This window comes from Kitasatospora atroaurantiaca (assembly GCF_007828955.1).
In the GTDB taxonomy this organism is placed as follows: Bacteria; Actinomycetota; Actinomycetes; order Streptomycetales; family Streptomycetaceae; genus Kitasatospora; species Kitasatospora atroaurantiaca.
The window spans coordinates 7,659,807-7,714,909 of sequence record NZ_VIVR01000001.1 but is presented as its reverse complement, the minus strand read 5'-3'; the positions used below and the strand labels follow the sequence as shown (position 1 = coordinate 7,714,909).

The window sequence follows — 55,103 nt, the reverse complement described above, 5'->3', positions numbered from 1 at the left end:
ATCCTCGGCTCCGACACCCCGGCCGCCGCCCGCCTCGAGAACATCGCCCGCTTCGTCGACTTCGTCGCCGAGAACATGGTCCGCGCCGCGGAGCAGGCCCGCGACATCCTCTACACGAAACCCGAAACCGCCTCGGTCGGCACTGTCGGCCAGGTTCAGATCACGGATAGACAGCCGTCCTAATGGTCACAGCCGGTGGTGCCCGCGCCGGATCGCCCGGGAGGCCGTGGACCGTACACCGCGGGTCGGACGACAAACCCGTGCGCACGACGTCCGAGACGTGAAGGCAGGCTCTTGAGGGCGAGGGCGAGTTGGTCGACGCGGCCGGTGGCCTCCACGGCGAGGTCGAAGCTGCCCGGGACGGGTTCGAGGGTCTCGGCGGTGCGGGCGCCGTAGCTCTCGGCGATCTTCCGGTGGGCGGGATCGGGGTCGATGTAGAGGACGTCGCCGGCACCGAGGGCGCGGGCGATGTCGCACACGTACAGGCCGATGCTGCCGCGGGCGACGACCAGGACGCGGGCGCCCGGACGGGCCGTCAGGTGCGGGGCGGTCAGGCGCCAGGCCAGCGGCCAGTTGTCGCTGGCCGAGGCCATGGCGACCGGGTCCAGGCCGGCCGGAAGCCGGACCAGCATGGCGTCGGCGAAGGGGACGCGGACCAGGTCGGAGAACATGCCGCCCCAGCTGCCGCCGAGCGGTGCCCCGTACATGGCCATGTAGGGGACGGAGGTGCAGTGCGCCTGCAGCCCGGCCCGGCAGCGGTCGCACCGCCCGCAGGAGATCGCCCACGGGACCACGACCAGATCGCCGGGACTGACGTGGGTGATGGCGTCACCCACCTCGACGACCCGGGCGACGCACTCGTGGCCGATGGCGAACGGCGGCTCAATGAAGCCGTGGCCGGCCAGGATCATCGAGTCCACATCGCAGGTGGTGGCCGCGACGGGGGGCGACGACGGCGTCGGTGTCGGCCTGCGGCTTCGGGTCCGGGGCCTCGCGCCACTCGACCGTTCGCCGGGCGACGTAGGTGAGTTCACGCATCGGCCTGCTCCTGCTGCTCGCGCCCGCCCTTGGCGGCGGCGACCAGGTCGGCGTAGCGGACCACCGTGCCGCCCGCGCCCCAGGTACCGTCCGGCTGCTCGTGGATCAGCACCCACACCCGGTGTGCCTCGGCTGCGGGCAGTCCGGCCGCGTCGAGGACGGCGGCGGTGGCATCGCCCACCAGCCCGGCCTTGCGGCGATCGCTGAGCGCCCCGGCGCGGCCAACATGATCAGCAGGCGCGGGCCTGAACGCGACCAGCGTCCGGGAACTGGCCAAGCACGCCAAGGCGCCGCTCGGCTCGACCTATCACTACTTCCCCCACGGCAAGCAGCAGCTGGCCACCGAGGCCGTGCGCTACGCGGACACCGCGATCTCACGTGCGCTGCGCAAGGCTCTGAGCGCGGGCCCCGTCGCCGGGCTGCGCTCCTTCCTCGCGATGTGGCGCGGCATCGTCGTGGACAGCGACTTCGGCGCGGGCTGCCCCGTGCTCGCCGTCGCCATCGAGGAGCCACCGGCCGGCGAAACCCCCGAGGCCCTGGTCGCCGCCGCCGAGGCCTTCGGCCGCTGGGAGGACCTGCTCGCAGACTCCCTGCGCGAGCACGGCGCGGACCCCGCGCAGGCCCGTGCGCTGGCCGCCCTGGTCGTGGCGGCCAGCGAGGGCGCCATCGCCGTGTGCCGCGCCAAGCGCAGCATCCAGCCTCTCGACCACGTCGCGCAGCAGCTCGAAGCCCTCATCGCCGGCGCCCTCGACCGCCCGGCCTGACCAACCGAATTCACCTCGGCTGCAGCGCCTCGAAAGACTCGCGGCAGCCATGCAGGCTCACCCGGTCAGGGGGATGTCGGAGGCCGCCCGTCGCGTCAGGATTGACGGCATCTGCTGCTCCTACGGGATGGAGGGCATCCGTGAAGGACCTCAAGTTCGAGCAGAAGCGTTCGCTGTCACGCCTCGAGGCTGCTGATCAGCTCGCCGCACTGGCGGCCGCGCTGAGGCACGGTGGTGAGGCCGAGCTGGAGCTCGGCCCGGGAGTGCTGAGCCTACGGATTCCCGACGACCTTCGCAGCGAGGTCGAGGTGGAGGTCGGTGACGGGGAGATCGAGCTGGAGATCGAGCTCAAGTGGTCGACCGCACGGACCGCGGACGACTAGGGCCTTTGCTTCGGATCAGCGGGCACAGTGGCCGCCGGATGCCCACCTGCATCCCCGCCGTCGGTAGGCGGCGGGAGCGTTCCAACGGCATGGTGAGCGGGTTCGTCGGCCGAGGCCCTTGTTTGCGAGCCCCGGCCGCGTTCCGGTGCGCGCGCATGAGGGAGTCCACCGCAACGACTCTGTCCTGGTCACCATCCGGCGTCGGCCCGGGCGAGCAGGGCGAGGACGACCCGCTCGCCCGTGCCGTCGCCTCCTGGCCTGCAGGGGGTACACGCGGGATGTTCGTTGGCGGCAGCCGCAGAGCCGGGAACGATATGGCACCGAGACACGTCGGCAGGCGCGCCCCTACCCTCCCGGGCCGGCCCGCGCAGGCGCTGTCACGGCCGAGAGCGGAGGCGACGGCGTGGCTGGAACGGATACCTCGGGACGGCCGCCGGGTGCCGTGGGTCGTGTGCTCGCACCGCTGGCCCTGGCACAGTTCATCTGCAGCTTCGCCGGCTCGAACATGAACGTCATGATCAATGACATCAGCACGGACCTCGACACCACCGTGCAGGGCGTGCAGATCGCGATCACGATCTTCCTGCTGGTCATGGCGGCCCTGATGATCCCCGGCGGCAAACTGACCGACCGCTACGGCCGCAAACGGTGCTTCCTGCTCGGTCTCGCCACCTACGGCATCGGTGCCCTGCTCAGCGCGGCCGCCCCCGGCCTGGGGGTACTCATCCTCGGCAACTCGATCCTCGAGGGGATCGGCACGGCGCTGCTCATCCCGCCCGTCTACATCCTCACCACACTCCTCTACACCGACGTGACCTCCCGCGCCCGGGCGTTCGGGACCATCATGGCGCTGGGCGGAATCGGCGCCGCAGCGGGACCGCTCATCGGCGGGCTCATCACCTCGGTGCTCAGCTGGCGGGCGGCCTTCGTGTTCCAGGCCCTGGTCATCGCGCTCATCCTGATCCTGAGCCGCCGGATCGAGGACCCCCTTCCCCCGGATCCGACGCGCTCCTTCGACACCGGCGGAGCGATCCTGTCGGCCGCCGGCCTCATCCTTCTCGTCATGGGAATCCTGGCGGCCGACAACAATCTCTGGCTGATGACCGGCCTGCTCCTTCTCGGCGCACTCGTGCTCGTGTGGTTCTTCCGATCGGTACGCGCCAAGGAAGCGGCCGGCAAGGAGCCACTGCTGTCGACGAGCATGTTCCGCAACCGCACCTCCAACCTCGGGATGGTCACGCAGAACGTCCAGTGGCTGCTGCTCATGGGAGTGTCGTTCACGGTGGCGGCCTATCTGCAGGTCGTGCGCGGGTACGACGCGATCGGGACAGGCGTGATCTTCACGGCGGCCACGCTCGGTCTGCTGGCGTCGTCCCTGGCCGCCGAGCGCCTCGCGAAGCGGCATGCCCAGCGGACCCTGATCATGACGGGCTTCGCCGTCGCGATCGCCGGCATCGGCATCCTGATCGGCATGGTCAGCGGCTTTCCGAGCGCCTGGGCCTTCGCGCCCGGACTCCTCCTGATCGGGCTCGGGCTCGGCGTGATGCTGACCCCCTCGGTGAACGTCGTCCAGTCGAGCTTCCCCGAGGAGCAGCAGGGCGAGATCTCCGGCCTCTCGCGCAGCGTGTCCAACCTCGGCTCCTCCCTGGGCACGGCGGTCGCCGGCACGATCCTCGTCGCCGGCCTCACCACCTCTGCCTACGGCGCCGCGATGATCACCCTGGCGGTCATCGGGCTCGCCGGGTTCGTCGCGGCGGTGCTCCTTCCACGGACGACCACCGTTGGCTGAACCAGGGAGTCGGACCCAAGAGGTCGTACGGCCGCCCGCTGCTGGAACCGTGAACGGCCACCGATCCGGTGACGGGCAACAGATCCGCGGGGCATGGACACCGCGGCCCCGTGCCGCCGCTGCGGACGGCGCCGGGAGCAGCTGTCAGTGTCCGAGGGCCGCCTTGGCGGCCACGATGACCAGGCCGAGGGCGAGGTTGGCCAGCCCCTCGACCGCCACCTGGCGGCGGCTCGCGCCGGCCCGGACCGCTCCCCCGACCGCCCAGGCGACCTGCTGGGCCACGGCGACGCTCAGCGCCAGCCATGCCGTACCGGCCAGGTCCAGCCCCAGGGCCGGACTGATCAGGACCGCCGCCGCGGGCAGTACCGCCGCCTCCACGATGGACGACTCGTGCCGGGCGACATTCCGGGTTTCCCGCCAGGTGATCGGCTGTCCGACCAACCGCTCGCCGGCGAGCCGCGCGTACACATGGGTGCCCCAGAACACCAGGCCGGTGACGATCAGCATGACGGCGAGTTGGAGGCGCGGGTACTCGGCGACGGCGCCCGCCGTCGCCACCACCGAGGCGGCCAACAGGGAGCCGTAGACCGCGCCCGCGTAGTCCGTGCGCTCCCCCGCGGGCGGCCCACCGAGGTCCCCTTCCCGGGGCGGGACGGCTGGACTGTTCATCCTCCCAACATAGGGGGCGTGGTCGGGGCCGCCCGGCAAGGCGGCCCGCCACCGCGGGGCCGCTCCGCCGAATGGCCGCCGGGCGCGGCCACGCCGCGGTGCGTCGCACCGGCCCCGCGTCTCGGGACCGAGCGGCCCTGTGTCGACCGCACCAGCGGAAGACGGCAGGCGCAGCCCCGATCTGACGAAGCACTACAAGTTCAAGCTGCGCCCATTCAGCGGTTCCATGCTCGCGATGCTGTTCTTCTTCGTCGGCACCTTCGGCGCGAACGACCCCGACGGAACCCGTTACCAGGACGCCTACTTCGCCACCTACCCCGGCGTGTGGCGACACGGCGACTGGATCACCCTCACCTCCCACGGGTCGGTGATCGTCCACGGCCGCTCCGACTCCACCCTCAACCGCAACGGCGTACGCCTGGGCAGCGCCGACATCCACGACGTCGTCGAACGGCTCCCTGAAATCACGGAGGCACTGGTCATCGGCGCGGAAGAACCCGACGGCGGCTACTGGATGCCCCTGTTCGTCGTCCCGGCGCCCGGAGTCGCCCTCGACGACTCCCTCCGCGACAGGATCCGCCAGGCCATCCGCACCGGCGTCTCGCCCCGCCACGTCCCCGACGACATCCTCCAGGTCCCGGCCATCCCGCACACCCGCACCGGCAAGAAACTCGAAGTCCCCGTCAAACGCCTGCTCCAGGGCGCCCCGGCCGAGCAGGTGGTGAACCCCGCCGCGGTGGACAGCCCCGCCCTCCTCGACCACTACGCCCGTCTGGGAGCCGACCGCCGCAGCCGGAGGAACGCCGTACCCGGCCCCTCGTCCCACGACACGAGAGGCAATACATGACGCCAGGGGCACGTCACCGGCCTGCTCGCCCTCTGCGGAAGCCGCAGCTGACCCGTCCGGTCCAGCACCCGGTGGCCGTGGACCGCCAGGTACGATCGCCGGGTGAACACCTACTGGCACGTTGTTCTGCCGCCGCTCTGCGCCTGACCGGGCGCAGACACTGACGGTTTGATTCCCGACCCCGGCCGGCCCGCAGGGCGGTCAGGGGTTCATGTCGTGCGCCCGTTCCGAATCCGGTCCCCTGACGCATTCGACGACGGAAGATCACGACTGTGCCGAACCGCACTTCCCCCTTGGCTCCTGCCCGCCCGGCCGCCGCCGGTCCGCAAGCCTCCCGCACCGGCCTCCTGGGCGGCCCCGTACCCATCCTCATCGCAGCCGTGCTGTGGGGCACGACCGGGACCGCCGGCTCCCTGGCCCCCGCCGGCGCACCGGCGGCGGCCATCGGCTGCGCCGGTCTCGCCCTCGGCGGCATCCTGCTGTTCCTCACTTCCCGCGGTGCCCGCTCCCTGCCCGCCGCTTGCACACGGCCCGAGCAGCGGCTGCTCGTCCTGGGCGCCCTGGCGGTGGCCGGGTACCCGGTCACCTTCTACCCGGCCGTGGCCCGGACCGGTGTGGCCGTGGCAACCGTTGTCGCCCTGGGCAGCGCGCCCGTCTTCGCCGGACTGCTGTCCTGGATCACCGGACGGGCCCGGCCGGCCGCGCGCTGGACGGGTGCCACCGCAGCTGCCGTGCTGGGCTGCACCCTGCTGGTTCTGGGCCCCGAGCTCACCGGACATGCCACGCCGATGGACATGACGGGCATTGTGCTCGCCGCATGTGCCGGCCTGTCCTACGCCGTCTACTCGCTGATCGGCGGCAAGCTCATCACGTGCGGACACTCCTCCGACGCGGTGATGGGCGTGATGTTCGGCGCCGCCGGGCTGCTGGTCCTGCCGCTCGTGCTGTCCGCCGGCACGCAGTGGCTCGCCACCACCCGGGGCGCGGCGGTAGCCCTGCACCTTGCCCTGTTCACCGTGTACCTGGCCTACCGCCTCTTCGGGCACGGCCTGCGGCACACCCCCGCGTCGGTGGCCACCACGCTGACCCTGGCCGAGCCTGCTGTCGCCGCGGTCCTGGCCGTCACCGTCCTCGGCGAACGCCTGCCGGCTGCCTCCTGGTGCGGGCTGGCCGTCCTCGCCCTGGGCCTGGCCTTCCTCGCCGTTCCCGCCGGCACCGAGCGCCGGTAACGGTAGACCGCCGGCGCTCCTCCGGTCCCGGTCCCAAGGCATCACCCTGGGACCGGACCGCAGCGGACTCCGGTGCTCCGGAGCTACTCCTCCGACCCGGAGTAGGTCCGCACCGTCCTGGATCTGCGGGCAACCGCGCGGACGAGGCGGGGCTTGGCCGAGTACCAGGTCGGCGGTGGTGGTCGGTGCCCTGTTACGTCCACTGCTCGGCGGGCGACATGCCCGGCAGCGGCTTGCCGATGAGGGCGAGCGGGATGAAGAAGTTGACCTGGCCGATCGCGACGGTCAGCGTGGCGAGCGCCTTGGCGTCGTAGTGCCGGGACACCTCGGCGTACAGCTCGTCGGAGACCCGCTCGCCGTGCGCGGACGGCTGGAGCACCGCTTCCACCAGCGCCAGCGCCGCGCGCTCGGCATCGGTGAAGTACGGCGCGTCCCTCCAGGACGCAACCGCCACGATCCGCTCCTCCGACTCCCCGGCCTTGCGCAGGTTGCCCGAGTGCAGAACGGTCAGGTACGTGTTCCCGACGATCTGCCCGGCCCGCAGATGGACCAGGCCGATCGTGGTCCGCGGCACCGAACGATTGCCAGTGGCCCGGAACAGCCACCCGGACAGCTCCTTGAGCTCCGGGATCAGCTCGACGGGGTCGGACATCCGGGAGGTCATCGTCTTCTCCGCGGCGGTCGAAACAGCTTCCATGGTCAGTCGTCCTTTCGGGAACCTCGAACTGCGGTCACTGCTATGACCCGCCGCGACGGACGAACGTGACCGGCGGACACCACCGATCGACAAAAAATCTTCCGCTGCCCACCGGCGCGCGGTCTCGTGGCTACCGGCCCGCCGGGGTCGCGTCCCCGCACGGCCGCTGAGCCCTCCGTCAGAGCCGGCTCGTTGCCCGACGCCGCGCCGAGGGAACGCCGATGTGGGACGTTGGATTGGGGGCGAAACACAGAGGTTCAGAGAGGCGAGGACATGTCATCAAAGCGACGCCGTAAGAAGAAGTCACGCCGTAACAACGCGGCCAACCACGGTAAGCGGCCCCAGTCCTGAGCAGACCACCGGCGCGGTCCGCCATGGCAACCGGCAGCGCCTCGATCATCGCGCGCGCACTCGCCGGCCCGGGGCAACACCTGGAGGGCAGCAGGCGGCAGGGTCACCCCGACAAGCGAGAGGTCGACCCCTAAGCGGGCCGCGCCGCCCCGGGCCGCCTGGTCACGGCCGGATCACCCCGAACCAACAAGTACATACCACCATCCATTGACTGGACACATGTCTAGTCAATGGGCATGAGGGTGGCTAGGCTGACGGCCCTCGACCGGCGGCTGACTCCCCACCCATGCCGGCCAAGGACGCAAGGACACCCTCATGTCATCCCCCTTCCAGCCGTATGCCCAGCGGCCGGCCGCCCCCGCGCCGCCGTCCGGGCCACCCTCAACGACCCTCCGCAGGGAACTCGCCGCACTGCACCTGACAAGGCTGCAGCTCGCCCGCGGCTTCGCCGTCGCCAACGGCCTCTTCTTCACCGCCGCCCTCCTGCTCGCCTGCACGGCCGGCGGTCTGCTCGGCACCGAGGTGATCGGCCGGATCAACCTGGGCATGGCGCTCGGGCTGATCGAGGGCGTCCTGCTGCTGGGCTCGGCCGCCCTGTTCGACCGCCGGTCGGACCGGGTGGGCGACCGGACCGCCGACGACCTGCGGACCCGGTCCGCCGGGCCGGACGAGCGGCACGCCGCCACCGCGGACGGCCATGACCCGCGCTACGGCAGCCAGTACGCGGCCTGGGACAACTACCTGTACGCTGGCCAGCCGCCCGCCACCGACCACCGGGCGGCGCAGCGATGACCCCCGTGAGCCTCGACGCGGGCACGCCCGCGGTCCTCATCGCCTTCCTGGTCTTCGTCGGCGGTTCCCTGCTGCTGTGCGTGCTGGTCGGCCCCGAAGGCGACCAGGTCTCGGACTTCTACACCGCCAACCGCTCCCTGACGCCCTTTCAGAACGGTCTGGCCCTCTCCGGCGACTACATCTCCGCCGCCACTCTGCTCGGCACCACCGGCATCGTCGCGCTGGCCGGCTACGACGGCTTCACCCTCGCCTTCAGCACCGTGCTCGGCCTGGGCGTCCTCCTGCTGCTGGCCCAGCCCATGCGCAACGCCGGCTGCTACACCCTCGGCGACATCCTGGAACTGCGCGCCCGCGGCGCCGCGCCGCGGATCGCCGCGGCCGTGGTGACGCTCGCGGTCTCGCTGCCGTTCCTCGTCGTCCAGCTCTCCGGCGCGGGCTCGGCCACGGCACTTCTCCTGGGCTACACCAGCGACGGCGCCCAGCAGTTCTGCATCGCGCTGATCGGCGTGCTGATGGTCTGTTACACGCTGTTCGGCGGCATGAAGGGCACGGGCCTGATGCAGATCGTCAAGGTCGTGCTGACCCTCGGCACGGTGGTGGCGGTGGTGCTGTCGGTGCTCAGCCGCTTCCACTGGGACCTCGATGCGCTGCTCACCGCCGCCGGCGCCGGCAGCGGCCGGCCGGGCGCGTACCTGCACCCCGGCCTGCAGTTCGGCAACACGGTCGAGGGGCGGCTGAACTTCATCGGTCTCCAGCTCACCGTGGTCCTCGGTGCGGCCTGCATGCCGCACATGATCATGCGGGTGAGCGCCGCCCCGACCGGGGCTTCTGCCCGGCGCTCCGCCCGTTACGCGGTCGCCATCGTCGGCGCCTTCCTGCTGGGCGTCGTCCTCCTCGGGCTGGGCGCGGCGGCGATCGTGGGCGACCAGCTGATCGCGGCGGTCAACCCGAACGGCCAGGCCTCCCTGATGCTGCTCGCCGCGGGCCTGCACGGCGGCATCACCACGACCGCGGGCAGCGCGCTCTTCACCGTCGTGGCCTGCGCGGTGTTCGTCACCGTGCTGGCGGTGGTCGCCGGCATCACCCTCGCGGCCGCCGCCGGGCTGGCGCACGACCTGTTCGCCAACGCGGTCCGGCGCGGCCGGATGTCGCAGGCCGTCGAGGTGCGCACGGTCCGCTGGTCGGTGGTGGCGGTGGGCGGCGTGGGCATCCTGCTGGCGATCGCCGCGCAGGGGTACAACGTCCAGTTCCTGTCCTCGCTGGCCGTTGCGGTGGCCGCGTCCGCCGTGCTGCCGGCGCTGGTCTACAGCCTGTTCTGGAAGCGGTACAACCGCACCGGGCTGCTGTGGACGGTGTACGGCGGGCTGCTTGTCGCGTTCGGGCTGCAGTTCTTCTCGCCGACCGTCTCCGGCTCGGCGTTCGCGCTCTTCCCGCACACCGACTTCCACTGGTTCCCGCTGCAGACACCGGGGTTGGTCTCGGTACCGGCGGCGTTCCTCCTGGGCTGGTACGGCACCGTCCGGGCCGAGCGCGCGGGCGAGAGCGTCCCGCCCGACGTCGCCACGGAGGCGGAGGCCCGGGTGCTGCTCGGCACCGAGGCCGGACAGAGCAACGAGCCGGTTGGCTCCATGCGGTAGCGCCCCTCCGGGCACCCTCCTGGGTGCCCGGAGCCGCTGTCGCTCAGTCGTCCGGCTCGCCGCTCCCGGCCCCGCTCGCCTCGAGCGTCGCGTGCCAGTCGGCCGCCATCACATCCAGCAGCAGCTCACGGTCCGGCTGCCAGGTGCACTGCACCACGGTGTCCATGGCCACCTGGTGCAACTGCCGGACCAGGAGCTGCAGCCGCACCCGCGCCCGGGCGCGGGCCTCGTCGTCCCGACCGCGCTCCAGGTAGCCGGGCATCGTGGACACCAGCCGCTCGATCGACGCCGACCGGCGCTCGGCGACCGTACGCTCGACCGCGCCCGCCTCGTTGAGCGCCGCCAGCAGCCTGGCGTGCGACTCGTACCAGCGCAGCGCGTCGTCCATCCAGCGGCGCAGCTGGACCGGTGAACCGATCGCCGCGTCCAACGCGGCGTACCAGCCGCGGTCGGACGGAGTGACGTCCTCGAGAAGCGCCGCCACCGCCTCGGCCTTGGAGCGGAAGTGCAGGTAGAAGGTGGCGCGGCTGGTGCCGGCCCGCCCGGCGATCCCGTCGACCGTCGCGGCCGAGTAGTCCGACTCCTCGAGCACCTCCCGGACCGCGGTGAGCAACCGGCGACGGGTCATCTCGCGGTACTCGGTGCGCAGGGAGACTGCCCGGTCGGCGCGAGGGCCCGGCTCGGCCGATGCTGCAGAAGTCACAGGCCCACCCTATCCCGGCACAAGACCCACACCATCGCCACTCCCCTTCCCGCCAATCAGCCGGCGGGCAGGACGCACTCCACGGCCCCCTCAGCCACCACGCCCCCATACGGCCGCCCACATGACCAGGGTCGTCTGGCGGAGCATCGGCTGGCTCTGCCCGTGCGGAACGCCCCCGGCGTAGAGGGCAAGGCGAGCGGGTTCCCCCTGGCGGGAGGAGCCCGCTCCATCTCGCGTCAGGAGCTGAGAACAACCGGGAGTTCCTGACGACCGTTGGAGATGAAGGACTCCAGCGGGCGCAGCTGCTCGGAGGGGACGGCCAGGGCGAGGGCGGGGAAACGGTCGAACAGGGCGGTAAGGGCGATCCGGGCTTCCAGGCGCGCGAGTTCGGCGCCGAGGCAGAAGTGCGTGCCGTGCCCGAAGGACAGGTGGTCACGGCGGGTGGCCCGGGTGATGTCGAACTGGCCGGCCGTCTCGCCGTGCAGGCCGGGGTCGCGGCCGGCGGCCGAGAAGTTGATGACGATCAGCTCCCCCTGGCGGAGCGTCACGCCGGTCTGCGCGTCGTGCAGGTCCTCGGTGGCGAAGCGCGGAATGATGTTGGCGACCGGGGCCTGGTGGCGCAGGGTCTCCTCGATCACGTCCGCCCAGGTGGCCTTGCCGTCGCGGACCAGGGCGAGTTGCTCGGGGTGGTCGACCATGTTGACGACGGCGTGGTCGAGGAGGTTGACGGTGGTCTCGTGCCCGGCACCGATCAACAGCAATATGCTGTCGAGGAGTTCCTGCTCCGACAGGCTGGTGCCGGTCTCGTCGTCGTGGGCCTCGATCAGCGCGCTGGTGACGTCGTCGCCGAGGTCCTTCCGCTTGGCGGCGACCAGTTCGGTCAGCAGCTGGTAGACGGCCTGGCCGTTGGCGACGGCCTGCTCGGCGGTGGCGTCGGTGTCGAACAGGCTGCCGACCGTGCTGCGGAAGGCGTCGTGCATCGACTCGGGGACTCCGAGCAGGGTGTTGACGACCATCAGCGGCAGCACCCAGGTGAAGCGGGCGTGCAGGTCCACCGGCCCGTCCCCCTCCGTGGCGGCGAGCTGGTCGATCAGGTCGGCGGTGATCTGCTCGATCGCCGGGGTGAGGATGCGGACCCGGCGGGCGCTGAAGGCAGTGCCGAGCAGGCGTCGCAGCCGGGTGTGCTCGGACCCGTGTGCGGTCAGGGCGTTGCGGACGTCGATCCAGATCCGCAGCGGCCAGTCCTCGGCGACCTCGCCGTCGAGGTAGGCCGGCCAGTGCTTGTGAGCGTCCTTGGAAACGCGCGGGTCGGTGAGCAGCCGCTTGATCAGGCCCGGGTCGGTGACCGACCAGGCCCGGATCCCGCCGGGCAGCTCCACCAGGGCCGCCGGGCCCTCGGCACGAAGCAGGGCAGCCTCGCCGTGAATGTCACCGGCGGTCGTGTCGAGACGGTACGGGCAGCGCTGAGAGTCCATCAGGAAGTGTCTCCAGACGTCGGGTCGGTGAATGTCAATCAAGATCAGTTAGCCAGCTTGGAATGTACCCGCACCTTCCGGGCCGGGGGTGGGATTTCCCGGAACCGACCTCGGCGGCCCATGTCCGCCACGATCAGCGAACGCTGTCGGCAAACGGGGCATCGTCTCGCCGACCAGACGTCCTCGTCGACGGAGTTCGCAGTCTGCTCCTCGGCACGCCGACACTCTGCGCCACCGTGGCCCCGTTCACGCGGCACCCGCCGTCAGATCGGCGTGGACGGTCTTTCCGAGTGGTTCCAGCTCGGCGCCCCACCGTCCCTTGGTGAGCTCGTTGACCAGGGCCATCTCCCGACCCGTCCCGTCATCGCCACCGGCGTCGATCAGGCACGGCAGTGTGCGGGAGCCGTCCCGGACCAGTCGGCAGGCGGCGCCCACGGACCGTTCCTCGTACGGCAGGAAGGCCGCCGCAGGCCGCACGACGCGGACCGCGGGCTCCTGCGTCGCGGTCACCACCGCGCCACCCTTCGGTAGGGGCCAGGCCTCAACGGACAGTCCCTGCCGACCATGTGCAGGTGGTCCAGCACCGCCCTGCGGGCCTGGGCGCGGGGTATGTCCACCGGGACGAGGAGGAGGTCGACCGGTGCCGGGACACAGGGCCCGTAGTAGTAGGCGGCGGGGGCCGGACCGGCCCGGGTCTCCACACGGTGACCGGCGACAGTGAGTCCACCCGGATCTGGGACCAGTACGTCAACGACACTCGGAGGAACACCGAATGACCACCGCCAGCATCGAGGTCCGCAAGTTCAACGACGTGACGCCCGTGTGGCAGACCCTCCTCGACGTGTACGCCGATGTCCGGGCACCACTGCTGCACCTGGCGAACTACCGCGTCGAAGCCTTCGCCGAGCGACTGGCCAGGCACGCGAGCGAACCCGGTTGGGAGGCCGTCATCGGCTACGACGGAGGCGAGCCGGTCGGATACGCCTACGGCAACACCCTCGCCGTGGACGACCGCTGGTGGGCGCGGATGGTCAAACCCCTGCCCGGCGGCTACACCGAGATCCCCACCATGGCGCTCAAGGAGATAGGTGTCCGCACGCCCTGGCGCGGCACCGGCACCGCCCGACGTATCCACGACGAACTCCTCGCCGGCCGCCCCGAGGAGCGCGTCACCCTGCTGGTCAACCCACTCGCCGGTGACGGCAAGGTCCAAGCCCTGTACGGGTCCTGGGGCTACGAGGCCATCAACGAGCAGCAACCGTCCCCTGGCTCCCCCCGCCTCACCGCCATGATCCGACCGCGAGCGCTGTGAACTGATCCGGCGGGGCGACCTTGGAGCCCGCTTCCCCCGTGCCCGGCCTGCCCTGCAGGGCATCGAACAGCCGCGCACAGAGACGCCGGTCGGGGCTGCGGGTGAGGTCGACCGTAACCGTGACGGCCTTGTCCGCGGAGCAGATCCTGCTCGGGCCCCAGATGTGCTCGTCCACTCCGATGGCCTTCACCCCGATGCGCGCATGACCGTCCGTGAGCACGGCTCGGTCCCGTTCGAGGAGCCGGTGGTGATGGCGCCGGTCCTGCAGCTCTTCGCCCGGGACGCTCCTGGTGTCGAGTTCCCGGACGGGACGGACGTCGTCCAGGTCTTGTGGTGTCCGGCCTGGCACTCGGGGCGCCCAGGGCCGCGGCCCGCGGTCGTCCGGCGGGCCGCAGCCGACGTCGCAACGCCATTGGACGCGGCACCCAGGCTGAACCACGTCTACAAGGATCGCTGGGTGCCCCGGCCCTGTGTCGTGCATCCCGAGGAACTGGTCGAGTACCCGCCGGTGTGCACGCTGGAAGGCGACCCCGGAGCCCACCTGCTCGGTGTACTACCTGCCAAGCTGGAGACCCGCATTCGACGGTGGGACAGCGGCCTTGCGGACGACCTCTCCTAGGCGGCCCTCGCCCACGCCCCGGGATGGAAGGTCGGGGGCTGGGAATACAGCCGGCCGGACACCGACCCGTTGACATCCTGCCAGTGCGGTGCCCCATGCGGCCTGTCCTGGAGACCTATTCGAACGAGGAACTGGGCGGTCTGTGGACGCCCAACGACACGCCGGAGTTTGTATGGGGCAACCCTGGCAATTCGCAGGACCAGCAGCCGACCGGCGTCTCCATCGCTCGGAATGGCACCACCTGGATACGCCTCTGCACTGCAGATCCTCGTCATCCGCTGGACTTCGGCCTCTTCTGACCCTGCACCAGCGCAATGGGCCAGGCAGGCGTGACGCATAGCCTGAACCCGCGAGCACTGCCCCGGCCAGCCGCAGGCCGGACCTTCTGTTGGCCGAAGTGGCCGCGTGCGAGTGGCCGGCCCGTTGCCCAAGGATCACCGGCGGGCGGTGAGCCGGGTGGCGCTCTCGCACTCGGCGAACGCCCAGGTGCTCTCTCTCGGTTCGGCCGGCTCGCCGGGCGGCTCCTGGTCGAGGCGGCGCAGGAAGTACGTCTCACAACCGACGGCGAGGACGAGCAGGCGGCAGCCCGGCCGCGCGGTCTCCTCCACGATGTCGGCGCAATGGTAGCGGGGGCTTGGTCTGCCGGACGTCACCGATGGTTCGGCATCGACACGAGAACAGGGTGCGGCTGGAGACAGCGTGGTCTCCAGCGCCTCCACCATGGCTGTGATGCGGCGTGAGACCTTGGCCTTGAACTCGTCCGTCTCGTAGAGGAAACGGATCGTCTCGTCAAGATCGAGGTCGGCAAGGCGGATACGTCCGTGACTCGGGACGCGCTGATAATGCTCCTCGAACTCCGTGACGACGCCGTTGAGATAGCTCTCGATCTCCTCGAAGTGCCCGGTGAGTGACTGCGTCACGCTGGCACGCCCGCACTCGGACGGATCCCCGGCCTCCTTGACCGGGATCGCACAGCCGTTGTCCACGTACCCCTCGATGAGCTGAGCACTGCGCGCCAAGGTCTCGAAAACCAGTTGGTGCTTGGATAGGTCGGACAGCAGCCGGGAGTACGCCTTGGCCGTGATGCTTGGCGCTGTTCTGGGGGCCGACTCTGCCTTGAGCATGCGTCGGGCCTGCTTGACACCGTGGTAGGCGTCCAGCATCTCGGTGAGGAAGGCCCTGATTCGGTCGGCCTGACGCTGCTGCTCCAGGCGGGCCTGTTGCAGCTTGAAGGTTGCCAACCCCACCAAGAAGCCCAGGACGGAGAGACCGAGCACCTGCATGCACACCTGCGCGAGGTCATGCGGTGCTGTGTTCGGCTCAGGCCCTGGGCTGAGCTCGATCGCCAACAGGCCCGTGCCCGCGATCCCAGCGACAACGGCGACCATAACCAGCGCACGTTGCTGCTCGGTATCAGCGGGAAACAACCGCTTGAGCCTTCCTGGCCTCTTGTTTGCCATGCTCCTACCTTCCGGAAGCAAGACAGCGCACCACACGATGGGCTACGCCAGCCGGCCCAGACTCGCCCCCCAAGGGCTATCGCTTGGCCGGGTGTGCGCCCGGAGGGAAGCCCGTGCGCTTGGACGTGATCGTCAGGGTACGGTCCGCGGGGGACTGATCAGGATGTGTTCGCCGTGGCGGAGGCTGACATGTCGGCAGCGGTTGAATTTCACCCGTTGTTGACGCGACGTGAGCTACGGCGAGTGGGTGGCTATCGCGGATGTGGTGCTCCGGCCCTCCAAGGCTGGGTGGCAGCAGCATCGGGAGCATGAGAGGCGGGCAGGGCCATTGTCGGCCGACGCCTTGCCTCCCGGCGGCGGCGGTCCGGACCGGGCATCGGTGCCGCGGGGCTCAGATGTGTCCGCAGTAGCTCCATCAAGATCATTCACGGGACTCCGGCCAGAGCCCTGAAATGGGCCGGCGGTGCTCTGAGATCCCAGTTGGTTCATGGTTGAACTGAGTAGGAAGGCTGGCGCGAGCAGTGTCGGTCAGCGGCCCTATGGTCTGCGCATGGGATTTTCTGGCGCTCTCCTCGCGGCGCGTTCGGACCGGTCGCTTCTGGAGTGTTCCGCGATGGCGGGCGTGGGTGTTGATCAGTCTGGCCGCGCAGGCGAGCCCGTTCGTGGAGGAGCTCGTGTTCGGCCTGGTTCGCGCGCTGGGAATCACCTTGGGGTTGCCGGACAGCTCCGCCGGCACCAGCGTGTAGTCGCGCCGTCGGACCGGCAGAGTGGCGCGGAACGTCAAGCGTGGCGAGATAGGTGACCAACGTGAAGCCTCTGGTGGCTACGGACATGATCTTGTAGTGAGACCCGTCCTATCAGAGGCTTTGCGTCTGTCCGCAACGACGGCGGACCGTCCCGGAGCAACGGTCCGCTCAGCTCCCGGGTTCCGTGCGGGTGAAGACGTGCGAGCGGCCGATCGGAGTGAAGCCACGGCGGGCGTACCAACCGCGTGGCCAGTCATCGGGGTCGGCGAGGAGGAAGACCAGGCCGTAGCCCGAAGCGTGCTGCAGTGCGGTGGCGAGGACGGTGTCCGCATAGCCGCGCCGGACGTGAGTGTCAGCGGTGACGACGTCCTCGATCTGGGCGATCCCCTGGGCCACGTCGAGGTAGACGTCGGCCCACGAGCCGACAGTGTCGTTCTCGTCGCGGACGGCGAGGAAGCGGACCTGCTCGGCCCCTCGGAGCCGTGCTGTTCGGCGGTCGGCGAGCTGGTGGACCGCAGCGTCCTCGGCCTGGGGCATCCAGATACGGAGCTGGCGGACCAGAGCGGGGCGCAGGTCTGCGAGGGCGACCGTCTGTGCGGGCGGGCCGGGGACGGCGGCAGTGCCGGAGTGGGTCATGACGAGCTCGGTCTCGTGGGCGTAGCCGGCTGCGGTCAGGACAGGTGCGCAGACGGTGCCGACGGCGTCGTCAAGGACCGTGATCCGGCGGTGGCGCAGGTGACCGAGAGCGCTGTCGGCCAGAGCGGGGAGCTCGGAGGGATCCGTCGGCCCCTCGATGACGAGCTGGTTGTGCTCGTGGGAGGCCGCGTACTCCTGGTCCAGGACGACCACGCCGCCGGGAACCTCGGTCACCACAGCGGCCTGACGCCGGGCGAAGGACCCGCGGAAGGCCGCGATGCGCTGGAGATCCGTGGCTGACATGCGATCAGTCTATGGACCGGCAGCACCTGCAGTGATCATCGTTGAGAAAACCTCGGTTGCTTGGTCGCTGCTGATCGTGGAGGGCCTCACTCCGTCTCGCCCGCCGTGGGACCCGGACACCGCGAGACGGCTCATCCAGGCTCATCCACGAGAGCCCAAGAAATTTCGGACGGCGATGTCGAGAACGCGTGACCGGCTCCGTCCCCGTGGTGAACCCGACCACAATGGGTCGCACAGCACCGAGGAGAAACACGATGGCCAAGTACTTGCTGCTCAAGCACTACCGCGGCGCTCCGGCTGCGGTCAACGACGTGCCGATGGACCGGTGGACGCCGGAGGAGATCTCGGCGCACATGCAGTACATGCACGACTTCGCGGCCCGGCTCGAGAAGACCGGCGAGTTCGTCGACGGTCAGGCGCTCGCGCCCGAGGGCACGTTCGTCCGCTACGACGGCGAGGGTCGCCCGCCGGTCACCGACGGCCCGTTCGCCGAGACCAAGGACCTCATCGCCGGCTGGATGGTGATCGACGTCGACAGCTACGAGCGCGCCATCGAGCTGGCCGGGGAACTGTCGGCCGCCCCCGGGGCGGGCGGGAAGCCGATCCACGAGTGGCTCGAGGTGCGCCCGTTCCTGACCGCGCCGCCCACCATCACGGAGTGACCGCATCGATGAACGAGGCCCTGCTCCGGAGCCTCACGCCGAGCGTGCTCGGGATCCTCGTCCGCCGCGGAGCAGACTTCGCGGCGGCCGAGGACGCCGCGCAGGACGCGCTGGTCGAGGCGGTCCGCGTCTGGCCGGCCGACCCGCCGCGGGACCCGAAGGGCTGGCTGGTCACCGTGGCCTGGCGCAAGTTCCTCGACGCGACCCGCGCGGACGCCGCCCGCCGTCGGCGTGAGGACCTCGTCGACGAGGAACCGGCGCCCGGGCCCGCGCCCGCGGTGGACGACACGCTCCAGCTCTACTTCCTGTGCGCCCACCCGTCGCTGACGCCGTCGTCCGCGGTCGCGCTCACGCTGCGCGCCGTCGGCGGGCTGACCACCCGCCAGATCGCCCAGGCCTACCTGGTGCCCGAGGCGACCATGGCGCAGCGCATCAGCCGGGCCAAGCGCACCGTCTCCGGCGTGAGGTTCGACCAGCCCGGCGACGTCGCCACCGTACTGCGCGTCCTCTACCTGGTCTTCAACGAGGGCTACTCCGGCGACGTCGACCTCGCCGCCGAGGCCATCCGGCTCACCCGGCAGCTCGCGGCCGCGATCGACCACCCCGAGGTGGCGGGGCTGCTCGCCCTCATGCTGCTCCACCACGCCCGGCGCGCCACCCGGACCGCGCCCGACGGCAGCCTGGTGCCGCTCGCCGAGCAGGACCGCGGCCGGTGGGACACCAGGTCGATCGCCGAGGGCGTCGAGATCCTGCAGGCGGCCCTCGCCCGCGACCGGCTGGGCGAGTTCCAGGCCCAGGCCGCCATCGCGGCACTCCATGCTGACGCGCCCACCGCCGAGGAGACCGACTGGGTGCAGATCGTCGAGTGGTACGACGAGCTCGTGCGCCTGACCGACAGCCCGGTCGTTCGGCTCAACCGTGCAGTGGCCGTCGGCGAGGCCGACGGACCGCGCGCCGGCCTGGCGGCGCTCTCGGCGCTGGACGACTCGCTGCCCCGCCACGCGGCGGTGGCGGCGTACCTCCACGAGCGCGACGGCGACCTGGAGACGGCGGCACGGCTGTACTCCGAGGCGGCCCACAAGGCACCCAACCTCGCCGAGCGCGACCACCTGACGCGCCAGGCCGCCCGGCTCAACGCCCGCCGGTGCCGCTGACGGGTCGCGCTCGGACTTTCCCGCGGCACCTGGTGCAGCCCCGTGGCCAGAGCGGCCGCCTCAGAGTGAGTAGGCGGGTCGAGACCAGCTGCACCACGCGTTGCCGGCGGGGAAGCGTTGCGGCGACGACAGGCGCGCCGGCGGCGTGGCGACTCAACAGACCCGCCCGCTGAGGTGCCCGGCGGAGGTGACCACCTGCGACGGTTCGGCTGCCCGATAAGCAGCCATGGCAGCGTCGACCAATCAGGTTCAGCTGCGACCCGGCGCGGCGTCGGCAGCAATGGTGGCAACCTCGCAGGAGTCGGCGGCATCGGCGCAGGGCTCGGCGGTCAGTTCGATGTCCCGCACGCTGCGGGCGATCCGCCCGAGCAGGTCCCGGAATGCTCGGCGCTCATTCTCATCGACCGCCTCGAGGAGCCTGTCCTCGGCCTCTCGCACCTGCCGCTGCAGATCCTGGAGTGCCTTGACGCCCCGGACGGTCGCGACGATCTTGCGCTGGCGTCGATCAGCGGGGTTGAGCCGACGCTCGACCAAGCCCGCCGTAACGAGATCGTCGATCAGGTAGGTCATCACGGTGCGGTCGATCCGCAGGTACGTGGCCAGGGCGAGCTGATTCGGCTGGTCGCCCTGAACCACGGCTGCGAGTGCCTGATAGCCGCGGGCGCCCTGCGGAACGCCGTCGAGAACCGACGCGACGACGGTCCGGTAAGCGTGCGCCAACACGATGAGTGAGAAGCCGAAGTCTCCCGCGAGGTCGACGCAGTCGGCTACCGGCAGGGTCGGCGTCTCGCTGCTCATGACTGGAATGATACTCGCCGACTCTTTGTTGAGTAGATCATCTGCACAGCAGACGATCTATCTGGCAACGCACTTTGCGTATGTGTGAAGCGCCGCGCGGAAGAAGGCAAGACACGCCATGCTCAAGATCGGCATCATCCTCGGCAGTACCCGCCCCAACCGCAACGGCGCACAGGTGGCGAAGTGGGTGCTCGACACCGCCTCGCGCCGCGTCGACGCCGAGTTCGAGCTCATCGACCTCCGCGACCACCCGCTGCCGCACCTCGACGAGCCGCTGCCGCCGTCGCTCGGCCGGTACCAGAACGAGCACACCAGGCAATGGGCGGACAAGATCGCGTCGCTCGACGGGTTCGTCATCGTGACACCCGAGTACAACCACGGCATCCCCGGCGTACTGAAGAACGCCCTCGACTTCCTCTACGCCGAGTGGAACAACAAGGCGGTCGGCTTCGTGTCCTACGGCGGAGTCGGCGGCGTCCGGGCCGTCGAACAGCTGCGCCTGGTCGCCGGCGAGCTCCAGATGCCCGACGTGCGCCAGCAGGTCGCACTGTCGATGATCACCGAATTCGAGAACTACAGCGTCTTCAAGCCCGGCGCCTACAACGTTCCCGCACTGAACACGTTGCTCGACCAGGTCATCGCCTGGAGCACCGCGCTCGCGCCGCTACGCGCGCCCGCGCCCGTGGCCGCGTGAGCGGGCCGTGCCGCCGAGCACAGAGCGGCGCAGCAGCGGACCGAACGCGGCCAACACGAGGGCCGCTCGGCAGCGTCGCCAGCTGCCGAGCAGCGCGACCAGCCACGCTGTACGAAATGTGATCTTGGGCGCGTCCGCCGGCCCCCACCCCCCGTGGCAGCGTCGGCGGCCGGCCAGGTCACCTGGTCGGGCGACCCTCCCGTTTGCCCGACGACCTGCGGTGGGACCACTCGATCCCCGTTCCCTGCAGAATCGAGAAGTCCCATGGTGCTGAACAACGGTCTCGGCGGCCTCGTCCAGGTCGTACTCGACCTCCTCAGATCTCTCGTGGAGGGCGTCCTCTGACCGAGCCGTTCACTCTGGGGACCGCCGATGGCCGGTCGGCCGGCAGCTCAGGCCCCGTCAGCCTCTCGGGCGGCGGGGCCGGTCGCTGTCCGAGGGCGGTGGGCACGGTCGGGTGCCTTCGGCGGTGGACGTCGATGGTGACATGGAGGAGAAGCGCGTCGACGTATGGGCGACCGGGGACGCCTATGAGCGATACATGGGCCGGTGGAGCCGTCTGGTCGCGGACCGGTTCGTGGCCTGGCTCGGTGGCGGGGACGGTCTGCGGTGGCTGGATGTGGGCTGCGGTACGGGGGCGTTGACCGCGGCGGTGGTGGCCAGGTGTGCGCCCCGGATGGTGGTGGGACTGGACCGTTCCGCCGGGTTCGTGGCGTCGGCCCGGTCCGCCGGTCCTTGCGTCGGCGTGCTTCGTGGTGGCCGACGCACTGTCGCTTCCGGTACGCGATGCGGGGTTCGACGTGGCCGTCGGCGGACTGGTGCTCAACTTTCTTCCCGCGCAGGGCGCGGCCGTGGCCGAGGCGGCCCGGGTGGTGCGGCCGGGCGGACTGGTGGCTGTGTACGTGTGGGACTACGCGGAGGGGATGGAGTTCCTGCGCTACTTCTGGGAGGCGGCGGTGGCGGTGGACCGGTCGGCCGCCCCGCTGGACGAACGCCGCCGGTTCGCGATGTGCCACCCCGATGCACTACGAGCGCTGTGGACGCAGGCGGGGCTGGCCGACGTGGCGGTCGCCCCGATCGAGGTGCCCACCGTCTTCGCCGGCTTCGCCCAGCTGTGGGAGCCGTTCCTGGCCGGACAGGGTCCCGCCCCCGGCTACGTCGCCGGCCTCGACCCGCCCATGCGGGACCGGTTGCGTGACGCGCTACGGGTGGCCGTGCCGACCCGACCGGACGGCTCCATCGCGCTCACCGCCCGGGCCTGGGCCGTACAGGGCCGAAAGCCGGCCCACGGCGCGACTTGACACCACCGACCCTGGTGCAGGGGAGATCGACGACAGGGAGTCGGCGGCCTTCCTCGCCGACAAGGTTCTCCTTGAGATCCGTGCCGTGACTGTCCGCGCCAGAGTGCCTGCGAAGGGGATCTCCAGGCCGGATCAATGGCGGCGACGGCGGAGAAGGCAGGATTCGAACCTGCGTGGGCTTGCACCCGACCAGGGCCAGAGCCCCGGTCCCCGATAAACCACTCCGGGCACCTCTCCCAGCAGAGCCGGCCCGCCACACCGCGCGAGCCAACTCCCGTGCGGCGGGCCCGGTATCTCGCGGGCCCCCTGCACACCCACGACTATGCACCGACCGTCTGACCGGGCGCTGACATCCCGCTGACCGATGCGGGGTGCCGGCCTGGGAGTCACGCCATCCAGAAGAAGACCGCCGTCATGCGCTTGTCCTCCAGGGTGCTGCCGCAGTAGCCGGTGGCGGTGTGGATCATGTTGGCGTTGTACAGGAGCAGCCGGTTGTACCGGTGCGGCACGCGGACGTCCTCGGTGAAGGAGTTCGGCGGGACGAATCGTGTACCCAGGGCGTCGACGAGGTTGTTGTGAGGCGCCGTCACCAGGTTCCCGCCGAGCATGCCGCCGGGGAGGCTCTGCCGGTAGAAGCTGGTCCCGCAGTCCTTGGGTACGTTCGGGTTCAGGTACAGCACGGCGGCGTAGCGGCACAGGGCCCGCGAGTCGGTGTGCGGGCGGGGCTCACACTCGCCCTCGCCCACGACCTGGACGCAGTTGTGGTTGAGGGTGGCGCCGCCGGGAGCGGTCTCCGGCCAGATCTTCCGCGCACCGGTCGCCTTCATGACCAGCTTCTCGATGATGGCGAGCTCGGCGGCCTCGAGTCCGGGCATCGTGCGCAGGCCCGGCCAGCTCTCGGGCTTGTGCGGATAGCCCTCGGTCCAGTCGTTCCTGGCGAGGCAGCGCGCCCGTACAGCGTCCGCGTCGGGCAACACGTTGTCCAGCACCCAGTAATCCCGGCCGGGAGTGGGCTTTCGGTACGGCAGAACCGGGAGCACCGGGGTCCCGGGCGTCGGAGGGCGCATGCGGCTGACCATATAGTTCGCCCGCACCACTGTTCTCCCGCGAAAAGGTCAACACTTTCCCATGTCGACACCATGGAGAACAGGACGGAAGGGGACGGATCACACCCCGCGCTCCCACCGACCACCGCCCGGGTGCACCCTGCAGGAGGCGTGTCATGACAGCGGGTCGCCAGACCGTCCGGCGATAGTGAGGAGCTGACTTCCTCCGCGGCGTGAACGCCGGGGATGGGCACCTCACTCCCCTACAACGTGCCCGTCTTCCGTCCGCCCGTCGGCCGATGAGGCCGGAGTGCTCGTTGACATGTGACCAAAAGGTCACCTATTGTCGGAGTGTGGACGCGGTATTCAAAGCCCTTGCCGACCCGACGCGGCGCAGCCTGCTGGACGAGCTGTTCCGCGAGGACGGGCAGACGCTGAGCGCGCTCGAGGCGCGGTTCGACATCACGCGCTTCGCCGTGATGAAGCACCTCAAGCAGCTCGAGGAGGCGGGCCTGGTCGTGACCAGGCGGCGAGGCCGGGAGAAGCTCCACTTCCTGAACCCCGTCCCCATCCGGCTCGTCCACGACCGGTGGGTGAGCAAGTACGCGGAACCCTGGGCTGCTGCGCTCAGCGGCCTCAAGAGCCGACTGGAGAGTCCCATGCAGAAGGTCTTCGAGATCTACATCCGCACCACTCCCGAGCGCCTCTGGGAGGCGATCACCGATCCTGAGATCAGGAGCAAGTACAACTTCGGAGCCCGGGTGACCTCGGACTGGACGCCCGGCTCGCGCTACGAGATGAGCTCCCCGGGTGCCCCCGGGCCGCTCGGTGAGGGCGAGAACCTCGAGGTCGACCCGCCGCGCCGGCTCGTCCAGAGCATGGTCGCGCTCTGGAGTGACGAGGTGAAGAGCGAGGGAACGTCCCGGGTCACCTGGGAGATCGAGCCCGTCGGCGACTCCTGCCGCCTGACCGTCACCCACGACCAGCTGCGCGAGGGTGCGAACGACGAGCTCTACGGCGGCTGGCCGATGATCCTCTCCGGTCTGAAGACCTGGCTGGAGACGGGCCAGAAGCTCACCACGCCGGGATCGCTCCTCTACGGGTGACGGCTGCAGCACGGGTGACGGCCGCAGCCCGAGATCGGGGTCATGGCCTGGGATTAAGGTCGTGGCATGGCTTCAGACGAGGGAACGGTACGGGTCGACAGCTGGACCTGGTCGGTCCGGCTCACGAAGACCCGCGCGCTCGCCGCGGCCGCGTGCCGGGCCGGCCACGTCCGTGTCAACGGCGAGCGCGTCAAGCCGGCTCACGCGGTACGGCTCGGCGACGAGGTCCGGGTGTACCAGGGCGGCCGCGAGTGGGTGGTCGTCGTCTCCGGCCTCGTGCGCAAGCGGGTCGGGGCGGCAGCGGCTGCCGAGTGCTACGTCGACAACAGCCCGCCGCCACCGGCTCACGAGGACGCCGCCTCGGTCGGCCAACGCGACCGCGGCGCGGGACGCCCGACCAAGCGCGAGCGACGCGACGTGGAGCGCCTGCGCAACCGCTGAGCACGCGGGCGCGAGGCCATCGGAGCCGAAGCCGCGCTCGCCCTATCCGGCCTCCACGCTCCCCCAGCCCTCGGTCTTCTCCGCAGCGCCGGTACGGATCAGCTTGCCCGTCGGGGAGACGGCGAACCAGACCCCGTCCACGCCTTGGCCGTTCACCGCACCGGGCGCGGTGTCCTCGGCGTAGTAGTAGAGCGGCCACTTGTCGTACGAGACCTGGGAGGCGCCGTCCGTCCGCTCGGCGGTGCCCAGCAGGGTTGCCTGGACGCCCGGGCCGCCGCTCATCTTCGCCTTCGCCGGCGTCGTCAGGGCCGGCCAGGTGGCGATGCAGTTGTCGCCGCAGGTACTGGTGGCGTCCTTGTCCTCGGTGAAGGCGTAGAGCGTGCGGCCCGCCGAGTCCGTCAGCATCTGGCCCAGACCCACATCGGCGACCTTCAGCCCCGTGCCCGCCGCGGCGGACGCCGCCGCCTCGGCCGCGGGCTTGGCGTCCTTGGAGTCCGTGCTGCCGCAGGCGGCCAGGGCAACGGTCAGCACCGCGGCGGCGGCCGTGGCGCGTAGGACTCGCTTGGTGCGCAGAGACATCGTCAACTCCACTCATCGGGAACCGAGTTATCCCCCACTCGTACGCACCGGCCCGGCCCGGTGTTCAATCCCCGCCACGGACACGGCATGTGACACAGGCCACGCCAACTCGGCCGCTGCGACGGTGAGTCGAACGCTGTGACGCTCCGTACTGGACTGCGAGACCCCGATGCGGAAAGGCCTGATGCAGCCATGTGGAAGCGGAAGATCCTCACCGTCCCGCTGTCGATCGCCCTGCTGGGAGCGGCCGCGGCAACCGGACACGCCAGTCCCTCGCACGATCACACCTCGACGCCTTCGTCGAACCCGCAGGCGGCCACCGTCGTTGCGGCGAGGTTCGACGACAAGGCCAGCTACTTCCAGGCCCGGCTCAGCGGCCGCAACGAGGTACCGGCGCCGGGCGGCAAGGCCGTCAACGACCCCGACGGCAGCGCGGTGGCCATCATCAAGGTCAAGGGCCCGGTCGTGTCCTTCGCCCTCGGCTGGAAGGGCATGCAGGCGCCCAGCCTGATCCACATCCACCAGGGCAGGCCCGGCGTCAACGGCGATGTCAAGGCGAACCTGACCACCACCGCACTCCCCGAGAGCGTCACCGCCGCCGCCGGCGCCGTCAACGTTTCCGACCCGGCCGCGCTGGACGCCCTGCGTGGCGACCCGTCCGGCTTCTACGTCAACCTGCACACGCCGGAGTTCCCCGGCGGGGCCGTGCGCGGCCAACTCACCGCGCTCAACCGCCCGGTGGACCTGATGAGCGTCGTCCGTGCCGGAAGCCTCAGCACCTTCATGGACGGCGGCCAGGAAGTCCCCGTCGCCGGCAAGCCCGCGGTCGGCGACCCCGACGGCTTCGCCAGCAACTTCCTGAAGGTCCGCGAGACCGAACTGACCTACGGCTTCGTATGGGTGGGCATCGCCCCGCCGACCCTCGGCCACATCCACCAGGGCAAGGCCGGCACCAACGGCGACGTGAAGGTGCCCCTGTTCACCACGCCCGTGCCCGCCGGCATCTTCGCGATCACCGGCACCGTGGGCGGCGTCGACCGCGAGCTCCTGAAGAACATCCGCAGCAACCCCGCCGGCTTCTACACCAACCTCCACACCGTCGAATTCCCCGGCGGCGCCGTACGCGGGCAGATCCACAAGACCCCGCGCTACAGCGGTGACTGAACCTCCGCCGAGATGCCGCAGAGGCCGCTTCCCCGTCGCCGTCGGGGAAGCGGCCTCTCGCGTCCGCCCCCTGGCTACCGGTGCGTCGGGCCCAGGGCCCAGTAGATGAGGGAGAGGGTGGCCATCGACACGAGGGTCGAGCACAGCACCGCGTTACGAGGGAGGGTGGTGCTCAGGCCGTACTGGCGGGCGTAGACGAATGCGTTCTGGGCGGTGGGCAGTGCGGAGCAGAGCACCACCGCGAGCAGTTGGTGCGAGGGCAGGTGCAGGACGAGGCCGCCGACGGCGAGGGCGACCAGGGGCTGTACGAGGGTCTTCAGGGCCACCGCCACGCCGACCTCGGCCCGCCGGTCCGTTCCGGTGGCGGGCGCGCGTCCGTGCAGCGACATGCCGAGGGTGACCAGCGCGGTGGGGACGGCGGCTCCGCCGAGGAGTTCGCAGGGGCGGGCGAGGGCCGAGGGCAGGTGCCGGCCTGCGGCGGAGACGAGGACGCCGAGTGCGGAGGCCATGATGATCGGATTGCGTACCGGCATCAGCAGCATCCGTGCGAGGCCTGGACGTATGCCCCGCCCACCGGTGCCGGTGGCACTGTCCCCGTCCAGCATCATGAGGATCACCGGGGAGACCAGCAGCACCTGGAACAGCAGGACCTGGGCGAGGAAGGAGGCTTCGCCGAGGACCTGGATCGCCACCGGGATGCCCAGGTTCGCCGAGTTGACGTACCCCGCCGCCATGCCGCTGATCGCCTGGTCGGCCAGGCGCCGGCGGAAGAACCGGCGGCCGAACGTGAAGCCCAGCGCGCAGACCAGGACGGTACCGACCGCGAAGGCGATCATCGAGGTGTTCGCGAAGCCGCTCAGCGGCGCTCTGGCGATCATGGTGAACAGTGCGGCCGGCATGGCCACATGGAAGACGAACCTGCCCAGGACGGACTCCGCCTCCGCGCCCAGCAGCCCTGAGCGGCCAACCAGGTAACCGACCGCGGTCAGCGCCCAGATCGGGACGAAGCTGGAGAGCAGGGATTGCATGAAGCCTCACGTCCGGTCGATCGCGGGACCCGGGCGGCGGGGCACGGATCAGCAGTCTGCCGGTGTTCATGATCCCTGAGCCGGTCCGGGAGGCCGCGGCCGCCCCTGGCAGCCCGACGAGGGCGCGTCAGGGGGAAGGGCGTCGGGTCGTCAGACGACGAGCGGACGGTCTGTCGGTGCGATGGGGGCCGGCAGGGCGGTGGAGCCGGAGCCGGACAGGTAGCGGTCCACGGCGGCGGCCACGGCCCGGCCCTCGGCGATCGCCCAGACGATCAGCGACTGGCCCCGTCCGGCGTCCCCGGCGACGAAGACGCCGTCGGCGCTCGTGGCGAAGTCCCTTCCACGGGCCAGGTTTCCGGCCTTGTCGAACTCCACGCCGAGCTGGTGGGTCAGGCCGCTGTCGCGTTCCGGGCCGGCGAAGCCGAGGGCGAGCAGGACCAGGTCGGCCCTGATCGTCCGTTCCGTCCCCGCCAAGGGACGCCGTTCGGCGGGCTCGACCTCCACCAGGTGCAGGGACCGGACGCTGCCGTGCTCGTCGCCCTCGAAGCGCATGGTGGCAGCGGAGAAGACCCGTGGGTCGGCGCCCGGTTCGGGAGCTGGGCCGTCCTCGCGCAGGTGGGCCAGTTCCCTGGCTTCCTCGTGGGAGGCGGTGATCCGGTAGATCTTCGGGTGGACCGGCCACGGTTGGTCCTCGGCCCGTACGTCGTCCGGCCGCGGGTTGATGTCCAGTTGGGTGACGTCGGCGGCGTGCTGGCGCAGGGCCGTACCCAGGCAGTCGGCGGCGGTGTCCCCGCCTCCGATGATGACGACGTGCCTGCCCTCGGCGGTCAGCGGCGGTTCGGCGAAGTCGCCTTCGAGCACTCTGTTGGCGAGCGGCAGGTACTCCATGGCCTGGTGGATCCCGCTCAGCTCCCGGCCGGGCACCGGCAGGTCGCGCCAGGCGGTCGCGCCGACGGCGATGACGAGCGCGTCGTAGCGGGCGCGGAGCTCGTCGGCCGGGAGGTCGGTGCCGACGGCGACCTCGGTCCGGAACTTGGTTCCCTCGGCCCGCAGTTGCTCTATCCGGCGGTCGAGGTGGTGCTTCTCCAGCCGGAAGCCGGGGATCCCGTAGCGCAGCAGACCGCCGATCCGGTCGGCCCGCTCGTACACGGTGGTGGTGTGTCCGGCGCGGGTGAGTTGCTGGGCGGCGGCCAGCCCGGCGGGGCCCGACCCGACGACGGCGACGGTCTTGCCGGAGAGGCGTTCCGGGGGTTTGGGCGTCTCCAGGCCGAGCTGCCAGGCCTGGTCGGCGATGGCGACCTCGACGTTCTTGATCGTCACCGCGTCGCTGTTGATGGCCAGGACGCAGGCGCTCTCGCACGGGGCCGGGCAGAGCCGTCCGGTGAACTCCGGGAAGTTGTTGGTCGCGTGCAGGTGCGCGCTCGCGCCCTTCCAGTCCTCGCAGGTGACCAGGAAGTTCCAGTCGGGGATGAGGTTCCCGAGCGGGCAGGCGTTGTGGCAGAACGGGATGCCGCAGTCCATGCACCGCCCCGCCTGGCCGCCGATGATCGGCAGCAGCCCCCGCTGGGGGTAGACCTCGTGCCAGTCCCCCACCCGCTCCTGTGCCGCCCGGCGCTCGCGGAGCCGACGGGGGGTGGTGAGGAAGCCCTTCGGATCGGCCATGGGCCGCCTCCGTCATGCTTGCGGTGGCTTTTGGTCCTGCGTGGCACGGCTCGGAAGGCGCCGAGTCGTGTCGGCCGGCCCGCGGTGGTGCCGAGATGACGGACGAGGTGAGAGGCCTGGCCGCTCGCGGCATCGTTCTAGCTACCGTACGTCCCTTTCAGGCAGTTTTCGATACTCACGCCCACCTGGAAGAACCACGGCAACGAGCGGCTGCCGCCGCGACCCGTCGCGGCGGTTCTCCGGGCGTCCGAGTGCAGTCGTTCGGGCGATTGCCAGGCCCGGGCGCGAAGGCCTCGGGGCGTGATCCCTCGGCAGGTCGGCCGCGGACTCCTGACCGGAGAAACGGCCCGAAGAACGGGCCGAGCGGGTGCGAGGAGGCGTTGGAGAGGCTTATCCGGCCCGGAGCGGGGGATGGGTCGAGAATGCCTGCCGTATCCGAATCCGTGGTCAGCCTGGTCAGGCGGCGCAGCGAGCCGCTGGTCGTCCAGACCGGCCGGTCCACCGTCGCGGCGGTGCTCGCCTACGTGGCGGCGCTGTGGCTCACCAACAGCCCGGCGCCGCTTCTCGCGCCGCTGACCGCGCTGCTGGTGGTCCAGGTGACCCTGTACGCGACGCTCACCTCCGGTGTCCGCCGGGTGGTCAGTGTGGTCGCCGGAGTGCTGATCGCCCTCGGCTTCACGGTGCTCGCCGGACTGACCTGGTGGAGCCTGGGTCTGCTCATCGTGTCCTCCCTCGTCCTCGGCCACCTGCTGCGGGTGGACGAGTTCGTACCGGAGGTGGCGATCAGCGGGATGCTGGTCCTCGGGGTCTCGCACGCCGCGGACACCGCCTGGGACCGGGTGGCCGAGACACTGATCGGCGCGGTGGTCGGCATCCTGCTCAACACGCTCGTGCCGCCCCCGGTGTACGTACAGCCCGCCGGCGACGCGATCGAGGAGCTGGCCTCGCGGATGCGCCGGCTTCTCGCCGACATCTCCCGGCAGCTCCCCGGCGGTACCTCGCAGACCACGGCCACCGCCTGGCTGGAGGAGGCACGCAACCTGGACCGCGCGATCGCCCAGGTCGACGCCGAGCTCTCCCGGGCCGAGGAGAGCCTGCGGCTCAACCCCCGCGTTCGGCAGGGCGAGCTGACCCGGCTGGTGATGCGCAGCGGCCTCGACACGCTGGAGATCTGCGCGGTGGTGCTGCGCACCCTGTGCCGCTCCCTCACCGACCTCGCCCGCGACCGCGACGGGCAGCTCGCGTACGGGGACGAGACCGCGAAGCGGCTCGAGGGGCTCTTCCTCCACCTCTCCCATGCCGTGGACGGCTTCGGCCGCCTGATCACCGCCCAGGTCTCGGCCAACGCCGAGAAGGCCGAGGCCGAGCTGACCCGGTCGCTGGCGGCGGGCCGGCGGGATCGCGACGCGGTCTCCGACCTTCTGCTGACCCAGACCCAGGAGGAGCCGGAGCAGTGGGAGCTGCACGGCGCGCTGCTGGCCAACATCGACCGGCTGCTGGACGAGCTCGATGTCGAGCGTCGCTCGCACTGGCTCGCCGAACAGTTCGACCGCCACCATCAGATCCGGCATGCCCAGCGTTCGGTCGTCCAGCGGCTGCGGCACAACACCAGCGCCGCGCGTGCCCGCCTCCGGCAGCGGCCGCACCGACCGGGCCCGCATCGCTGAGGGGTCCCGCATCGCTGAGCGGCCGCCCCGGTCAGCGCGCGGCGGCGTGCTCCAGGGCCTCCATCGACCGGTGCCAGAGGCCGGGAAGGTCTCCACCGCCGGGCAGGGCCTCGTCGGTCAGGAACGTCGTCTGCAGCCGCGCCCGGTTGGCCGTCCAGGCGATGAACAGGGGCTGGCCCGGGACCGAGACCGGCAGCGGGTAGGCGCTGTGGACGGGCGTGCCGGCGAACTCCAGCGGTCTGCGGACGCGTACGTCGGCCAGGCTCAGCGGTGTGTAGCGCGGGTCGAGGCTGTGGCGCAGGCCCAGCTTCCCGCACCAGTAGGGGAGCTTCTGGAAGAGCCTCCGGTGGCGCGCGGCAAGATCCGCCAGGCGCGCGAACGGCACCTCCTCCTGAAGCAGTCCCAGCTGGCGCAGCGGCGAGGGTTCGGCACACGGCAGGCGCAGGCGCAGGACGCCCGCCCGGTTGCCGAGGAGGCGGTGGGAGTCGTCCGGTCCGCGCAGGCTGATGCCGAGGTTGGCGTGCAGTCCGCGGCCGCCGGCGGCGTGGTCGACGGGCCAGTCCTGCGGGTGCCAGGCCCGCAGCGTGGCGGTGGCGAGGGCCAGGCAGACCTGGTTGACGCTCGCGCCGGTCGCGCGGCTGACGGCGTGCAGGCGGCGCAGCTCGAGGCCGGCGGTGGTGGCGCGGCGGCGCCCGGTGAGGGGGTGGCCGAGCCCTGACCAGGGCGCGGTGCGCCTGGCCGGGGGCAGCAGGTCCTTCAGGGTGAGCGCGGTGAGCGGGCCCGGCCGGCGGTCGGGAGTGTGCGGCGGGCGGGTCCGGGTGGCCTGCGGGCGCGCCGCGCCGAGGAGCTGCTCGACCGTGGCCATCGCCGCAGTACCGTCCTGGAAGGCGTGGTGGGCGCGGTAGCAGAGCGCGTAGCCGTCGGTGGAACGGATCAGCCACAGGCCCCAGCGGGGCCGGTCCTCCTCCAGCGGCCGGTCGAGCATCGCCGCCACTACCCGGTCCGGGTCGGCCGCGCTGGGCAGCTCGAGCTCGTGCACATGGCGGCGGACGTCGAACCCGGGGTCGGCCTCCCAGCGCGGGCGGCCGGGCGGCCCGCCGATCCGGTACGTCAGCTCGGGTGCCCCGCCGAGCCGGGCGCTCACGTGGGCGATCACGTCCTCTCGCGTGGGCGCCGGCCCGGCCAGCAGCATCACCAGCCCCAGGTGCATGGCGCTGTCGGAGCCGCGGCGGGCGAGGTCGAGGGTGATCCTGTCCTGGACGGACAGCGGGGGGAGCGCCTCCGGGAGGGTCGGCTGCTGGGTCACGGCTTCACGGCTTTCGGTGGGGGTTCACGGGGCTGCGACGAGGAGTGCGGCGTTCTGCCCGCCGAAGCCGACCGAGGTGGAGAGCGCCAGGGCCGGCCGCTCGGGCCGGCACTCGGTGGGCACGTCGAGGTCGATGTCCGGAGCGAGGTCGGTCAGGTTGGCCGTCGGCGGGACGAGGCCCTGTTCGACCGTCAGCACGGTCAGCGCGGCCTCCACCGCTCCGGCCGCGCCCAGCAGGTGTCCGGTGACCCCCTTGGTCGAGGTCACCGAGGGCTGGTGGGGCAGCAGGGCCGCCAGTGCGGCAGCCTCGATGGAGTCGCCGCGCGCCGTCCCGGTGCCGTGGGCGTTGACGTGGGCCACCTCGGCCGGTCCTGCGCCTGCGTCGGCCAGCGCCGCCCGGACGGCCGCGGCGATCCCGGCTCCCTCCGGGTGCGGCGCCACCACATGGTGGGCGTCCGAGGAGGCCCCGTACCCGACGATCCGGGCGCGGACCCGGGCGCCGCGTGCCAGGGCGTCGGCCGCCCGCTCCAGGACGAGCATCCCGGCGCCCTCCCCCATCACGAAGCCGTCGCGGCCCGCGTCGAAGGGCCGCAACGCGCCCGCCGGGTCGTCGTACCGGCGGGACAGCGCCCCCAGCCGGTCGAATCCGGCGAGGAAGAAGGGCGTGACCGCGGCCTCGGAACCGCCGACCAGCGCGATGTCACAGCGGTCCAGGGCCAGCAGGTCCCGCGCCAAACCGACGGCCGTCGCACCGGAGGCGCAGGCGGTGTTGACGGTGAAGCTGGTCCCCGTCGCCCGGAACTCGATCGCCAGCTGCGCGGCCAGCGAGTTCGCCAGCGAGCTGGGCACCGCGTACGGGGAGACGTCCTGCGGGCCGCTCTCCAGCAGGACGCGGTGCTCGCGCTCGTACGTCTCGGCGCCGCAGACGCCGGATCCCATGATCACGGCGACCCTGGCGCCGTCCCAGGCCTGCGGGTCGAGCCCGGCGTCGGCGAGCGCCTCCTGTGCGGCCAGCAGCGCGAACTGCGTGCAGCGGTCGGGCCTTCGGGAGCGTGCGCGGCCCAGCCGCTGCGGGTCGAAGGGCGGCACCCGGCAGGCCAGGTACGCCGAGTGCGCCGCCTGCTCAAGGACCGTGGTCGGCAGCCCCTTGCACACGCGCTCCCAGGTGGCGTCCCGGCCGTCGCCGGCCGGTGTCACCAGGCCGACGCCGGTGACGCAGACCGCGTCGGCGGTCACCGGGCCGACGCCGTACGGCTGTTCACGACCTCGGCGACCTCGGCGAGGGTCAGGGCGCCGTGGATCTCCTCCTCGGAGACCGGAACGCCCTTGTCGCGCCGCAGGATCAGCGTGAGTTCGGCCACCGCGAGGGAGTCCAGACCCGCTTCCTCCCGGATCGCCTCGGGCGTGATCTCTCCCTCCAGGAGGCCCATCGAGACCAGGATGCTCTTCAGTTCGTCGAACGGCATGACGCTCCTTGCGGGTTCTGGGCTTGGCCGGCGGCGCTCGGCCGGGGCAGGATCCGGGCGGGCATCGGCCCGTCGGGGCGGAGGTTGGCACCGAAGACCGCGCCGGCCGGCGTCCGGTGGAAGGCCGGGGTGTAGGCGGGCAGCAGCGCCTCCAGCAGGACGGCCATCTCCCGCAGCGCGAACTGCTGCCCGAGGCAGGCGCGCGGGCCGATGCCGAAGGGGAGGTACGCGCCCGGACGGCCCGGGCGGCGTCCGGGGGTGAGGAACCTGGTCGGGTCGAACTCGAACGGATCGGGCCAGAGTTCGGGGTCGCGGTGGGTGAGGTAGGGGCAGAGCAGCAGGTCGGTGCCGGCCTCGATCCGGTACCCGTCGACGAGGTCGTCCTCGGCGGCGTGGCGCGGGATCAGCCAGACGGCCGGGTAGAGCCGTAGGGTCTCGCTGATGAGCGCCTGGACCGCCTCCTTGCGGCTCACCGGCGATCCGGGGGCGCCTGCGGCAGCGGCCCACTCCGCGATGCCGGGGTGCCGGTCGAGGAGCAGGAAGAGCCAGGCCAGGGTCTTCGCGGTGGTCTCGTGCCCGGCGACCAGCAGGGTGACCAGTTCGTCGCGGATGAGCCGGTCGGTGTACTCGGGACGGGTCCGGGCGGTGTCCAGCAGGAGGCGCAGCAGTCCGTCGCCTCCGGCGGCGTGCTGCTCGCGGGCTGCGGCGATGGCCCGGTAGGCCGTGGCGTCGATCTGCTCCAGCGCCGCGGTCACCGTTTCGGGTGAGGTGGCCGGCGCGGCGGCCGCCGTCGGCAGACTCGCCACCACGGTTTCGACGGCGGTCAGTTCACGGTGGGTGTCGTCGTCCAGGGGCCGGTCGGTGAGCGAGCGCCAGATGGTGTCGAGCGCGAAGAACTGCATGTCCTGGCCGACGTCGGTCGGCTCGCCGCTTCGGGCCTTCTCGGCCCAGCGGTCGGCCACCCGCCCCGCAGCATCGGCGATCCGCTGCTCGTAGCGGCGGATCCCGGTCGCGGTGAACTGGGACTGCAGCAGGCGGCGTTGGCTCTTCCAGGCCTCTCCGGTGGCCGAGATGACGCCCTCGCCGAGGAGTACCCGGGCGCGGTGGGAGCGCTTGGGGTAGCGGTCCGGGTGCTGGGCGAGGATGTGCTGGACCTGTTCCGGGCCGGTCACCAACACAATGCGGCGCTGGCCGAGTTGGAAGGTGCTGAGGGGTCCGAGCCGGCGGGCCCGGGTGAGCAGGTCGATCAGTTCCGTACCCGATCTCCCCCACGCGGCGACCTCGTCCGCCCCGAGCTCGGGGGGCGTCGCACCGCCCTGCGGCCGCGGCGACGGCCGGACTCCGGGGGTTGCCGTGGTCATGCGTGTCCTCCCTGCTCGCGCCCACCGAACCGACCGGGCGGGGCCTTGGCGAGCTGCGGCCGTGGGCGAGCCGTGCCCTGTTTCGGATGAAGCGCCCGAGTCACGGAGAGTATGGCATGCGCTACGCTTCGTGAGAGCGGATCTTGCTGCGCACGGGTCGAGGTGATCGAAGGCATGACCGAGGAGACGGTGGACTACGTCGACGCCGACGACCGTCCGGTCACCCGCGGCCCGCGCGGCCTGGCCGCCCGGCTGGGCCTGTACTACCGCGTGTCCGCGACCGTCTGCACCGACCGCGGCGGCCGGGTGCTGGTCTACCGCCGCCCCTCCCGGGCGGCCGTCTTCCCGGGCCACTACGACGTCCTGGTCGGCGGATCGGTACGGGCCGGTGAGACCTACGCCCAGGCCGCCGCCCGGGAGTTGGCGGAGGAGCTCGGCATCCGGCCCACACTGCGCGAGATATTCCGCACCCGCCACGCCTCGCCGGCCGGCCCCTGCTGGCTGACGGTCCATCAGGCCGAGGCGGGCGAGCCCTTGCAGACCGACCCTCGTGAGATCGCCTGGTGCTCCTTCCTGGCACCGGAGTTGGCCCTGGCCGGTGCCCTGCAGCCGTTCGTCCCCGCGGGCCGTCAGGCCCTGGACCGGCTGCTCGGCCGACCCGCCTAGGCCCTCGCGTACGTCCCCACGGAAAGCCCTTATGATCACCTCTGCCCTGCTGCCCGCGCCCGGACGGGTCACTCCCCCGGACACCGCGGCCCTGCGCTGCCGCGACCGGCTGGCCCGTCGGGTGGCTGCCCGGGTGGGCCCCGACGGGCTGCTGCAGGCCCCGTGCGAGAGCCGCGTCCTGGAGTCCGCGCTCGCCCTGAGGCTGCTCACCGCCGAGCAGGCCGACCCCGACACCTGCGAACGCCTCACCCGCTACCTCAAGACCACCCTCGACACCGGCCCGCCGGACGCCGTCCAGACCGCTCTCGCCCGCGCCGCACTCGGCGAGACCGTCCCCGGCGACACCTCGGCCGAGCGCGCCCTGGCCTCGATCGACCACTTCACGGCCGCCCGTAAGCGCCTGATGTTCCAGACCCTGCTCGCCGAGCTCGGCGCCGCGGACCACCCCCGCTGCTCCCCGGACGCCTTCGACGCCCGCGGACAACAGAGCTGGCTGCACCTGGAGATGACCGCCGTGAAGGTCATCGCCGCCCACGGCAGCGGCAACCCGGGTGCCCTCACCGCGCAGGACTGGGCCGCCCTGATGCCCGCCGTCCGGCCGGGGCCCGCCTGGGAGTGCAACAACCTCGCCCGCCTGGTAGGGCTGCTCGCCCTGCGCCGCAACCCGGCCCACCGCCCCGCCGTCCGGCGGACCCTCCCGTACGTCACGGCCGGGCTGCGGCCCGACGGCGGGCTGGCCTTCATCAGCGGTATGGACGTCTTCGCCACCGCCACCGCCGGTCTGGCCCTCGCCGGAGCCGGGCAGCGCACTCCCCTGCTGGGCCTGATGGCCGAGGCCGTCGGCGCGCAGCAGAACCCCGACGGCGGCTTCGGCTTCCACCCGGGCGTGTCCCAGAGCGACGTGGACGACACCTCGTACGGCATCGAGTTCCTGCGCGCCACCGCCCCCGACCGCCACCGGAGGACCATCGCCTCGGCCGAGCACTACCTGCTCGCGCAGCGCAACCCCGACGGCGGCTTCCCCACCTTCGCGCGCGGCACCCGGTCCGAGATCGCGATGACCGCGGCCGCCGTCAACGCGCTGGCGCCCGACCCCGGCCACCGCTCGGTCGTCGACGAGGGGGTGCGCTTCATCCTCCGGCACCAGCAGCCGGACGGGACCTTCGAGCGCAGCTGGAGCCGTAACGCCACCAACGCGGTCTTCCGCGCCGTACTGGCCTGCGACGCCGGCCGATCCGGCGCGCTCGCCGCCGAGCGCGCTGCCGCGAAGCAGCGGGCCGGGCGCCACCTGGCGGAGGTTCAGAACGCCGACGGCGGCTGGGGCCACCGGCCGGGCGACCCCAGCGACCCGATCAGCACCGCCTACGCGGTGATCGCCCTCAGCCGCTCCCCCGCCCGCGGCGGCGCGCTGCGCCGGGCGGTCGACCACCTCGTCGACTGCCAGCGGCCCGATGGCGGTTACCTCAGCCGGCCCGACCAGGCGGGCCCGCGACCGCTGCTCTACGACGTCCCCGCACTCGCCGACATCTTCGTCCTGCTCGGCCTGGCCCACGCCACCGCAGCGGGATCCGCGCCGACCAGGAAGGGCTAGCGGCCATGCCCGTACCGGCAGTTCCCGCCGAGGCCCCCGGGGCCCTGCCCGTCGTCGGCCACGCCCGCCAACTCCTGTGGCAGCGGCTGGCCCTCCTGGAGGAGCTGCGCAGGCACGGCGACGTCGTCGCCGTCAGGATCGGGCCGGTCCGCCTGTTCGTGGTCAACGACCCTGCCCTGGCCCGCGAGATGCTCGGCCGCCGGGCCTCGGAGTTCGGGACCAGTGACCAGTACCGGTTGATGGCGCAGATCACCGGCAACGGGCTGCTGCTCTCGGAGGGAGCCTTCCACCGGCGCCAGCGCAGGCTCATCCTGCCCGCCTTCAACCACGCCAAGGTACGCGGCTACGCCGACACCATGAGCCGGCTGGCCGAGTCCTGGGCGGACGGTCTGAGCGAGGGCCGGAGGCTGTCCGCGGACGAGGAGTTCGCCGCGCTGGCGACCGAGATCGTGGTCCGCTGCCTGTTCTCGCAGGGGATCGACCGGCGCAGCACCGCCGAGGTCGTCGACGGCCTGCCTCACCTGATGAGGTGGGTGGGGAGCCGAGGACTCGACCCGACCGGACTGCTGGCCAGGCTGCCCACACCCGTCAACCGCCGGTTCAGGGCGAGCATCCGGACGCTCAACGGCATCGTCCGGGGTGCCGTCGCCGAACGCCGGAGCAGCAGCGGCGGGGGCGAGGAGGACCTGCTGTCGGTGCTGCTGCAGACCCGGGACGCCGAGACCGGCGAGCCGATGGCCGACCGGCAGATCCACGACGAGGTGATGACGCTGCTGACCGCCGGCACCGAGACCGTCTCCCGGACGCTGGCCTGGACCGTCCACCTGCTCGCCCGGCATCCGGAGGTCCGGCGCAGGCTGCACGGCGAGGTGGACGAGGTGCTGGCGGGACGGGCCGCGTCCTTCGAGGACCTGCCCCGGCTCCCCTACACGCGCCAGGTCCTCACCGAGACTCTCCGGCTCTACCCGTCGGGCTACCTCCTCTCGCGGGCCGCTGTCGCGGACACCGTCCTCGGCGGGCACCTGCTCCCGGCGGGGAGCACGGTGATGTTCTCGCCCTATGCGGTGCACCGCGATCCCGCGCTGTTCGCCGAGCCCGGGCGGTTCGACCCCGGGCGCTGGTCGCCGGAGCGGGCCGACGACGTCACCCCAGAGGCGTACCTCCCGTTCGGCCTCGGACCGCACGGCTGCATCGGGGAGGGCTTCGCCTGGACCGAGATGACCATCGTCCTGGCCACCCTCGCCGCGCGATGGGAGCTGTGCCCGGCCTCGGCGAAGGCGGTCAGGCCGGTCCCGACCTTCTCCCTCTCCTGCGGACGGATGCTGATGACCACGCGCAGGCGTTCCCCCCTGTCCGCGGTCGTGCAGCGGACCACCTCCGCCCCGATCCGCCCTGCGGCGCCCACCAACTGACGGAGAGCCGGCGATGACGATTCCGCCCCCGACCGTGCCCGACGCGCCCGGCGGGCTGCCCGTGATCGGTCACGGCGTCCGGCTTCTGCGCGACCCGGTGGCCTGGCTGGAGCGCTGCCGCTCGACCGCCGACATCCTGCGGCTGCGGTTGGGCAGACGGCCGGCCTACCTGCTCTGCCGGGCGCCGATGGTGCACGAGGTGCTGGTCACGCAGAGCGGCTCCTTCGACAAGACCGGGCCGTTCTTCGAGCAGACCCGGGCGGTCATCGGCGACAGCCTCTTCACGGCGTCCAACGCCCTGCATCCGCGTCAACGGCGGCTGATGCAGCCGGCGTTCACCCGCGCCCGGATCGCGGATGCCGTCCCGGTGATGGCCGCCGAGGCCGAGGCCATGCGGGACGCCTGGCAGCCCGGTGCCACCGTCGACATGATCGGGGCGATCACGGGCTACGTCCACCGGGTGGCGCTACGGACCCTGCTTCCGACGCTGGACCCCGCGGAGATCGGCCGACTGGCGGACGCCACCGGCTGCCTGCTCGCCGGGCTCTTCCGCCGTACCGCCCTTCCCCTGCGGGCGGTGCACCGGCTCCCGCTGCCGGCCAATCGCCGATTCGACCGGGCCCTGGCCCAGTTGCAGGACGCGTGCACCCGTGCGCTGGCCGCCGCCAGGGCCTCCCCCGACCCCGGGACCATCCTCGACGCCCTGCTGACGGCCGGCGACGACGGCACGCATGCGCCGTTCAGCGAGGAGGAGTTGTGCGCGCAGCTGTTGCCCCTGCTGGTGGCGAGCGCCGACACCACCGTCGCCACCCTGTGCTGGCTGCTCCAGGAACTGAGCCGCGCCCCTGACTTCCAGCACCGTCTGCACGAGGAGGTGGACGCCGCCCTGGGAGGCCGTACCCCCGCCTTCGAGGACCTCGCACGGCTGCCGTTCCTGCGCGCTCTCACTGCCGAGACCCTGCGGCACCACCCGCCGCAGTGGATGCTGACCCGGACCAGCATCCGGGAGGTGCGGATCGGCCCGCACCACTTCGCGGCCGACACCGACTTCTACTTCAGTCCGCATCAGATCCAGCACGCTCCGGGCGACTACCCCCACCCGCAGCGCTTCGACCCCGACCGCTGGTCCGAGCGGGTGCCCACCGCCCGCGACCTCAGCTATCTGCCCTTCAGCTCGGGTACGCGCAAGTGCCTCGGCGATCACTTCGCGCTCGCCTCGATCGCCGTGGCCGCCTCCGCCGTCGCGGCCCGATGGACCCTCGTGCCCGCGTCCGGCACCGACGCCCGACGCGTGGCCACCACCGTCCAGACCCCGGTCGCCCTCCATCTCACCGTCCGGGAAAGGCCGCACCCGTGAGTGTTCAGGTGCCGACCGGCAGCGGGGGCAGCGAGGTCTCGTGCAGCCAGGCGTCGAAGAGGCCGTCGAGCGGCCCCGTCGCGTAGTGCGCCGCGTGCGCGATGAAGTCGGCGGTGCTGACGGTGCCGTGCCGGTGTATCGCGGCCCAGTCCCTGACCATCCGGAAGAAGGCGGTGTCGCCGAGGGCACGCCGCAGCGCGTGCATCGCCAGTCCGCCGCGCTCGTAGAGCCGGTCGTCGAACATCAGCTTCTTCCCCGGGTCGCCCAGCCGCAGGTCCTGCGGCAGCCCGGCCAGCAGGGCGTGCGCGGTGGCCGCGTGCTCGGCCGCCGTCCGACCGCCCACGTGCTCGGACCACAGCCACTCCGCGTACTTGGCGAAGCCCTCGTTCAGCCAGATGTGCCGCCAGTCGGCGATCGAGAGGCTGTTGCCGAACCACTGGTGGGCCAGCTCGTGGGCGACCAGGCGCTCCGAACCGCGCGCGCCGCCGAGGTGGTTGGTGCCGAAGGTGGCCAGGCCCTGGGCCTCGACCGGGACGTCCAGTTCCTCGTCGGCGACCACGACCGCGTACTCACCGAACGGGTACGGCCCGAAGACGTCCTCGAAGAAGTGCATCATCTGGGCCTGCCGCCCGAAGTCCGTGCTGAACTCCGGCAGCAGCCGGGCGGGCAGGTAGGCGGTCTGCGGCACCGCGCGGAGCGGCTCGGGCCCCGGGGACGGCTCGATGAGCCGTACGGTCTCGTAGTGGCCGATCGAGACCGTCACCAGGTAGCTGGAGGTGGGCGCCGGCTGCTCGTACACCCAGGTGGTGCTGCTGGCCCGGGTGGTCCGGGTGAGCAGCCGGCCGCCGACGACCACGGTGTAGGGGGACGGCGTGGTGATCGAGATCTGGTACGAGGCCTTGTCGCCCGGCCGGTCGTTGCACGGGTACCAGGAGGGCGCGCCGACCGGCTGGCTGGCGACCAGCGCGCCGTCGGTCAGCTCCTCCCAGCCCAGGCCGCCCCACTGGCTGCGCACCGGCCTGGGGTTGCCGGTGTAGTGCACCTCGACGGTGAAGGCGGCTCCGGCGGCGAGCGCCTTGGCCGGGCGGATGCGCAGTTTGCCGGCCCGGTGGGTGTAGTGCGCGGCCCGGCCGTCCACCAGCACCCGGCCGATCCGGAACTCGGCCAGGTCCAGCGCGAACTCGGGCAGCGGAACGGCGCCGGCCACCGCGCTCAGCCGGGCGGTGCCGCCGAGCCGGTTGGGCCCCGGCCGGTAGTCCAGCGCGAGTTCGTACCGGTGGACCCGGTAGCGGGCGTCCCCGTTGGCCGGGAAGTAGGGGTCGACGCCGGGGGCCGGCACCTGCTTGGGACTCACCGGTTCGTACGCTCCCTGCGATCTACGAGGTGCCATGTGCCGTGTGCGGGTTGCTGCTAGGCCTGCCAGGCCTCGATCGGGTTGCCCAGCCAGCGGGTGTCGGCCGGCACGGACTCCGCGCGCATCACCAGCGAGGCCGGCCCGAGCGTGCTGCGGGCCCCGACGGTGCTGCCCGGCAGCACGATCCCGCCAGGGCCCAGTGTGGCGCCCTCGCGAAGGATCACAGTATCCATCCGCATGATCCGGTCGTGGAAGAGGTGGGTCTGCACCACGCAGCCCCGGTTGACGGTCACGCCGTCCTCCAGGGTGACCAGGTCGGCCTCCGGCAGCCAGTAGCTCTCGCACCAGACGCCCCGGCCGATGCTCGCGCCCAGGCTGCGCAGCCAGAGGTTGAGAACCGGCGTACCGGGCACCGCGCCGATCAGCCAGGGCACCGCCAGCACCTCGACGAAGGTGTCGGCGAGCTCGTTGCGCCACACGAAGCCGCTCCAGAGCGGGTGCTCGACCGCCCGGAACCGGCCGACCAGCAGCCACTTGGCGGCGACGGACACCCCGCAGGCGGCCACCCCGGCCGCGAGCAGCACGAGACCGGAGAGCAGCGCCGCCGGGACCGGGGAGCCCGCTTCGGCCAGCCGGGCCAGCGCGGCCACGGTCAGCACGCCCAGCGCGGCGGAGGCCAGCACCGGCACCAGTCGGCACAGCTCGACCAGGCCGCGTGCCCAGAGCAGCCGGGCCGGCGGGTCGTAGGTCAGGCTGTGGTCGCCGGCGTCTGCCGAGCGCGGCAGGCGCACCGGCGGCATGCCCAGGTAGGAGCTGCCCTTCTTGGCCTTCTTCGGCGTGGCGGACAGGACGCCGACCAGGCCCCGGTCGGGGACGGCGCGCCCGGGCGCGGTCATCCCGGAGTTCCCGAGGAAGGCCCGCTTGCCGATCTCTGCCTCGCCGAGACGCAGCCAGCCGCCGCCCAGTTCGTACGGGGCGATCAGCGTGTCGTCGGCCAGGAAGGCCCCGTCACCGACGGTGGTCAGGCTGGGCAGGGCCAGCACGGTGGAGACCTCGGCCCGGCTGCCGACCTTCATGCCGAGCGCCCGCAGCCAGGCCGGGGTGATCAGGCCGGCATAGAGCGGGAAGAGCCGCTCGCGGGCCAGGTCCATCAGCTGGCTGACCGTCCAGGCCTGCCAGCCGACCCGGCCGTGCAGCGGGTGGCAGCCGGGGCGCAGGCCGAGGCTGAGCAGCCGGACGGCGGCGGCCAGCAGCGCGGCGTAGACCAGGCCGAAGACCAGGGTGGCGGGCACCACCGCAACGAGCGCGCCCCGCAGGGCGCCGCCGAGGCCGTCACCGGGGTGGACGAACGGGGCGGCGACCGCGAGCGCCGCGAGTGCGGGGGCCACGGGCAGCAGGTTCAACCCGAGAGCGCTTGCCCCGTACGCGGCGTCCCACCGGGCCTTGCGCGGCGGGCGCTGCTTGGGCCAGCTCCGCTCGGCCCGGCCCAGCTTCACGGCGGGCGCACCGGCCCAGCGCTGGCCGGTCGGCACCTGGGCGGTGACGCTGGAGCCCGGCGCGACCTGGGAGCGCTTGCCGACGCGGGCGCCGGGGAAGAGCGTGCTGCGGGTGCCGACCACCGCGCCGGAGCCGACTCGCACGGTGCCGACCTCCAGCCGGTCCCCGTCCAGCCAGTACCCGGACAGGTCCACCTCGGCCTCGACCGCGCAGCCCCGGCCGAGCCGGAGCATGCCGGTGACCGGCGGCAGCGAGTGCAGGTCGACCTCGGGCCCGATCCTGGCCCCCAGTGCGCGGCCGTAGCGGACCAGCCAGGCGCCGGACAGGGCGGTCGCCCCGCTCAGCTCGGCGAGCCGCTCGGCGGTCCACAGCCGCAGGTGCATGCTGCCGCCGCGCGGGTAGCTGCCCGGCCGGAGTCCCCGGAGCAGCAGCCGGGCACCACCGGCCGCGATCGCCAGGCGGCCGGGCGGGCTGAAGAGCAGCAGGCCGCCGGCCGCGACCACCCACCAGGACGCGGTCGGCGCCCAGGGGTAGCTGCCGAACCACTCCAGGACGTTGCCCAGGGCCAGCAGCCCCACCGTCCAGCGCAGTCCGACCAGGGTGAAGAGCGGCAGCAGCAGGAGCAGCTGGACGATCTTGGCCCGGGTCGGAACCAGCCCCACGGTGCGGGCCGCACCGTCGCCCTGCGCGGAGCGCTCGAGGTGGCGGGCCAGCTTGCGCAGGGTGGGCTGCTGGTAGATGTCGAGGACGGCGGCCGCCGGGTAGCGGCTGCGCAGCAGCGTGGTGAGCCGGGCGGCGGCGAGGCTGCCGCCGCCGATCGCGAAGAAGTCGTCCTGGGCGCTGCCGACCGGCACGCCGAGGATCTCGCTCCACTGTTCGGCCAGCCAGGCCTCGGTGCCGTAGAGCTGCTCGGCGGGGCCGGACCGCTCCAGGTCGGGCAGGGGCCACGGCAGCGCGTTGCGGTCCACCTTGCCGGACGTACGGGTGGGCAGGGCCTCGACGGGGGCGAGCAGCGGCACCAGGGCGGCGGGCAGTTCGGCGCGCAGCCGCTCGACGGCGGCGGCGTGGTCCCAGCCTTCCTGGGTGACCAGGTAGCCGACCAGCAGCTGGTTGCCGCCCCTGGCCGTCCGGACGGCCGCGGCGGCTCCCGCCACGCCCGGGAGGGCCTGCAGGGCGGCGTCCACCTCGCCGAGTTCGATCCGCCGGCCGCCGAGCTTGACCTGCTCGTCGCTGCGGCCGAGGAAGAGCAGCCCTTCGGGCTCGGCCTGGACGAGGTCGCCGCTGCGGTAGGCGCGCTCCCAGCCGAGCGACTTCAGCGGGGCGTACTTCTCGGCGTCCTTCTCGGGGTCGAGGTAGCGGGCGAGCCCGACGCCGCCGATGACGAGCTGCCCGGTGCCGCCCATCGGGACCGGGTCGCCGGCCTCGTCCACCACGGCCAGCTCCCAGCCGTCCAGGGGCAGGCCGATCCTGACCGGGCCTTCGCGGGTCAGCAGCGAGGCGCAGGCGACGACGGTGGCCTCGGTGGGCCCGTAGGTGTTCCACACCTCGCGGCCCTCGGTGACCAGGCGCTGGACCAGCTCGGGCGGGCAGGCTTCGCCGCCGAAGATCAGCAGCCGCACCTCGTTCAGCGCCTCGGCGGGCCAGAGCGCGGCAAGGGTGGGCACCGTGGAGACCACGGTGATCTCCTGCTCGGCGAGCCACGGGCCGAGGTCTGCGCCGCTGCGGACCTGGGAGCGCGGTACGGGCACCAGGCAGGCGCCGTAGCGCCAGGCCAGCCACATCTCCTCGCAGGAGGCGTCGAAGGCGACCGAGAGCCCGGCCATCACGCGGTCGCCGGGGCCGATCGGCTCGTCCTGGAGGAAGAGCGCGGCCTCGGCATCGACGAAGGCGGCGGCGTTGCGGTGGGTGACGGCGACGCCCTTGGGCTTGCCGGTGGAGCCGGAGGTGAAGATGATCCACGCGTCGTCGTCGGGGCTCGGCCGGCCTGCCGGGCGGGCGGTGGCCCGGTGGTCCGTGACGGTGAGGGTGCGGTCGGCACCGAGGACCGCGGCCACCGCGGCCTCGCCGAAGACGAGCTCCGCGCGCTCGTCCGGGTCCTCCGCGTCGACCGGGACGTAGGCGGCGCCGGCGGCGAGCACGGCGAGGATGCAGACGTAGAGGTCGTTGGTGCCCGAGGGCACCCGTACGCCGACGCGGTCGCCCAGCCCGATCCCGGCCCCCGCCAGGCGGCGGCGCAGCGCCTCGACCTCGGCGGCCAGCGCCCGGTAGCTGAGCGCGGTGCAGCCGTCGTCCAGGGCCGGCTCGTGCGGGTGGGCGCGGACGCTGGCGTCCAGCACGTCGACGAGCGTGCGCGGCGCGGGCGCCGGGCGTCCGGGAAACAGGGCGAGCGGGCCGGTGGCCTGGTCGGCCTCGGCCCGGTCGTGCGGTGTGTGCGTGTACGTCATGACAGCTGTACGCCCCTCATCCCTGTCCCCCGCCCTTGGGGACTGCGATGGTAACTCCGCCCCGCCCGGGATGACGGGTCGACGTGGCGGCCCAACTGATCGAGAAATGACCATGTCTGATGGTGCATCAGCCACCAGGACGCCCATGTCGTAAGCAATATGACTGCTCGTCATATGATCTGACCTATCGTCAGATGTTTACCGGAAATGTGACTCACGCCATAATCAAAGGATGGAGAGTGAACGAACTTCAACACCACACACCCGCCGAGTCGTCTTCACCGCTGATTTCACCTCGGCCCACCAGTGGACCGCCGGACGAAGCAGCGCCTATCCCGACATGGGCCCGACCAACCGCTCCGACCACAAACTCGACCACCTAAGACCCCGCTACTGCCCGGGCGGCGTCTTCCGCGCCGAGGCGAGGGAGGCCGACGACCTGTGGGACTGCGACCTGCTCACCACGGAGGGGAGCCCGGAGGCGTTCGAGGTGCGGACGGGCGATGTCATCGATGCCCGGATCACGCTCCCGAGCGGCCGGGGCGCCTGGCCGGCCATCTGGACCTGGCGTGACGGCGGCAACGAGATCGACGTGTTCGAGTACCACCCGGACAACCCCGGGACGCTGGAGCTCTCGAACCACGTGAAGGGTGGCTACCGGTACTGGCAGGACCCGACGGTCACACCGGGCGCCACCGTCGGACTCCGGGTGGTCCTCGGAGCCCGGACGGTGGAGTGGTACGTGGGCGGCCACCTCGTCCACGCCGACGGCCGCGGGGTCGGCAGGACGTGGCACGCCTACCTCATCGTCAACCTGTCGGTGAGCGACGGGACGTACCACGGCCCTCCACCTGACGGGACTCCGCTGTCCTGGGCCTGCCCGTCCCTCAAGGTGAGTCGCTAGGACGGCGGAGCGAGCGGGACGAGGGCGTTGATGTCCCTCGTCCCGAGGATCCGGCCGGGCGCACCCGAGCGGGCGACGGCGATCATCGCCCGCCCCAGGCGTTCGGTGGTGGTCAGCTGGTTCGGGAACAGCCTCCACAGCACCGGGAAGAGGGGCGTCGTCACCCGGTAGGCGGCCCGGTAGAGCCTGGTCCTGGAGGTGACGCCGTGCATCGGCTGGATGAATCCGGGGCGGAACATGTAGGCGTCCATGGGCAGGGCGAGCAGGTCGTTCTCGGTCCTGCCCTTCACCCTGGCCCACATCAGCCTGCCCCGCTCGGAGCTGTCCGTGCCCTGCCCGGAGACATAGACGAAGGTCAGGCCGGGGTTCAGGGCGGACACGGTCCGGGCGACGGAGAGCGTGAGGTCGTGGGTCACGCGGCGGTACGCCTCCTCCTTCATGCCTGCCGAGGAGACGCCGAGACAGAAGAAGCACGCGTCGTAGCCGGAGAGTTCGGCCTCGACCCCGCCGAGGTCGGTCAGATCGGGCTGCACGATCTCGCGGAGCTTCGGGTGCCGGACGCCGGTCGGCGTCCGGCCGAGCACCAGCACGCCTTCCACCGCGTCGTCACGCAGGCACTCCCGCAGGACGCCCTGTCCGACCATGCCGGTCGCGCCGAGAAGGATCACCTTCATGCCGTCATCCCTCCCGCTGAATGATCACCGTTCGCACCTATCATGAATCATAGTTCATGTTGTCGGGTCGGGAAACCGCCGGGTATGCCGCCGTCGTCTTGTGCGAGAACCAGTCCGGCCGACCACAGACACCAAGGACGCCCTTCATGATCGAGGCACACGGCCTCACCAAGCGCTACGGCCCCAAGACGGCCGTCGACAGCCTCTCGTTCCAGGTCCGGCCAGGTGTCGTCACCGGTTTCCTCGGGCCCAACGGCTCAGGCAAGTCGACCACGATGCGCATGATCCTCGGCCTGGACACGCCGACCTCAGGCAGCGTCACCATCGACGGCCACCCGTACCGGCAGTTGCCCAACGCCGCCCGCAAGGTCGGCGCCCTGCTCGACGCCCGCGCCGTGCACGGCGGCCGCAGCGCCCGCAACCACCTGCTCTGCCTGTCCCAGCTCGCCGGCCTCCCCCGGGAGCGGGTGGACGAGGTACTCGACATCGTCGGCCTTCACCAGGTGGCGGACCACCGCTCCAAGGGCTTCTCGCTCGGCATGGGCCAGCGGCTCGGCATCGCCGCGGCCCTGCTCGGCGATCCCGAGGTGCTGCTCTTCGACGAGCCGGTCAACGGCCTGGACCCGGAGGGCATCCACTGGGTGCGCACACTGATGCGGCGCCTCGCCGCCGAAGGCCGTACGGTCCTGGTCTCCTCCCACCTGATGAGCGAGATGGCGATCACCGCCGACCATCTGATCGTGATCGGCCAGGGACGGCTGCTGGCCGACATGTCCGTCCGCGACTTCATCGACCGTCACTCCGCCGGCTACGTGCGGGTACGCACCCCGGACGGCGACGGGCCGCAGCGGGACCTGCTGGGCCGGGTACTCGCCGAAGCAGGTGCGTGGACCGAGCCGGAGCCCGACGGCGCGCTCAAGGTCACCGGGGCGACACTGCCGCAGATCAGCGACCTGGCCCACGAGCACGGTGTACGGCTGCACGAGCTGTCACCGCATCACGCCTCGCTGGAGGAGGCCTACATGCGGCTCACCCAGGACGAGGTGGAGTACCGCTCGGCACATGACCACTACGACGAGAACGAGGCCTGACCAGTGCTCACCCCCACCGCTCCCCCGCGCGAGGCCTCCCCGGTCTTCGCCTCGCCGATTCCCGTGGAGGAGGCCCGCCTGGGCCACGCCCTGGCCTCCGAGTGGACGAAGATCCGCAGCGTCCGTTCGACGGTCTGGAACCTGGCCGCCATGTTCACCTTCATCCTCGGCGTCGGCGCCCTGGCCGTCGTGTTCTCCGACGGCACGGTGCAGCCGGGCGACGACATCCTGGGGCTCGGCATGGGCGGCTTCTTCATCGGCCAGATCCCCGTCATCGCGCTCGGGGTGCTCACCATCAGCTCGGAGTACGGCACCGGCATGATCCGCAGCACGCTCACCGCGTGTCCGAGGCGGGCACGGATGCTGACCGCCAAGGCCCTGGTGTTCTTCGCCCTGGTCCTGGTCCTCGCCACCGCGGCGATCGGGACGTTCACGGCGGTGGCCATCGCGATGCTGGGCGACGAGGCGGGCCCGCAGCCGACCGAACAGGTGCTCAGGACCGTGGTCGGCGGCAGCCTCTACCTCGCCGCGATCGGCCTGATGTCGCTTGCGATGGGAGCCCTGCTGCGGCACAGTGCCGGCGCGATCAGCGCCATGCTCGGCTTTGTCATGCTGCCGACCATCATCGGCCTCTTCACCGGAGAGGCGGTCGGCCGCTACCTGATCCTCTACGCACCCGTGAGCATCTCCGCCGCCCTGTTCGGCAACGGGCTCGACCCGGACGTCAACCCCTGGCAGCTCCTCGGGGCCCTGGTCGCCCTCGCCGCCGCGCTGCTGGCCGTCGCCTACCCGGTGGTCAGCCGACGCGACGTGTGACCACCTGATCCTCCGTCGGGTTCACAGGACCGGGTGCGCGCGGCGGCGAGAGGTCCGAACATGGACATCGCCGTCGCCCCCCGGCAGGCTCGGCCGAGCAAGGCGCAGGCATGCCACGGGGACGGGGGGAAAGCCGTGCGAGGGAACATCGCCTTCATTGCAAGCACGTGGACGCACGCTGAAGAGCTCGTAACACGATCTCGTGGGTGTGGGCTGGTGGGCCGTGTCCGGTGTGACGATTCGTCCGTTGGTGGTGGCGTGAGTGCACCGTGGATGGTCGATGACGAGCTGTGGGCGCTGATCGAGCCGGTGTTGCCGCCGTGGCCGGAGCGGGCTCCGGGGCCTCGGCCGGTGGACGACCGGCTGTGCCTGCAGGGCGTGTTGTTCGTGCTGTTCACCGGGATCACCTGGCAACAGCTCCCGCCGGAGCTGGGCTTCGGCTCCGGGCAGACATGCTGGCGCCGGCTGTGCCGGTGGACGGAGGCCGGGGTCTTCGACCAGGTCCACCGGATACTGCTCGCGGAGCTGAACGCGGCCCGGCGGATCGACTGGACGCGCGCTTGTGTAGATGCCTCCCATGTGCGCGCGAAAAGGGGGGTGCCGGGGTTGGCCCGTCGCCGGTCGATCGCGGCAAGTCGGGCAGCAAGCACCATCTGATCTGCGACGGGAACGGAACCCCGCTGAAGGTCATCACGACCGGCGGCAACGTCCCCGACGTCACCCAGACTCTCGCGCTGGTCGACGCGGTCCCGCCCGTGGCCGGCCAACCGGGGCGCCCCCGCAAGCGGCCCAAGTCCCTGCTCGGCGACAAGGGCTACGACAGCAGGCACGTCAGGCGAGAGCTGATCAGACGCCGGATCCTGCCCGTCATCTCCCGCCGCGGAGAGCCCGACATCCGCGGCCTCGGCAAACTCCGCTACGTGGTGGAGCAGACCTTCGCCCTGCTCCACCAGTTCAAGCGCCTCGCCGTCCGCTGGGAACGCCGCCTCGACCTGCACGACTCGCTCATCTCGCTTGCATGTGCACTCATCTGCTGGAGAAGGATCAACAAGCCGACAGCGTGATCGTGTTACGAGCTCTAAGTGCCGCAGGCTAGCGCTAGCGCGGAAGCCACCACCTCCACACCGCGGCAGAGACAAGACGGCCCAGCTCTGCCGTACCAGTCCAGAATTCACTCCCATTCTGCGATCACGTTCAATACATCAACGGGTTCGGAAGGGCCTGTCACTCCCCTGGACGCGGAAGACTCGCTCGGCGGCGGACAGACCTACAGATTGGTTGTAGCGAAGCCCTCCGTCGATGCTCGCCGACAGTCACGATGGCCGGTCTTCCTATCCGCTAGCCCGTGCATGCGTAATTAGCTGGAGGGAACGGCATGGCCCTGAGGAATTCGCGAGACCGAGTCAAACCCTCGAAGGACGCCGGAAACGGTCAGCGCCGTGGGGAATTGCACGCGGAAGGTCGATTCCCTGACCGGGATGACTTCAACCTTATGAAAGTGGACTGGGGAGCTGGTAGACAACTCGACCCGGAGTTGCTCGCGCTTCGATTTGCCCGACTCCTGCGAGACGTAGGAAGTGTACCCGACCGTCCCGTAAGCGATTCTTCATGGATCTTCGATGCGGGAGTCGATGATGTCGATACCAGCAAAGTCGCTGCTCAGCTCTGGTCGCCTTTGATGGATAGCCAGCTCAGATGGTCCATGAAGGTTGAGGATGGGCTGACCGCCATTGCCCGCGCAGTTGCTAGGACTCGGTGGGATCACAGGCGGCTGAGCGAAACCGAGCGAAGCCGGTTCAATGGAGCGCTGCAAGCTGCATACGCAAGCGGCCGTTACCAAGGGTGGGCCGACGTGCATTCAGACATGAGCCACCGTATGCACACCATGGAGCACGCCGGCGGCCCTGTTGGCACCCAGCGGTTCCTGCCATGGCATCGGACTTACGTCTATGCGCTTGAGCAGACCCTGCGTACGTATGAGCCTAACCTGAGGATTCCTTATTGGGACTACGCCAATGACCACGATCGGCCCGATTGGGTATGGCAGCCGCCAAACGTCCAGCGCGGCACGCCCGGAGCACGAGGTGGCTCTCTTCCCACGCAGGCCACCGTCGACGGAATTCTACTAAAGCAGACGTATACAGACTTCACCCTGGGGCTAGAGTTCGATGCCCACAACGACGTACACAATTGGTGCAACGGCACCATCACTGATCCGGTTACGGCTGCAAAAGACCCAATCTTCTGGCTCCTGCACGCAAATGTGGACCGCATCTGGGACAGGTGGCAACTCACGCATTCGGGTACACCGAACCTCGTCGGTGCAGATGCGGCTCTGGACCCCTTTCGATATGTGGTGCCCGCGAGCGTGGCGGACATCGCCATTCTCGGATATATGTACATCTAGCCGGGTTGTATCTTTCTGACTGGCACCGTCTTCGTCCTAGCGGGCTGGGAACTGATCCGAGCAGATGCAGAAAGCAGGCACGTAGATGAAAGATTGGCTTGGGTTTTCCGTAGCCGCAGACACGCCGAACTTCGTCATCACCTACGGCGAATGGCTTAATCAACAGCCCGATGCCGACGCGTTGCGGCGTGCGCAAGCTATCGGGGAGACCTGCGAAGCGGATCTTGCAGCGCTTGAGAAGTTGTTTGACTGCAACTTCAACGCCGGGGGCCGCAACCGGTACGGGACCTGGGTACATGTGTCGCATTCTGATGGGCCAGGCGACGTCTCGAACCTGGGATGGCTGCGGGACCAGATCAGCCGGATCTCGATCGGCAGCACCTACATCCCGACGGCGCCGACGCCGTCGCAGCAGAATGTGTTCGATGAGTTTGCTCGCATGTTGTTCGTCGCGGAGCTGGCCGAGATCCTGATGGACTTCACCGGCTACGGCTGGAACCGGAGTTGGAGCGACGGTGAGGCGTTGTCGATCGTGTTGGCCACCGAGTTGCACCCTATTGGCTACTACCGATCAGGCAATGGTCCAAGGGTGAACGAGTGGCTAGGCACCACGGATCGCCCGGACTGGGTCACCAACACCGCCCAATCGGACGCCGATAGGGTCTCTTACGGCTGCGGAATCCTCTTCATCAACTACTTGCGACATCAGCTGGGCTACTCCCTCGAGCAGATCATCCGAACGCGAGGGTCGGATCTGGCCGACCGATTTGACGCCCTCACAGGCGTCGGTCACAATTTTGCATTCCCCGCCTTCGCCCGCATCCTGGCCGAGCACATCCCGGTTGGATCAGGCATCAACATGCCGGTAGACAACGTCTTCCCCCTGCGTGACGGCAACGATCGCTCCGTCGGGCTGTCGAAATCCTGGACCCAGATCAGTCGCCCCCGAGTATCTCCCGACGCGCCCTCGACCTTTCGAGCCAAACGCAGGATTCATCTGCGAGGAACGCGAATACCACTACTGGCCGACCGCGGACATCCTCGAGCACGACGTCGTCGCAACCGGATACGGCTTCGCAGCAGCGAGGATTGAGTGGTCAGTAAACGGCGCCCCGCTCCCCACGCGTGGCAGACAGGATGAGGTTGCCGTTCAAGCGGCAATGTCGGCAGAAATTCCACCGGACATCACAACCGATCTGGGCATCCGCAACACCACTATTACCTACAGCATTACCGACGGGTGGAACAAGAGCACGCTGTTGCTTCGCAACACGGCTCACCACGGGAAATACACTCTCGACATCAGTGCGACGGCAACCGAGACTGCCGCCACCAGCAGCCCGGGATCATGCAGTCGCTCGACCACGCTCGACATGATCGAGGTCGGCTACGACATCGAGCCCCGATACGACGAGGACCGCCGCCGCCGCAACCCAGAGTTCGCCGCGATTGGACACTCGTTGTTTGACTTGGCTGAGGAACTCGCTCGGCTGCACAACGCTCCCGATCCTCCTCCCGACCAGATGGTGGACCGAGTGCTTGACCTCGCCGAGCGAGTGAACCAGCAGATTGAGTCCGCCGCACGCAGTCAGGACCGCGCGGTCGCAGACCTTCGGCGGGAGTACGCCAGCCCGGCCCGCATCGGCAGCGAACTCGCCGCTGCTCGCCAGCGCGCGGCACTTTTCAGCACTTCATAGGTCCAGCGAGACCCGGGCCGCCCAGCAGCGACACCCCGCGCGGCCGGTGGGCGAGGTCCGTACGACCTCCAAGTCAGCCTCCCCGGTCGTGGACCTGACATTACTGACCCGCGCACTCCACCAGGACCCCGCAGCTGGACCGCATGAGCCGGGCGTGTATCCGGAAGGCGTGAAAGTCGTCCAAGATGCGCTCGTCGCGGAAGGCCTGCTCGAGGAGCAGTACGCTCACGGACGATTCGGGACCAAGGCGCTCGGCGGCCGATGCGGGTGACACCTGCCTCAGCGGCCAGGGCCGTTTCCGTCCTTGGCCTGGCCGTCCAGCACCAGGAGACTGCTTGCGGACTGGCCGGGCGATGGCACGGGCCGGGCCGTACGGTGGACGCATGGACGAGGAATCGGTCCTGGCTGAGGCGTTCGCCCGTGTGCTCCACGAACAGTGGAAACGCCATCGCCAGCTGAGCACTCACGGCTTCGACGAGGCGGTCCTCAGAGCGATCGGCGAGGACGCGGCGGGACTTGCGGTGAGCAACCTGTCCTGGCACCTAGCGCTGGGGGAGTGCGTGACCGCGCAGTCATTGGCCGCCCAGTGGCACCGGGCTGCGGAGGAGATTGTCGGCGAGGTCGAGAGCGGGCACCTGGTCGGTCTGGTAGGTCGGCACGAGGTCTTCCTGCCACTGTGGCAATTCGCCCAGCCCGCTCCGGGCAACCGCCTCTCCGAGACGGTGGCGAGGATTCTGGAGGTGTTCCGGACCGGCCTCGACGATCTGTTCTCCCCGGACACCGTGGTCTTGTGGGCTGCCACTCCGCAGCCCGAGCTGGAGGACCAAGAGCCGCGGAAGGTGCTGTCGAAGGTGTCCCCCGAGGAGCTTGAGTGGTCTGCCCGAGTGACGGTGGCGAGGCTGGCGCAATGACCCGCGAGCTTGCGCTCTACCTGCTGGAACCGGACGCCGACTTGTTCCGGATATACCGGCGCAAGCTGAAGGATGGAACGCCGGGCAGTCCGGTCTGGTTCTGCGGCGGAGAGATGCCCTGTCGGTTCGACCTGTCCGGCGGGGCCGGCACGTGTTACGTCGCCTCGTCACCTCTCGGCGCGTTCATCGAGGTGTTCCTGCGTGTGAGCGGCCCGGGAGTACCTGCGGACGAGGTCAGGAAACGGTGCCTTGCCTGGCTGTCGGTTACTCACCACCTGCGGCTTGTAGACCTGAACGTGAACGCCAACCTGGGGGTCATGGGTATCGACGCAGCTCTTGTGCACGAGATGGACATCGGCTACCCACGAAGCCGAGAGCTCGCACAGCGGGCCCACGAACAGGGGCTGGAAGGGGTGCGCTGGAACTCTCTGCGGGACCTGACCGGGACAAAGGTGAACTTCGCACTGTTCGCACCGGTCAGCGGCGAGGACGCGGGCAAGATCCTCGATGTCAGGGCGACTTCTCCGATCCCGGACGAGATGAGCGACGAGGCAGCGGCGGAGTTCGGGGTCGCGGTGTTGCAGTCGTCCGCACTGTACCCGGTGCGCGAGGCGGCGGCGGTCGGCGGGTCGTGAGGAAGAGCGGCCGCTCGCGCCTCGCGTGCCTGAGTGCGCTGCCAGGGCGCGCGAGGCGCGGTCAACTGCGTGACTAGGGTTAGGTCTTACCGCGCGGCGTCAGCAGTGACGCGACGACGCCGACCGGGCCGGCCAGTTCGGGCCGCCTGGCCAGGTCTCCTCGCAAGCGGTCGATCTCCAGGTGCTGGGCGGCGATCCGGGACAGCGCGAGCTGCTTGAACGCGGTGAGCTCCGCGATCACCCTGTCGCGGTCCTTGACCCGCTTCTCCAGCTCGGCGTTCGCTGTCTTCAGCCGTTCTATCTGGGCCGCCCGCGGGTCGGGGATGTCGCCAGCGTCCTGAAGGGCCTTCAGGCGCCGTTCGAACTCCTCAGCCAGGTGCTGGTAGGGGCCGGACCGCTCGGAGCCGTCGCGGGCCTTCTTGGGGTAGAAGGCGGTGCGGGTGACACCCGCCTCAGCGGCCAGCGTCTTCAGGTCGCACTTGCCACCGGGCGACAAGTCGCCCCGCAGCAGCCGGTCCATCGCGGCCCGGATGGACGCCTCGTTGCTGGCGCGGGTCTCTTCGCTGATACGTCCCATGTCAGTTCCTTCCGGCGGCAGCGTCGAGCTCGGTCAGAACCCGCAGGTCGCGGTCCAACTCGCTCTGCAAGCGGACCTTCTCCGCGTTCTGGCCTCGGCCGATGGAGGCGATGAAGACCTTCTTGTTCTCCGCGCTTGCGGCCCAGACCGGGCGATGGCACGGATGGTGGGTCGCTTGCGGGCAG

Annotated in this window: 51 protein-coding genes, 1 tRNA gene and 5 pseudogenes (2 of these 57 cut by a window edge); 33 read left to right on the top strand and 24 right to left on the bottom strand. The window is 70.9% G+C overall.

What is annotated here, in order from left to right; translation table 11 throughout:
* A protein-coding gene (locus FB465_RS34555) for a helix-turn-helix domain-containing protein (RefSeq protein WP_145796925.1) crosses the window boundary here: on the top strand, window positions 1–183 show its 3' end. It extends 585 nt beyond the left edge of the window; 183 of the gene's 768 nt are visible here — the last part of the coding sequence; its start codon lies off the left edge, out of view; it ends in the stop codon at window positions 181–183.
* 104 nt (window positions 184–287) lie between these two features.
* On the opposite strand, the pseudogene FB465_RS34550 reads toward FB465_RS34555, so the two are convergent.
* Window positions 288–1,038, bottom strand: a pseudogene (locus FB465_RS34550) (zinc-dependent alcohol dehydrogenase); the annotation flags it as partial.
* Window positions 1,031–1,252, bottom strand: a pseudogene (locus FB465_RS34545) (tautomerase family protein); the annotation flags it as partial. The pseudogenes FB465_RS34545 and FB465_RS34550, both read right to left, overlap by 8 nt.
* Before the next feature lie 12 nt (window positions 1,253–1,264).
* On the opposite strand from FB465_RS34545, the pseudogene FB465_RS34540 reads away from it, so the two are divergent.
* From FB465_RS34540 to FB465_RS34530, 3 genes and pseudogenes are all read left to right on the top strand, one after another.
* A pseudogene (locus FB465_RS34540) lies at window positions 1,265–1,802 on the top strand (TetR/AcrR family transcriptional regulator).
* Between the two features lie 140 nt (window positions 1,803–1,942).
* A complete protein-coding gene (locus FB465_RS34535; protein WP_145796923.1) occupies window positions 1,943–2,185 on the top strand; it encodes an amphi-Trp domain-containing protein in 243 nt (80 codons plus the stop codon).
* Between the two features lie 451 nt (window positions 2,186–2,636).
* The gene (locus FB465_RS34530; RefSeq protein ID WP_145796921.1) at window positions 2,637–3,974 is read left to right on the top strand and encodes an MFS transporter; all 1,338 of its coding nucleotides are present in this window, start codon (window positions 2,637–2,639) and stop codon (window positions 3,972–3,974) included.
* Window positions 3,975–4,118: 144 nt separating this feature from the next.
* Here FB465_RS34530 and FB465_RS34525 read toward each other — a convergent pair whose 3' ends face one another.
* Window positions 4,119–4,643: a hypothetical protein gene (locus FB465_RS34525; protein ID WP_145796919.1), complete on the bottom strand. Its 525-nt coding sequence runs from the start codon at window positions 4,641–4,643 to the stop codon at window positions 4,119–4,121.
* A gap of 268 nt (window positions 4,644–4,911) precedes the next feature.
* On the opposite strand from FB465_RS34525, the pseudogene FB465_RS34520 reads away from it, so the two are divergent.
* Both FB465_RS34520 and FB465_RS34515 read left to right on the top strand, forming a co-directional pair.
* Window positions 4,912–5,490: pseudogene (locus FB465_RS34520) on the top strand (AMP-binding enzyme); the annotation flags it as partial.
* Window positions 5,491–5,783: 293 nt separating this feature from the next.
* Window positions 5,784–6,719, top strand: coding sequence for a DMT family transporter (locus FB465_RS34515; protein WP_170290765.1), 936 nt, complete (start codon window positions 5,784–5,786; stop codon window positions 6,717–6,719).
* Window positions 6,720–6,912: 193 nt separating this feature from the next.
* Here FB465_RS34515 and FB465_RS34510 read toward each other — a convergent pair whose 3' ends face one another.
* Entirely contained in the window at window positions 6,913–7,416 is a 504-nt protein-coding gene (locus FB465_RS34510; RefSeq protein WP_145796916.1) for a carboxymuconolactone decarboxylase family protein, read from the bottom strand.
* Between the two features lie 273 nt (window positions 7,417–7,689).
* Between FB465_RS34510 and FB465_RS38045 the strand changes: the two genes are divergently transcribed.
* The 3 genes from FB465_RS38045 to FB465_RS34500 all read left to right on the top strand — a co-directional run bounded on the left by FB465_RS38045 (window position 7,690) and on the right by FB465_RS34500 (window position 10,196).
* Window positions 7,690–7,767, top strand: coding sequence for a 50S ribosomal protein bL37 (locus FB465_RS38045; protein WP_416529542.1), 78 nt, complete (start codon window positions 7,690–7,692; stop codon window positions 7,765–7,767).
* A gap of 315 nt (window positions 7,768–8,082) precedes the next feature.
* Window positions 8,083–8,559: a DUF485 domain-containing protein gene (locus FB465_RS34505; protein WP_145796914.1), complete on the top strand. Its 477-nt coding sequence runs from the start codon at window positions 8,083–8,085 to the stop codon at window positions 8,557–8,559.
* The gene (locus FB465_RS34500; protein WP_145796912.1) at window positions 8,556–10,196 is read left to right on the top strand and encodes a sodium/solute symporter; all 1,641 of its coding nucleotides are present in this window, start codon (window positions 8,556–8,558) and stop codon (window positions 10,194–10,196) included. Before FB465_RS34505 ends, FB465_RS34500 begins: the two co-directional genes overlap by 4 nt.
* Window positions 10,197–10,239: 43 nt before the next feature.
* On the opposite strand, the gene FB465_RS34495 is transcribed toward FB465_RS34500, so the two are convergent.
* From FB465_RS34495 to FB465_RS34485, 3 genes are all read right to left on the bottom strand, one after another.
* Window positions 10,240–10,899, bottom strand: coding sequence for a TetR/AcrR family transcriptional regulator (locus FB465_RS34495; RefSeq protein ID WP_145796911.1), 660 nt, complete (start codon window positions 10,897–10,899; stop codon window positions 10,240–10,242).
* 236 nt (window positions 10,900–11,135) lie between these two features.
* On the bottom strand, window positions 11,136–12,374 hold the full coding sequence (locus FB465_RS34490) for a cytochrome P450 family protein (protein ID WP_145796909.1): 1,239 nt from the start codon (window positions 12,372–12,374) through the stop codon (window positions 11,136–11,138).
* A 246-nt stretch (window positions 12,375–12,620) separates the two neighbouring features.
* The gene (locus tag FB465_RS34485) at window positions 12,621–12,884 is read right to left on the bottom strand and encodes a hypothetical protein (RefSeq protein ID WP_145796907.1); all 264 of its coding nucleotides are present in this window, start codon (window positions 12,882–12,884) and stop codon (window positions 12,621–12,623) included.
* Between the two features lie 262 nt (window positions 12,885–13,146).
* On the opposite strand from FB465_RS34485, the gene FB465_RS34480 reads away from it, so the two are divergent.
* Entirely contained in the window at window positions 13,147–13,686 is a 540-nt protein-coding gene (locus tag FB465_RS34480) for a GNAT family N-acetyltransferase (RefSeq protein ID WP_145796905.1), read from the top strand.
* 202 nt (window positions 13,687–13,888) lie between these two features.
* Complete coding sequence (locus tag FB465_RS34475; RefSeq protein ID WP_145796903.1) at window positions 13,889–14,305, top strand: hypothetical protein; 417 nt, start codon at window positions 13,889–13,891, stop codon at window positions 14,303–14,305.
* Between the two features lie 434 nt (window positions 14,306–14,739).
* On the opposite strand, the gene FB465_RS34470 is transcribed toward FB465_RS34475, so the two are convergent.
* Together FB465_RS34470 and FB465_RS34465 are read right to left on the bottom strand one after the other, a co-directional pair.
* Window positions 14,740–15,765 (bottom strand): hypothetical protein, encoded by a 1,026-nt coding sequence (locus FB465_RS34470; RefSeq protein ID WP_145796901.1) that lies wholly within the window; start codon window positions 15,763–15,765, stop codon window positions 14,740–14,742.
* A 914-nt stretch (window positions 15,766–16,679) separates the two neighbouring features.
* Window positions 16,680–17,450, bottom strand: a complete 771-nt coding sequence (locus tag FB465_RS34465) for a GNAT family N-acetyltransferase (protein WP_145796900.1) — start codon at window positions 17,448–17,450, stop codon at window positions 16,680–16,682.
* A 254-nt stretch (window positions 17,451–17,704) separates the two neighbouring features.
* Here FB465_RS34465 and FB465_RS34460 point away from each other — a divergent pair, with 254 nt between their 5' ends.
* Together FB465_RS34460 and FB465_RS34455 are read left to right on the top strand one after the other, a co-directional pair.
* Entirely contained in the window at window positions 17,705–18,112 is a 408-nt protein-coding gene (locus FB465_RS34460) for a YciI family protein (RefSeq protein WP_145796898.1), read from the top strand.
* An 8-nt stretch (window positions 18,113–18,120) separates the two neighbouring features.
* The gene (locus tag FB465_RS34455) at window positions 18,121–19,266 is read left to right on the top strand and encodes an RNA polymerase sigma factor (protein WP_145797773.1); all 1,146 of its coding nucleotides are present in this window, start codon (window positions 18,121–18,123) and stop codon (window positions 19,264–19,266) included.
* A 249-nt stretch (window positions 19,267–19,515) separates the two neighbouring features.
* Here FB465_RS34455 and FB465_RS34450 read toward each other — a convergent pair whose 3' ends face one another.
* The gene (locus FB465_RS34450; protein WP_145796896.1) at window positions 19,516–20,064 is read right to left on the bottom strand and encodes a MarR family winged helix-turn-helix transcriptional regulator; all 549 of its coding nucleotides are present in this window, start codon (window positions 20,062–20,064) and stop codon (window positions 19,516–19,518) included.
* A 118-nt stretch (window positions 20,065–20,182) separates the two neighbouring features.
* Between FB465_RS34450 and FB465_RS34445 the strand changes: the two genes are divergently transcribed.
* The 3 genes and pseudogenes from FB465_RS34445 to FB465_RS34440 all read left to right on the top strand — a co-directional run bounded on the left by FB465_RS34445 (window position 20,183) and on the right by FB465_RS34440 (window position 22,059).
* Complete coding sequence (locus FB465_RS34445; RefSeq protein ID WP_145796895.1) at window positions 20,183–20,758, top strand: NADPH-dependent FMN reductase; 576 nt, start codon at window positions 20,183–20,185, stop codon at window positions 20,756–20,758.
* 487 nt (window positions 20,759–21,245) lie between these two features.
* Window positions 21,246–21,443, top strand: a pseudogene (locus FB465_RS37625) (SAM-dependent methyltransferase); the annotation flags it as partial.
* 70 nt (window positions 21,444–21,513) lie between these two features.
* A complete protein-coding gene (locus FB465_RS34440; protein WP_281292374.1) occupies window positions 21,514–22,059 on the top strand; it encodes a methyltransferase domain-containing protein in 546 nt (181 codons plus the stop codon).
* Between the two features lie 148 nt (window positions 22,060–22,207).
* Here the strand turns inward: FB465_RS34440 and FB465_RS36125 are convergent.
* Window positions 22,208–22,296: transfer RNA gene (locus FB465_RS36125), tRNA-Gln, on the bottom strand.
* A 149-nt stretch (window positions 22,297–22,445) separates the two neighbouring features.
* Complete coding sequence (locus FB465_RS34435; protein WP_145796893.1) at window positions 22,446–23,126, bottom strand: DUF6445 family protein; 681 nt, start codon at window positions 23,124–23,126, stop codon at window positions 22,446–22,448.
* A 332-nt stretch (window positions 23,127–23,458) separates the two neighbouring features.
* Here FB465_RS34435 and FB465_RS34430 point away from each other — a divergent pair, with 332 nt between their 5' ends.
* Together FB465_RS34430 and FB465_RS34425 are read left to right on the top strand one after the other, a co-directional pair.
* Window positions 23,459–24,211: an ArsR/SmtB family transcription factor gene (locus FB465_RS34430; protein WP_145796891.1), complete on the top strand. Its 753-nt coding sequence runs from the start codon at window positions 23,459–23,461 to the stop codon at window positions 24,209–24,211.
* 66 nt (window positions 24,212–24,277) lie between these two features.
* Complete coding sequence (locus tag FB465_RS34425) at window positions 24,278–24,652, top strand: RNA-binding S4 domain-containing protein (RefSeq protein WP_145796889.1); 375 nt, start codon at window positions 24,278–24,280, stop codon at window positions 24,650–24,652.
* Between the two features lie 42 nt (window positions 24,653–24,694).
* Here the strand turns inward: FB465_RS34425 and FB465_RS34420 are convergent, their stop codons facing one another.
* Window positions 24,695–25,231: a COG4315 family predicted lipoprotein gene (locus tag FB465_RS34420; RefSeq protein ID WP_145796888.1), complete on the bottom strand. Its 537-nt coding sequence runs from the start codon at window positions 25,229–25,231 to the stop codon at window positions 24,695–24,697.
* A gap of 192 nt (window positions 25,232–25,423) precedes the next feature.
* Between FB465_RS34420 and FB465_RS34415 the strand changes: the two genes are divergently transcribed.
* A complete protein-coding gene (locus FB465_RS34415) occupies window positions 25,424–26,395 on the top strand; it encodes a CHRD domain-containing protein (protein WP_145796886.1) in 972 nt (323 codons plus the stop codon).
* 74 nt (window positions 26,396–26,469) lie between these two features.
* Here the strand turns inward: FB465_RS34415 and FB465_RS34410 are convergent, their stop codons facing one another.
* Window positions 26,470–27,423, bottom strand: coding sequence for an AEC family transporter (locus tag FB465_RS34410; RefSeq protein WP_145796884.1), 954 nt, complete (start codon window positions 27,421–27,423; stop codon window positions 26,470–26,472).
* 150 nt (window positions 27,424–27,573) lie between these two features.
* Window positions 27,574–29,085 carry a glutamate synthase subunit beta gene (locus tag FB465_RS34405; protein ID WP_145796883.1) on the bottom strand — a complete coding sequence of 504 codons (1,512 nt, stop codon included), beginning with the start codon at window positions 29,083–29,085 and terminating at the stop codon, window positions 27,574–27,576.
* Between the two features lie 422 nt (window positions 29,086–29,507).
* Between FB465_RS34405 and FB465_RS34400 the strand changes: the two genes are divergently transcribed.
* Complete coding sequence (locus FB465_RS34400; protein WP_145796881.1) at window positions 29,508–30,752, top strand: FUSC family protein; 1,245 nt, start codon at window positions 29,508–29,510, stop codon at window positions 30,750–30,752.
* A gap of 31 nt (window positions 30,753–30,783) precedes the next feature.
* On the opposite strand, the gene FB465_RS34395 is transcribed toward FB465_RS34400, so the two are convergent.
* Genes FB465_RS34395 through FB465_RS34380 form a run of 4 tightly spaced genes read right to left on the bottom strand, consistent with a single transcriptional unit; the run spans window position 30,784 to window position 34,885 of the window.
* Window positions 30,784–32,058, bottom strand: a complete 1,275-nt coding sequence (locus tag FB465_RS34395) for a wax ester/triacylglycerol synthase family O-acyltransferase (protein WP_246193073.1) — start codon at window positions 32,056–32,058, stop codon at window positions 30,784–30,786.
* 24 nt (window positions 32,059–32,082) lie between these two features.
* The gene (locus FB465_RS34390; protein WP_145796880.1) at window positions 32,083–33,294 is read right to left on the bottom strand and encodes a beta-ketoacyl-[acyl-carrier-protein] synthase family protein; all 1,212 of its coding nucleotides are present in this window, start codon (window positions 33,292–33,294) and stop codon (window positions 32,083–32,085) included.
* Window positions 33,291–33,524, bottom strand: coding sequence for an acyl carrier protein (locus FB465_RS34385; protein ID WP_145796878.1), 234 nt, complete (start codon window positions 33,522–33,524; stop codon window positions 33,291–33,293). Before FB465_RS34385 ends, FB465_RS34390 begins: the two co-directional genes overlap by 4 nt.
* Entirely contained in the window at window positions 33,506–34,885 is a 1,380-nt protein-coding gene (locus tag FB465_RS34380; protein ID WP_145796876.1) for a cytochrome P450, read from the bottom strand. Before FB465_RS34380 ends, FB465_RS34385 begins: the two co-directional genes overlap by 19 nt.
* Window positions 34,886–35,059: 174 nt before the next feature.
* Between FB465_RS34380 and FB465_RS34375 the strand changes: the two genes are divergently transcribed.
* The 4 genes from FB465_RS34375 to FB465_RS34360 are packed head-to-tail and all read left to right on the top strand — an operon-like array spanning window position 35,060 to window position 39,911.
* A complete protein-coding gene (locus FB465_RS34375; RefSeq protein WP_246193071.1) occupies window positions 35,060–35,551 on the top strand; it encodes an NUDIX domain-containing protein in 492 nt (163 codons plus the stop codon).
* Between the two features lie 31 nt (window positions 35,552–35,582).
* Window positions 35,583–37,142 (top strand): prenyltransferase/squalene oxidase repeat-containing protein, encoded by a 1,560-nt coding sequence (locus tag FB465_RS34370; protein ID WP_145796873.1) that lies wholly within the window; start codon window positions 35,583–35,585, stop codon window positions 37,140–37,142.
* Between the two features lie 5 nt (window positions 37,143–37,147).
* Window positions 37,148–38,554 (top strand): cytochrome P450, encoded by a 1,407-nt coding sequence (locus FB465_RS34365; RefSeq protein ID WP_145796871.1) that lies wholly within the window; start codon window positions 37,148–37,150, stop codon window positions 38,552–38,554.
* A gap of 13 nt (window positions 38,555–38,567) precedes the next feature.
* On the top strand, window positions 38,568–39,911 hold the full coding sequence (locus FB465_RS34360; RefSeq protein WP_145796869.1) for a cytochrome P450: 1,344 nt from the start codon (window positions 38,568–38,570) through the stop codon (window positions 39,909–39,911).
* A gap of 4 nt (window positions 39,912–39,915) precedes the next feature.
* Here the strand turns inward: FB465_RS34360 and FB465_RS34355 are convergent, their stop codons facing one another.
* Together FB465_RS34355 and FB465_RS34350 are read right to left on the bottom strand one after the other, a co-directional pair.
* Window positions 39,916–41,301 carry a M1 family metallopeptidase gene (locus FB465_RS34355; RefSeq protein ID WP_211785922.1) on the bottom strand — a complete coding sequence of 462 codons (1,386 nt, stop codon included), beginning with the start codon at window positions 41,299–41,301 and terminating at the stop codon, window positions 39,916–39,918.
* Window positions 41,302–41,321: 20 nt separating this feature from the next.
* Complete coding sequence (locus tag FB465_RS34350; RefSeq protein ID WP_145796865.1) at window positions 41,322–45,206, bottom strand: Pls/PosA family non-ribosomal peptide synthetase; 3,885 nt, start codon at window positions 45,204–45,206, stop codon at window positions 41,322–41,324.
* Between the two features lie 232 nt (window positions 45,207–45,438).
* Here FB465_RS34350 and FB465_RS34345 point away from each other — a divergent pair, with 232 nt between their 5' ends.
* Window positions 45,439–46,110: a LamG domain-containing protein gene (locus FB465_RS34345; RefSeq protein WP_145796863.1), complete on the top strand. Its 672-nt coding sequence runs from the start codon at window positions 45,439–45,441 to the stop codon at window positions 46,108–46,110.
* Here FB465_RS34345 and FB465_RS34340 read toward each other — a convergent pair.
* Window positions 46,107–46,784 (bottom strand): NAD-dependent epimerase/dehydratase family protein, encoded by a 678-nt coding sequence (locus tag FB465_RS34340; protein ID WP_145796861.1) that lies wholly within the window; start codon window positions 46,782–46,784, stop codon window positions 46,107–46,109. The two genes, FB465_RS34345 and FB465_RS34340, sit on opposite strands and share 4 nt — an antisense overlap.
* A gap of 146 nt (window positions 46,785–46,930) precedes the next feature.
* On the opposite strand from FB465_RS34340, the gene FB465_RS34335 reads away from it, so the two are divergent.
* From FB465_RS34335 to FB465_RS34300, 8 genes are all read left to right on the top strand, one after another.
* Complete coding sequence (locus FB465_RS34335; protein ID WP_145796860.1) at window positions 46,931–47,875, top strand: ABC transporter ATP-binding protein; 945 nt, start codon at window positions 46,931–46,933, stop codon at window positions 47,873–47,875.
* A 3-nt stretch (window positions 47,876–47,878) separates the two neighbouring features.
* Window positions 47,879–48,691 (top strand): ABC transporter permease, encoded by an 813-nt coding sequence (locus FB465_RS34330; protein WP_145796858.1) that lies wholly within the window; start codon window positions 47,879–47,881, stop codon window positions 48,689–48,691.
* Window positions 48,692–48,964: 273 nt separating this feature from the next.
* Window positions 48,965–49,755, top strand: a protein-coding gene (locus tag FB465_RS34325) for an IS5 family transposase (RefSeq protein WP_425461274.1) whose coding sequence is annotated in 2 segments (ribosomal slippage) — window positions 48,965–49,280 and window positions 49,280–49,755 — 792 coding nt in all. Because the reading frame shifts where the segments join, the coding sequence is not laid out codon by codon here.
* Between the two features lie 311 nt (window positions 49,756–50,066).
* Window positions 50,067–51,098 carry a tyrosinase family protein gene (locus tag FB465_RS36120; RefSeq protein ID WP_342791871.1) on the top strand — a complete coding sequence of 344 codons (1,032 nt, stop codon included), beginning with the start codon at window positions 50,067–50,069 and terminating at the stop codon, window positions 51,096–51,098.
* An 85-nt stretch (window positions 51,099–51,183) separates the two neighbouring features.
* Window positions 51,184–52,191: a hypothetical protein gene (locus FB465_RS34315; RefSeq protein ID WP_145796855.1), complete on the top strand. Its 1,008-nt coding sequence runs from the start codon at window positions 51,184–51,186 to the stop codon at window positions 52,189–52,191.
* A 67-nt stretch (window positions 52,192–52,258) separates the two neighbouring features.
* Window positions 52,259–52,795 carry a hypothetical protein gene (locus tag FB465_RS34310; protein WP_145796853.1) on the top strand — a complete coding sequence of 179 codons (537 nt, stop codon included), beginning with the start codon at window positions 52,259–52,261 and terminating at the stop codon, window positions 52,793–52,795.
* A gap of 383 nt (window positions 52,796–53,178) precedes the next feature.
* Complete coding sequence (locus FB465_RS34305) at window positions 53,179–53,706, top strand: hypothetical protein (RefSeq protein WP_145796851.1); 528 nt, start codon at window positions 53,179–53,181, stop codon at window positions 53,704–53,706.
* Window positions 53,703–54,341, top strand: a complete 639-nt coding sequence (locus tag FB465_RS34300; protein WP_145796849.1) for an RES family NAD+ phosphorylase — start codon at window positions 53,703–53,705, stop codon at window positions 54,339–54,341. The genes FB465_RS34305 and FB465_RS34300 overlap by 4 nt, the downstream gene beginning before the upstream one ends.
* Before the next feature lie 79 nt (window positions 54,342–54,420).
* Here FB465_RS34300 and FB465_RS34295 read toward each other — a convergent pair whose 3' ends face one another.
* On the bottom strand, window positions 54,421–54,918 hold the full coding sequence (locus tag FB465_RS34295) for a hypothetical protein (RefSeq protein WP_145796847.1): 498 nt from the start codon (window positions 54,916–54,918) through the stop codon (window positions 54,421–54,423).
* 1 nt (window position 54,919) lies between these two features.
* A protein-coding gene (locus tag FB465_RS34290; RefSeq protein ID WP_145796846.1) for a hypothetical protein crosses the window boundary here: on the bottom strand, window positions 54,920–55,103 show its 3' portion. The gene runs 347 nt beyond the window's last position; only the last 184 of its 531 coding nucleotides appear in the window; its start codon lies beyond the right edge, outside the window — the gene reads right to left on this strand; its stop codon occupies window positions 54,920–54,922.

Excerpts from the sequence above, each read along its gene's own strand:
- FB465_RS36120 (WP_342791871.1), top strand. The coding sequence starts at position 50,067 with ATGGCCCTGAGGAATTCGCGAGACCGAGTCAAACCCTCGAAGGACGCC.
- FB465_RS34420 (WP_145796888.1), bottom strand. The coding sequence starts at position 25,231 with ATGTCTCTGCGCACCAAGCGAGTCCTACGCGCCACGGCCGCCGCCGCG.
- FB465_RS34340 (WP_145796861.1), bottom strand. The coding sequence starts at position 46,784 with ATGAAGGTGATCCTTCTCGGCGCGACCGGCATGGTCGGACAGGGCGTC.
- FB465_RS34370 (WP_145796873.1), top strand. The coding sequence starts at position 35,583 with ATGATCACCTCTGCCCTGCTGCCCGCGCCCGGACGGGTCACTCCCCCG.
- FB465_RS34305 (WP_145796851.1), top strand. The coding sequence starts at position 53,179 with ATGGACGAGGAATCGGTCCTGGCTGAGGCGTTCGCCCGTGTGCTCCAC.
- FB465_RS34500 (WP_145796912.1), top strand. The coding sequence starts at position 8,556 with ATGACCCCCGTGAGCCTCGACGCGGGCACGCCCGCGGTCCTCATCGCC.
- FB465_RS34415 (WP_145796886.1), top strand. The coding sequence starts at position 25,424 with ATGTGGAAGCGGAAGATCCTCACCGTCCCGCTGTCGATCGCCCTGCTG.
- FB465_RS34385 (WP_145796878.1), bottom strand. The coding sequence starts at position 33,524 with ATGCCGTTCGACGAACTGAAGAGCATCCTGGTCTCGATGGGCCTCCTG.
- FB465_RS34350 (WP_145796865.1), bottom strand. The coding sequence starts at position 45,206 with ATGACGTACACGCACACACCGCACGACCGGGCCGAGGCCGACCAGGCC.
- FB465_RS34435 (WP_145796893.1), bottom strand. The coding sequence starts at position 23,126 with ATGCGCCCTCCGACGCCCGGGACCCCGGTGCTCCCGGTTCTGCCGTAC.
- FB465_RS34525 (WP_145796919.1), bottom strand. The coding sequence starts at position 4,643 with ATGAACAGTCCAGCCGTCCCGCCCCGGGAAGGGGACCTCGGTGGGCCG.
- FB465_RS34505 (WP_145796914.1), top strand. The coding sequence starts at position 8,083 with ATGTCATCCCCCTTCCAGCCGTATGCCCAGCGGCCGGCCGCCCCCGCG.
- FB465_RS34380 (WP_145796876.1), bottom strand. The coding sequence starts at position 34,885 with ATGACCACGGCAACCCCCGGAGTCCGGCCGTCGCCGCGGCCGCAGGGC.
- FB465_RS34295 (WP_145796847.1), bottom strand. The coding sequence starts at position 54,918 with ATGGGACGTATCAGCGAAGAGACCCGCGCCAGCAACGAGGCGTCCATC.
- FB465_RS34365 (WP_145796871.1), top strand. The coding sequence starts at position 37,148 with ATGCCCGTACCGGCAGTTCCCGCCGAGGCCCCCGGGGCCCTGCCCGTC.
- FB465_RS34310 (WP_145796853.1), top strand. The coding sequence starts at position 52,259 with ATGTCGGCAGAAATTCCACCGGACATCACAACCGATCTGGGCATCCGC.
- FB465_RS34450 (WP_145796896.1), bottom strand. The coding sequence starts at position 20,064 with ATGAGCAGCGAGACGCCGACCCTGCCGGTAGCCGACTGCGTCGACCTC.
- FB465_RS34300 (WP_145796849.1), top strand. The coding sequence starts at position 53,703 with ATGACCCGCGAGCTTGCGCTCTACCTGCTGGAACCGGACGCCGACTTG.
- FB465_RS34335 (WP_145796860.1), top strand. The coding sequence starts at position 46,931 with ATGATCGAGGCACACGGCCTCACCAAGCGCTACGGCCCCAAGACGGCC.
- FB465_RS34360 (WP_145796869.1), top strand. The coding sequence starts at position 38,568 with ATGACGATTCCGCCCCCGACCGTGCCCGACGCGCCCGGCGGGCTGCCC.
- FB465_RS34355 (WP_211785922.1), bottom strand. The coding sequence starts at position 41,301 with ATGGCACCTCGTAGATCGCAGGGAGCGTACGAACCGGTGAGTCCCAAG.
- FB465_RS34445 (WP_145796895.1), top strand. The coding sequence starts at position 20,183 with ATGCTCAAGATCGGCATCATCCTCGGCAGTACCCGCCCCAACCGCAAC.
- FB465_RS34475 (WP_145796903.1), top strand. The coding sequence starts at position 13,889 with ATGACCGTCCGTGAGCACGGCTCGGTCCCGTTCGAGGAGCCGGTGGTG.
- FB465_RS34465 (WP_145796900.1), bottom strand. The coding sequence starts at position 17,450 with ATGTCAGCCACGGATCTCCAGCGCATCGCGGCCTTCCGCGGGTCCTTC.
- FB465_RS34470 (WP_145796901.1), bottom strand. The coding sequence starts at position 15,765 with ATGGCAAACAAGAGGCCAGGAAGGCTCAAGCGGTTGTTTCCCGCTGAT.
- FB465_RS34480 (WP_145796905.1), top strand. The coding sequence starts at position 13,147 with ATGACCACCGCCAGCATCGAGGTCCGCAAGTTCAACGACGTGACGCCC.
- FB465_RS34400 (WP_145796881.1), top strand. The coding sequence starts at position 29,508 with ATGCCTGCCGTATCCGAATCCGTGGTCAGCCTGGTCAGGCGGCGCAGC.
- FB465_RS34405 (WP_145796883.1), bottom strand. The coding sequence starts at position 29,085 with ATGGCCGATCCGAAGGGCTTCCTCACCACCCCCCGTCGGCTCCGCGAG.
- FB465_RS34455 (WP_145797773.1), top strand. The coding sequence starts at position 18,121 with ATGAACGAGGCCCTGCTCCGGAGCCTCACGCCGAGCGTGCTCGGGATC.
- FB465_RS34510 (WP_145796916.1), bottom strand. The coding sequence starts at position 7,416 with ATGGAAGCTGTTTCGACCGCCGCGGAGAAGACGATGACCTCCCGGATG.
- FB465_RS34345 (WP_145796863.1), top strand. The coding sequence starts at position 45,439 with ATGGAGAGTGAACGAACTTCAACACCACACACCCGCCGAGTCGTCTTC.
- FB465_RS34410 (WP_145796884.1), bottom strand. The coding sequence starts at position 27,423 with ATGCAATCCCTGCTCTCCAGCTTCGTCCCGATCTGGGCGCTGACCGCG.
- FB465_RS38045 (WP_416529542.1), top strand. The coding sequence starts at position 7,690 with ATGTCATCAAAGCGACGCCGTAAGAAGAAGTCACGCCGTAACAACGCG.
- FB465_RS34315 (WP_145796855.1), top strand. The coding sequence starts at position 51,184 with ATGAAAGATTGGCTTGGGTTTTCCGTAGCCGCAGACACGCCGAACTTC.
- FB465_RS34425 (WP_145796889.1), top strand. The coding sequence starts at position 24,278 with ATGGCTTCAGACGAGGGAACGGTACGGGTCGACAGCTGGACCTGGTCG.
- FB465_RS34375 (WP_246193071.1), top strand. The coding sequence starts at position 35,060 with ATGACCGAGGAGACGGTGGACTACGTCGACGCCGACGACCGTCCGGTC.
- FB465_RS34490 (WP_145796909.1), bottom strand. The coding sequence starts at position 12,374 with ATGGACTCTCAGCGCTGCCCGTACCGTCTCGACACGACCGCCGGTGAC.
- FB465_RS34460 (WP_145796898.1), top strand. The coding sequence starts at position 17,705 with ATGGCCAAGTACTTGCTGCTCAAGCACTACCGCGGCGCTCCGGCTGCG.